The sequence below is a fragment of the Streptomyces sp. NBRC 110035 genome (assembly GCF_000829695.1).
In the GTDB taxonomy this organism is placed as follows: Bacteria; Actinomycetota; Actinomycetes; order Streptomycetales; family Streptomycetaceae; genus Streptomyces.
Genome location: NZ_BBNN01000046.1, coordinates 1 through 43,124 on the forward strand (window position 1 = coordinate 1; position 43,124 = coordinate 43,124).

Annotated in this window: 25 protein-coding genes and 4 pseudogenes; 18 read left to right on the forward strand and 11 right to left on the reverse strand. The window is 70.6% G+C overall.

The window, feature by feature from the left end; translation table 11 throughout:
• From TU30_RS36250 to TU30_RS28650, 6 genes and pseudogenes are all read right to left on the reverse strand, one after another.
• A partial coding sequence (locus TU30_RS36250) for a DUF6444 domain-containing protein (protein ID WP_042175512.1) occupies positions 1-728 on the reverse strand: 728 nt, incomplete at its 3' end.
• Positions 729-855: 127 nt separating this feature from the next.
• Positions 856-1,149: pseudogene (locus tag TU30_RS28625) on the reverse strand (transposase); the annotation flags it as partial.
• Positions 1,150-1,297: 148 nt separating this feature from the next.
• Complete coding sequence (locus TU30_RS33100; protein WP_052479951.1) at positions 1,298-1,720, reverse strand: hypothetical protein; 423 nt, start codon at positions 1,718-1,720, stop codon at positions 1,298-1,300.
• A 588-nt stretch (positions 1,721-2,308) separates the two neighbouring features.
• The gene (locus TU30_RS28635; RefSeq protein ID WP_176726349.1) at positions 2,309-3,055 is read right to left on the reverse strand and encodes a trans-aconitate 2-methyltransferase; all 747 of its coding nucleotides are present in this window, start codon (positions 3,053-3,055) and stop codon (positions 2,309-2,311) included.
• Positions 3,052-4,524 (reverse strand): asparagine synthase-related protein, encoded by a 1,473-nt coding sequence (locus TU30_RS28640; RefSeq protein WP_176726350.1) that lies wholly within the window; start codon positions 4,522-4,524, stop codon positions 3,052-3,054. The genes TU30_RS28635 and TU30_RS28640 overlap by 4 nt, the downstream gene beginning before the upstream one ends.
• Before the next feature lie 474 nt (positions 4,525-4,998).
• Complete coding sequence (locus TU30_RS28650) at positions 4,999-5,226, reverse strand: hypothetical protein (protein WP_234308010.1); 228 nt, start codon at positions 5,224-5,226, stop codon at positions 4,999-5,001.
• Between the two features lie 149 nt (positions 5,227-5,375).
• On the opposite strand from TU30_RS28650, the gene TU30_RS28655 reads away from it, so the two are divergent.
• Entirely contained in the window at positions 5,376-6,716 is a 1,341-nt protein-coding gene (locus TU30_RS28655; RefSeq protein ID WP_176726351.1) for a tol-pal system YbgF family protein, read from the forward strand.
• A gap of 498 nt (positions 6,717-7,214) precedes the next feature.
• Here TU30_RS28655 and TU30_RS36630 read toward each other — a convergent pair whose 3' ends face one another.
• Positions 7,215-8,084 (reverse strand): winged helix-turn-helix domain-containing protein, encoded by an 870-nt coding sequence (locus TU30_RS36630; RefSeq protein WP_078878576.1) that lies wholly within the window; start codon positions 8,082-8,084, stop codon positions 7,215-7,217.
• A gap of 178 nt (positions 8,085-8,262) precedes the next feature.
• Here TU30_RS36630 and TU30_RS28670 point away from each other — a divergent pair, with 178 nt between their 5' ends.
• The 7 genes and pseudogenes from TU30_RS28670 to TU30_RS28700 all read left to right on the forward strand — a co-directional run bounded on the left by TU30_RS28670 (position 8,263) and on the right by TU30_RS28700 (position 14,150).
• On the forward strand, positions 8,263-8,616 hold the full coding sequence (locus TU30_RS28670) for a hypothetical protein (RefSeq protein ID WP_042175445.1): 354 nt from the start codon (positions 8,263-8,265) through the stop codon (positions 8,614-8,616).
• On the forward strand, positions 8,613-8,804 hold the full coding sequence (locus tag TU30_RS28675; protein WP_042175447.1) for a hypothetical protein: 192 nt from the start codon (positions 8,613-8,615) through the stop codon (positions 8,802-8,804). The genes TU30_RS28670 and TU30_RS28675 overlap by 4 nt, the downstream gene beginning before the upstream one ends.
• A 1-nt stretch (position 8,805) precedes the next feature.
• On the forward strand, positions 8,806-10,218 hold the full coding sequence (locus TU30_RS28680) for an FtsK/SpoIIIE domain-containing protein (RefSeq protein ID WP_042175449.1): 1,413 nt from the start codon (positions 8,806-8,808) through the stop codon (positions 10,216-10,218).
• Positions 10,219-10,257: 39 nt separating this feature from the next.
• A complete protein-coding gene (locus TU30_RS28685) occupies positions 10,258-11,025 on the forward strand; it encodes a DUF2637 domain-containing protein (RefSeq protein WP_042175452.1) in 768 nt (255 codons plus the stop codon).
• A gap of 149 nt (positions 11,026-11,174) precedes the next feature.
• Positions 11,175-12,622, forward strand: a pseudogene (locus tag TU30_RS28690) (replication initiator).
• Complete coding sequence (locus tag TU30_RS28695; protein ID WP_199816910.1) at positions 12,619-12,843, forward strand: helix-turn-helix domain-containing protein; 225 nt, start codon at positions 12,619-12,621, stop codon at positions 12,841-12,843. The pseudogene TU30_RS28690 and the gene TU30_RS28695 overlap by 4 nt, the downstream one beginning before the upstream one ends.
• Positions 12,843-14,150: a site-specific integrase gene (locus TU30_RS28700; RefSeq protein WP_042175454.1), complete on the forward strand. Its 1,308-nt coding sequence runs from the start codon at positions 12,843-12,845 to the stop codon at positions 14,148-14,150. Before TU30_RS28695 ends, TU30_RS28700 begins: the two co-directional genes overlap by 1 nt.
• A 116-nt stretch (positions 14,151-14,266) precedes the next feature.
• Here TU30_RS28700 and TU30_RS28705 read toward each other — a convergent pair whose 3' ends face one another.
• From TU30_RS28705 to TU30_RS28725, 4 genes are all read right to left on the reverse strand, one after another.
• On the reverse strand, positions 14,267-14,773 hold the full coding sequence (locus tag TU30_RS28705; protein ID WP_141713856.1) for a hypothetical protein: 507 nt from the start codon (positions 14,771-14,773) through the stop codon (positions 14,267-14,269).
• 12 nt (positions 14,774-14,785) lie between these two features.
• Positions 14,786-21,736 carry a polymorphic toxin-type HINT domain-containing protein gene (locus TU30_RS28710; RefSeq protein ID WP_052479952.1) on the reverse strand — a complete coding sequence of 2,317 codons (6,951 nt, stop codon included), beginning with the start codon at positions 21,734-21,736 and terminating at the stop codon, positions 14,786-14,788.
• Positions 21,737-21,864: 128 nt separating this feature from the next.
• Entirely contained in the window at positions 21,865-26,166 is a 4,302-nt protein-coding gene (locus TU30_RS28715) for a LamG-like jellyroll fold domain-containing protein (RefSeq protein ID WP_078878577.1), read from the reverse strand.
• 665 nt (positions 26,167-26,831) lie between these two features.
• Complete coding sequence (locus TU30_RS28725) at positions 26,832-27,386, reverse strand: HNH endonuclease (RefSeq protein WP_042175459.1); 555 nt, start codon at positions 27,384-27,386, stop codon at positions 26,832-26,834.
• A gap of 359 nt (positions 27,387-27,745) precedes the next feature.
• On the opposite strand from TU30_RS28725, the gene TU30_RS28730 reads away from it, so the two are divergent.
• The 10 genes and pseudogenes from TU30_RS28730 to TU30_RS37755 all read left to right on the forward strand — a co-directional run.
• Positions 27,746-28,831, forward strand: a complete 1,086-nt coding sequence (locus tag TU30_RS28730; RefSeq protein ID WP_042175461.1) for a mechanosensitive ion channel family protein — start codon at positions 27,746-27,748, stop codon at positions 28,829-28,831.
• Positions 28,832-28,990: 159 nt separating this feature from the next.
• Positions 28,991-30,255 (forward strand): annotated as a pseudogene (locus tag TU30_RS28735) (6-phospho-beta-glucosidase).
• On the forward strand, positions 30,246-31,262 hold the full coding sequence (locus TU30_RS28740) for an N-acetylglucosamine kinase (RefSeq protein ID WP_042175464.1): 1,017 nt from the start codon (positions 30,246-30,248) through the stop codon (positions 31,260-31,262). The pseudogene TU30_RS28735 and the gene TU30_RS28740 overlap by 10 nt, the downstream one beginning before the upstream one ends.
• 589 nt (positions 31,263-31,851) lie before the next feature.
• On the forward strand, positions 31,852-33,339 hold the full coding sequence (locus TU30_RS28745; RefSeq protein ID WP_199816911.1) for a hypothetical protein: 1,488 nt from the start codon (positions 31,852-31,854) through the stop codon (positions 33,337-33,339).
• 17 nt (positions 33,340-33,356) lie between these two features.
• The gene (locus TU30_RS28750) at positions 33,357-34,451 is read left to right on the forward strand and encodes a glutamate ABC transporter substrate-binding protein (protein ID WP_199816912.1); all 1,095 of its coding nucleotides are present in this window, start codon (positions 33,357-33,359) and stop codon (positions 34,449-34,451) included.
• Between the two features lie 116 nt (positions 34,452-34,567).
• Positions 34,568-35,911 (forward strand): hypothetical protein, encoded by a 1,344-nt coding sequence (locus TU30_RS28755; RefSeq protein ID WP_042175467.1) that lies wholly within the window; start codon positions 34,568-34,570, stop codon positions 35,909-35,911.
• 22 nt (positions 35,912-35,933) lie between these two features.
• A complete protein-coding gene (locus TU30_RS28760; RefSeq protein ID WP_370626727.1) occupies positions 35,934-39,077 on the forward strand; it encodes a tetratricopeptide repeat protein in 3,144 nt (1,047 codons plus the stop codon).
• A gap of 3 nt (positions 39,078-39,080) precedes the next feature.
• Positions 39,081-40,664, forward strand: coding sequence for a PP2C family serine/threonine-protein phosphatase (locus tag TU30_RS28765; RefSeq protein ID WP_042175544.1), 1,584 nt, complete (start codon positions 39,081-39,083; stop codon positions 40,662-40,664).
• 150 nt (positions 40,665-40,814) lie between these two features.
• Positions 40,815-42,185 carry a VWA domain-containing protein gene (locus TU30_RS28770; protein WP_042175471.1) on the forward strand — a complete coding sequence of 457 codons (1,371 nt, stop codon included), beginning with the start codon at positions 40,815-40,817 and terminating at the stop codon, positions 42,183-42,185.
• 81 nt (positions 42,186-42,266) lie between these two features.
• Positions 42,267-43,124 (forward strand): annotated as a pseudogene (locus TU30_RS37755) (phosphopeptide-binding protein); the annotation flags it as partial.

A 43,124-nucleotide genomic window follows, 5' to 3' on the forward strand; every position in this document is an offset into this window, starting at 1 on the left:
AGCCAGTGCAGTTTGCCAGCGACCCGCACCCCGGACTCGTCCGCGTGCGCGACGGGAGCGGTGGCCAGATGCTCTTTGACCTGGGCTTCGAAGCCGGCGAGACCGTCATGGGCGCGGGCCAGGACCGACAGGACGGTGCCCGTCGAGATCGGCAGGGCGAACATCGATCCCATCGCTTCGGCCAGCCGCTTCGCCGGCAGGTGCTGATACGCCGACAGGTAGCAGATCGCCGCCCGGACACCGGGTCCGTACACGGCGGCCGCGCTGACCTGCCCGGGAGCCACCGCTGCGGTCACGTGCCCGCAGCCGCAGCGGACCTGGTGCAGCCGGTGCTCGGTGACCTCCGGCGTGATCTCGGGCAGATCGAAGACCTGCCGGGCCCGATACCCCGAACTCGCCACACCCGACAGCGTGTTCCCGCAGCCGTCGCACGCGGACGGATGGTGATCGACTATCGCGTCCGGGTCGCAGACCTGCTCCAGCCGGCCACCCGGATCCCCCTTGGCCCGACCCGGCTTACGGCCAGACGCCTTGCGTAGCGATTTCGGCGCGGGCTCCTTGCGCAGCCCGTCACTCGACGGCGGCTTGGAGGAGTTGCGCGAGTTGACGGCGACCTGCCGCTCCAGCTCCGCGATCCGCTCCGCCTGCGCGGACACCAGGAGCTTCAACTCCGTGACCAGCGTGGCCAACTCCTCGTAGGAAGGCGGCGACGGCGGGCTGACGGACACAAGATCAACCTACCCGACCGGAACGGCCACCCCGAACGGCATCGCCGCAACTCAGCAGCCGTCCTAAACAGTCACGACAGAACAACCCTATTGGGTCCCTGTCCGGAAACTCCGGGGCACCTCACCAGCCGCGGGCTCCGAGCTCGTCCAGGACCAGGCGGTGCAGCTTGGCCCACACCCGGGCCTTGGTCCACTCAGTGAACCGGCGGTGGGCCGTTGCGCCGGACGGCCCGAAGGACGCGGCGGGAAGCTGCTGCCAGGTGCATCCCGACGTCGCCACGAAGACGATCGCGGCCAGCACCTCGCGGTCGCCATGCCGGCGCCGGCCGCCGCCCTGGGGCCGTGAGGGCGCCTCCGGCACCACCCGCTGGAACAGTTCCCACAACTCGTCCGGCACCAGCCGCTCAACGATCCCTGCCATGGCCGGCAGCCTACCGAGCCAAATGAGATGACTTCTTAGCCCGACCCTCGACCAGGCTCGCAAGGAACGCGCCATCGACATCGTCGATCATGGATACACCTCCGCCTGGAACCGCCATCAGCCACCTACCCGGATCGAGAATAGGAGTTTAAGCGTCAGCAACTCCGGAGCCTCTGAGCCTGTTACTAAAGATTACAAGTGCGCCATTATCGCGCTCCAAGAGCGCATCGTAGTGGAATTCATCATTAATCAGCTCTTCGTACCCCCAAAGCGCCTGGAGATACTCCGATCCAGGATACTTTGCGAACAACCAGTGAGACGGCATTCGAGGATCCCGCACGTCAAACATTTCCATGGGGTACCAGCCAGGGAGCTGGGCATCGTCCCGAATCAAGACCATAACCATGCCGGCATATATCGACATTCCGGCCACCGGATAGGACAATCCTGCAGTGACTTCAGGCGCCCCACCGTAGTTGTATTCCATCGAAATTTCCGACTTGCCGTCAATACGCTCCTTGATGCAAGTAACTTCCATAATCACACTCCCTTCCGTCAACGCATCAAACATGCCCCAGAGAGGCCGGGAATTATGTTCCCGGCCTCTCCATTCTGAGCCAGAATAGGCTCAGGTTCCTATTTAAACTTATAGTCGTCGACATGCCCAGTGATCGTGTTCATCACATAATGAATCTCCACATCACCCTCAGCTCCCATATTTACCCTCCTGGTCATTTTAACCCAACCATCCGATCCCATCCACCGGGGATCAGCCATACCCTTCTTGAGGGGAATGACCCTTCCTGCCATTGGGTTCGCCACGACCGTTTCCATCGCAAGCTGCTCATTCAGACTATTTGGCGCTGTCCTTCCAGTCGACCCTCTGCCCAAGGGCTTTAGGTCGATCGTCACACCGTTGGCGTCAGTGACGAAACGCGCCGTTGGGCACGGTCCCGAATTATGGACCAGGACGGGCGTGGATCCTGCGAGCACATAGTACGTGTGCTACGAGGTACCCCTCGACCTGCTTTTTCGCTGGTCAGCGCGGGTTTTGCGTTCCGCTGGCGTCCGTGGTTGTGCGGGGAGATCCGTGGCTGTTGCCGTCGCTACTGCCGTCAGGAGTCGGGCGGCGGTGCTGGTGCCATTCTCGCTCCGCCGGTCACCGCGAATTTTGTCGAGCCACCGTGTACGCGGTGGGGCCAGTAAGCCCAGTCCCTGTGCCGTCGAGCATGTCCAGGACCTCGAAGCCCGCGACCTCCGCGTAGCGTTCGAGCTCCTGGGGGAACAGGACGCGCCTGCGGATCTCGTCTCGGGCCTCGTCGCCCGAGGGGAGCATCCAGTGCCGGTGCATGGTGTTGATCTGGGTCCGCAGGTCCCACGTGTGGCGGATGGTGACGGTCGCGGATCCCGTCGGGGTGTCGACCGTGGCGGTGGTTGGCTCGGTCCGGGTGATCGGGGCGACGGGGGAACACAGCACGAGCAGCGCTCCTGGCCGGGCGTGGGCGGCGAAGGTGGCGAAGACCTGGCTGATCGCCTCGTTGTCGTGCACGTAGGCGAGGCTGTTGCCCATGCAGGTCACCACGTCCATACGGCTGCCGAGTCGTGCGGTGCGCATGTCGCCGGTGCGGATGTCCAGCTCGGGCCGGGCTTGGTGGGCGTGGTCGACCATGCCGGGCTGGAGGTCCACGCCGATGCAATTGAAGCGCTTGGCGAGGACCTCCAGGTCGCGGCCGGTACCGCATCCGAAGTCGACCAGGGTCCGGGCGTCCGGCCTGTGCAGCTCGATCAGGGTCTGGCACATTTCGGCGCTCGTGCTGTCGGACTGGACCACGTCGTAGAGTGCCGGATCGCGGTACAGGAGGTTGGTGGCTTCCACGTGCTCGGCTTCCGTGTCGGGGCTGGTCACATGAGGCTTCGCAGTCCGACCTCCAGGGCGAGCACATCGCACAGCAGATCGGGGACGACCGGCGCAGCGTCGGCGTCCCTCCGCGCCTTGGCGAGAGCCTTCCCATCAACGTAGCCGAGGTTCACCAGGATGGACTCTTTCAGCATGTCATCCAGTACGGGCAAACCGTAGGAACGCAGGCCCCTTTCCAGAACGGCCAGGAAGTTCTCAGGTTCGGCCGGCGCGGCCACCCACTCGGGTACCCCGGCCCGCCTGATCCGGTCGCGGAACAGCGCCTTGCCGCGCTTGTGCTCGCGCGGCAACTGCTCCATGAACCGCACGATCCGCGGGTGCACGAGCGGGCTCACCGGCCAGATTCCGGCCCGGAGGAATCCGGGGTTGTGCATCCCGAACGCCATCAGGGTCGGTACGGGCAGTGCCGGGATGGGCGCCAGATGCTCGTTCACCTCGGCGAGTGCTCGGGCTGCCTTGGCTCCGAGCCACGGTACGGGTTCGGGTGTCGGCAGTTCGGCCTGTGTCCTGGAGTGGTGGGCGTTGATCTCGTCGCCGCCGCTGCCCGTGAACATCACCTCGCACCGCCGGGCGGCTGCCTGCTCGCGCACGACATCGAACGCCTCCTGATAGAAGGCTCCCGCCGGATCGTGCGGCTTACACAGATCGCGCACGCCTCCAGCGCAGAAGGGTGGGTGCTGCATGGCGGGGGTGGCCGTGTCCCGGAAGCCGCAGTGCTCCACAAGGGCCCGACGCCGCTCGCTCTGTTGCCTGCCGGTGCTTCCTCCCACCAGCAGGCCGAAGCTGTGCACCTCGAGGAAGCGGGCCGCCTTGATGGCCAGGGCGACGTTCCCGGAGTCCGCGCCGCCCGACAGTTCGACGCCCACGCATCCGGTTGCCGTCGGCGCCTGGCGGATCACGTCGGTCAGCAACTCCTCCAGAGCGGCGAGTGGATCAACGCCGGGACGCAGCGTACGTGGCTCAAGTACGTGTTCGGCGGGGTCGGGGTAGTGGATGCTGAGTCCCGAAGGGGTGAACGTGGCCGTTGCCCGTTCGGTGAGGCGGTAGACGCCTTGGAAGAGCGTCTCGGACGTGTAGCGGTGCTGCCTCGTCAGCGTGCGGGCGATGACACGCGCCACCAGACGGTCGGCCCGCAGATGCGGTCGCAGCAGTGTCAGGTCCCACGAAGCGTGCAGTTCGCCGGCCTTCTCTGTCAGATAGAGCGGGGCTGTACCGAAGACACCCGCCGCCAGGCGGGCTTGTCCGGGCTCCATGGTGAGTTCGACGAAGTCGGCCTCGTCCCGCTTGCACTCCTTCACCCGGACCCGTACGCGCGGCGCTTGGTCGTCGTTGACCTCCATGACGAGAGTGGACACGTTCGCGGGCTCGATCCAGCTCTCGCCGTTGATCCAACGGCCGCCCTGTGATCTCCACTTGGGCTCCTGGAGATCGGCCAGGCGCAGACGCATCGACAGCATGTCGTCCCTTTCCCATGTCGTGCGGCGGGGCGGGGCCGCGTACGGCCCCGCCCCGCCTGGCGTCAGCCCTGGATCACTTGCTGCAGTGGTCGCCGTTGTTGTCGCCGCCGCCCGGCATCTTGTCGAGCAGCGCGGCTTCGACGGCCGGGACGCCGGTGATCAGGTCGCCGGTGAACAGCTCGTCCACGTTCATCGTTTTCTCCCTTACGGTTTTCAGTGGACTCCGCGGCGGATGCTGCGGAGTTGGACCCGTCCGGCTGCCGGACCCTTGCGAAGAAGGCAGCCGGACGGGGTGCCCACCGCTTCCGGCGGCGGGCCCTCCCTCATCACAGGTGGGGAGCCTGGATGCGTGACGGGGAGGAAGTCAGGTGGGGGTGGATGCGGCGGCGACGCCCAGGACGAAGCCGGCCGATCCCGAGATGGTGATGATCAGGAGTGGTCCGGCGTAGCGGCCGACAGCTGCGGCTAACCGGTTCACAGCCGCTCTCCGCGGCTGCGCTGGTTGGCCTCGCGTACTGCGACGCTCAGCTTCTCCGCGTGGTACTCGGGCGTGGCACTGCCGTGCTGCGGGCAGAGACACGGCAAGAACCGGTTCGAACCCGGCGGCAGGTCCGCGCCCTCGTAGGTGTCGATCCTCAACGCCCCGTCCATGCCCCGCTCCTCGGTCATCCGGGCCAAACGGGCCCGTGCTTCGCTTCTCATCCCTCAGCCCTTCAGACGACGGCTGCGGCGAGGACTCGCCGTTGACTGCTGTCTCTACGCAACCGCACGACCACGCTCAGCGGTACCGTTGCCGCAGCGTCAGGACTTGAAAGCCTTGAAAGTTCGCAAGGTCACGGGGAGTTGAGGGCATGGCCAAGCGTGAACCGAACGCGGCGCTCGGGCGCCTGCTCGCCGAGAGCCGCTGGACTCACCGCCAGTTCGCACGGGCGGTGAACCGCGTCGGCACCGAGACCGGAATCCCCCTGCGCTACGACGAGTCGGCAGTGAGTCACTGGCTCGGCGGCACCGTCCCTCGCGGCGCGGTGCGCGGATGCATCCTCGAAGCTCTCTCCCGCCGCCTCAGCCGCCCCGTCACCCATGCCGAGGCCGGGCTGCCCGTTCCACGCGATCACTCCTCCGCGGCTGCGGATACCGTGGAAGGGGTGATCGACCTGGGGAGGCTGGATATGGACCCGTCCCGCCGCAGTGTCCTGGGTGCCGGCCTATTCTCCGTGGCCGTCACCATTCCCGGCTGGCTTGATGTGGTCGGGCGTGCCGATGCCATTCGGTCCGGCCGCACGACCCGCATCGGCATGAACGAAGTGGACATGGTCGTCGCCATGACCGAGCGTGTCTCGGAACTGGACGACGAGTTCGGCGGCCGTCACGCACGCCCCATGGCGGCCTCGTTCATGGTCAATACCGTGGCCTCCTACCTGCGTGCCGACGCACCCGAGGACGTACGCAAGGCGATGCTGTCCGCCGCCTCGGACCTGCTCTACCTGACCGGCTATATGGCCGTGGACGAAGGTCTGCACGGTCTCGCGCAGCGCTACTACGTCAAAGCCCTGGAACTGGCGGGCGCTGCCGAGGACCACCTGACGTACTGCACCACCCTGCGGGGCATGAGCGTCCAGGCAGTCGACCTCCACCATGGGGCAAAGGCCATGGAGCTGGCCGACGCCGCTGCCGCCGCCTCCCCGAAAGCCGGCCCCCGGATGCTGGCCTTCCTCGTCGGCCAGCAGGCGCACGCCGCCGCGCAGACCGGCGACCGTACGGGCGCGCTGCGCTGTATCCGGGAGGCCGAGGCAGCCATGGACCGTGCTGAGTCACGCGGAAAGGCGTTCGGCTCGTATGACCCCTCTTCGCTCAACTACCACGTCAGCCAGGTACGTTACGAACTCGGTGACAAGGCCGGAGCCGTCGAAGCCATGCAGCAAGCGGACCGGCTCCGCCCCAGCGCGTACCAGCGCACACGAGTACACCGTCGCGGACTGTTGGCAGAGCGGCAGTTGGAACTCGGCCACCTGGAAGCGGCCTGCATCACCTGGCACCAGGCCCTCGACGACTACCCCAAGGTGCAGTCCGGCCGCGCCGACGAGCGCGTGAAGGCGATGTTCGGTCTCTTGCGCCCTCACCTGAAGAACGCTATGGCGCTCGACCTGTACGACCGAGCACGGACGATCGCACCCCCGTCGCTGGTCACCTGATCCCCGTCGCTCCTTCAAGCTCAGCCACAGAAAGTCAGCCACGACGGCGGGTGCGCCGACAGATCACCCGCCACGTGTGCTTCCAGCAACCCCGCACCGGCCTCAACCACGCCTCTTCCATCCGTCACAGCATCCGCCCCGCTCCGGCCTGGCCGCTCGGCAGCGGGATGGGCTGCTCGATCTGTGGCTTCGCCTGTGACCCACGCCGACGACGATCGATCGCGGCCTTCGGTTGCCGCAGCCTGACGTGGTGCTGTGCGGCGTTCGGCGGAGTCGGCCTGGCGGCGCCGCTGCGGTTGCTTCCGGGATCGGAGTCGGCTCGCTTGTCTGCCACTGCGCGCCGAGTGGCCGGTGGCCGTCGCCAGCGGGGCGGCAGACCGGAGCGGGCGGCGGCCACCGGCCGCCGACGCGCGGCGGCCCGCGCAAGCGGGACGCCCTTCTTGATCAAGTAAAGAAACTCTGAACAGCTCACCACTGGTCGATCTGTCAGGCTGTCGATCAGGTGCGCTGCTGCCGGCGTTTCCTCGACTCGGCCAATGCGACCTCCAGCTTCTGGCTCGGCGACACGTCCGACGTGGTGTCGTCGTCATGGAGGGGTGGCAGCAACAGGCCGCGTCGGCTCTTCTCGCGTTTTACCTTCCGGCGCTCGTTGAAGACTCGCTGATGCTCCTCGCGGATCGTGACCCATCGCCGGTCCAGCTCCGCTTCCCGCTCCAGCAACTCGTCATCGCTGAGGTCGGCGAACTCGGCGGCAGCCGCACGGGCCTCGCGGGCGATCTCGTCTCGCAGCAGGTAGTTCGTGATCGGCCCGTGGCGCTTGCCCGGCTCCGGGGCCTGGCGCACGAAGACACCGCGCCCCTTGACCGCGTACACAAGTCCTGCCTGCTTGAGGCTCCGGTAGGCGTTCTGCGCGGTGGAGTTGGCGACTTGGAATCGCTCCTGGATCTCACGGGCCGGGGGTAGCTGGGAGCCCGGAGGATAGGTACCTTCCTCGATCTCGCGACGGAGGATGTCGGCCACCTGAACGTACGGCGGGCGGCTGTCTTCGTTGCGGATGAGGTCGACCGGCCAGTCCGGGCCTTCGGACTCGGCATCGCCGTGGTCGTCGTCAGCTGGTCTGGCACTCTGGTCGGCTGAGGCGCTGACGTAGCTGCCGCGACCGAGCTGGGAGTAGACGAGCCCTTCCTGCTTGAGCACACGCAGGGCGTTTTGGACGGTGGAGCTGGAAACACCGAACCGGTCCCGCAGCACGTTGGCCGAGGGCAGGCGCTCGCCGGGGCGGAACTCGCCGTTCAAGATCGCGTCCCGCAGAGCCTCGGCAGCCTGGAGGTACGGCGGCCGGGAGTCCTCGTCCAAGGGCAGAGTCATGCCACCACGGTATCGCCAGCCAGCCCTAGCGCTACAGGCACATCCACGTGTTCCCCACCTGAGCGCCTCGCAACCTAATCGCCTTCACGATCTAATCGACCTTGCAAGTTAAGCGATGATCTCATTATGCTCCTAGCGAGCCGATCAAGCGGCTCCATCGATCAAGGGGTGTGATGGCATGGCCATGTCTCGAATCCGTGTTGCTCTGCTGCCGTCGGCGGTGTGCATCGCGGGCACCGAGCCGGTGCTGAAGATCAAGGACCAGCAGACCGGGGAGGTCGCCACCGACCGGGAGACCGGCGCGTCGCTGTACACCGTGACCGTGATGCTCATGGAGGACGGCCGGGCCGAGGTCCTGAAGATCACGGTTCCGGAGACGGGCCTCGCGGCCGGGCTGAAGCCGGGTGTGATGGTCCGGCCGGTGGAGCTGTTCGCCACCCCGTGGGCGCGGGTCTTCAACGGTCAGCTCTCTGACGGCGTCGCCTACCGCGCCGCCCGCCTGGAGCTGGTCGCGGCGGAGGCGGCCCAGTGACCGGCCCCGACAGCCGGGGGCCGCAGTGGAGGCTGCACGCGCTGCGCCCCTTGCCGGGCATCGAGGGCAAGGCGACGTTCGCAGCCTCCGGCGCGGTGCTCGCCCGGCTCGGTCTGGCCCCGGCGGATGCGGCCGGGCTGGACCTGGCCGACATGCTCCGCCTGATATCCGAGACCGAGGGGGACTGACGTGGAGGACCTGACCGACCGCGCGCCGCAGGTGCTGCTGATCGTGGCCGTGCTGGCGGGCGCGTGGCTGCTATGGACGATGGTGCGCTATATCCGTGCCGACCGGGGCACGCGGGTCAGCATCCGGCAGGCCATGCGGGTGCGCTGGGGCTGGGTACGGCTGGCGCGGATGGCCGGACTGACGGTCACCGACAAGACCCCGGGCCTGCTGGCACAGATCACCGCACAGAAGGACGGCCCCGCGCCCGCGCCCCGGGTGCTGACTCCCAGGATCAAGGTCAAGCCCGACCGGTTCGGCGTGATCGTGCGGGCCAGGACGCTGCCGCGGGTCGGGCTGGAGGAGTACCAGAAGGCGGCGCGATTCCTGGCCGACGCCTGGCGGTGCACGCGGGTCTCCGTCCTGCCGGACGGGCCCGGCCGGGTGGTGATCCGGGGAGTGCGCTCCGACCCGTTGACCACGCAGACCGAGCACCGTCCCACCGGCCGCCCGCTGGAGGACGTGGCTCGCTGGGAGTTGGGGGTGGACGAGTACGCGGCGCCGGTGTGCGTGTCCTTGGCGAATGTGCCGGGGGTGACCGTGGCCGGCACCCCGGGTGCGGGCAAGACCTCGGCGGTGAACAAGGTCGTCTGTGACCTCGCGCCGTCGGCGGCCGTTCAGTTCGTGGGCTTCGACGGGAAGGTGTCGCGGGCCGAGGAAGGCGACTACGCAGACCTGGTCAAGCGGATGTTCGCGTTCTGCGGCGATGACCTGGACGAGGCGAACGCGCTGTTCAAGCGCCTGGTGGCGCTGCGCCGTCGGCGGTCTTCGGTGATCCGTGACGTGCTGGGCGTGAAGAACATGTGGCACGTCGGCCCCTCGCGGCTGTGGCCGCTCACGGTGGTCCTCATCGATGAGGCGCACACGTTCTTCCGCGAGTACAAGGGCAGCGACGCCGAGACGAAACGTTTGGCCGCGCTGACGGCGGAGAACGCCCGGCTGGTGGAGGACCTGGTCAAGAAGGGCCGCAGTGTCGGCATCCTGACCATCCTGATCAGCCAGAAGACCACCGGCGACGCGATTCCGACCTTCATCCGCGACGTGTGCCCGGTGGGGCTGTCGTTCGCGCAGAAGACGGTGGAGGCCGCGGTGGCCGCGCTGGGCGACGACATCCGCAACTGGCCCGACGCCAGCCCGGTCACCTTGCAGGACCCCGCCTACGTCGGCGTCGCGGTGATGGCCATGCAGGGCCGCCCCGGCTACACCCGCATCCGCACCCCCTACGTCTCCGACGCCGACGCCGCCCGTATCGCGGAAGCCACCTCGCACCTGACCGCCGACCCCGCCCTGTGCCTGGACGCCTTCCTCGACACCGGCCACACGAACCCCGGCGACGACGAAGGACCGGACGGTCCCGTCTCCCTGGCCAAGCCCTGAACGCCCCCGATCCCGACGCCTTGAGAGGAGGTTCCGCGCATGGCGGAGGAACGGTTCACCCGGCGCACCGTGACCGTGGTGATGGCGGTCATCGCGGGCCTGGCCTTCGTCTTCTCCTTCGGCAACGTCTGGGCGCTGGCCCTGCGGCTCGGCGTCCCGCGCCCGATCGCGCCGCTGATCGCGCCCATGGTGGACCTGTCCGTGGTCGGCCTCCTGGTCGCGCTGCGGTTCCTGGCCCTGCGCGGCGTCCCCAAGACGGAGCTGAAGGCCGGCACGCGACTGCTGCACCTGTGCGGGCTGCTCACCCTCGCGCTGAACACGGCCGAGCCCCTGCTGACCGGACGCTACGGCCGGGCCTGCCTGGATACCGTCGCCCCGCTCCTGCTGCTGGGCTGGGGCCACGTCGGCCCCGCCTTCCTCGCCCACTTCCACACCACCGCACACCGGGAGGACACCAACACAACTGCCCCAGCCCCCGCGCCCATCGCTGACCCGGTGCCCACTTCGGCACCCGCTCCCGAAACACCAGCCCCGGCCCCTGAGCCGGTCCCCACCGCGACACCTGCGTCGCCTCCGGCCGAAGCGCCTCCCGTGATCGAGGTGCCCGACTCCGCCCACGCCCCGGCCCTCGCCAAGGTGCCTGCCACCGGCCCTCGCCCGGCCCTGCCCGCAGCCCTGCTGAGTGCAGCCCGGCGAATCGCGGACACCCACCACGCCGAGCACGGAACACCGGTCACCGCCGCCCAGCTCGCAACCCGCATGGGCGTCGCCCTACCGGTGGCCACCGCCGCCCTCGCTCAGCTCTGAGCCACGCCGGCCACCGGCCGGATCGCCCTCCCCGAACCCCACGCCCACCCGATGGGCCTGGTTCGTCATGCCCCGAGCAACACCAACACGCCCACAGTCACGGCCGGTTGCTGCTCGGGGCCCACCCCGACAGAAGGGACACGCCCCGAATGGTCACCCTGGACCTGCGCCACGTGGCAAGCCCCGCCGTGCGGGACCTGCTCCACCTGGTCAACCACCCCGGCTTCGACCGCGCACAGCAGCAAATCGAACGCCTCGGCGGCTGCACCGAACCCGTCCGCCTCACCGGCCAGAGCACGACCGTCGACACCATGACCGGTGAGGTGCTGCGCTCCTACACCTCGTCCGAGGAGCCCACGGGGAGTCTGCTCACCGCGTGCGGTAACCGCCGCGCCTCCCGCTGCCCGGCCTGCTCCCGCATCTACGCCGCCGACACCTACCACCTCATCCGCGCCGGCCTCTCCGGCGGCAAGACCGTCCCCGACACCGTCCGCACCCACCCCCGCGTCTTCGCCACCCTCACCCCGCCATCCTTCGGCCCCGTACACAACCGCCCCACCACCCCCGACGGCGGCATCCGGCCCTGCCGCTGCCGAAAGCTCCACGAACCCACGGACCCCCTGCTCGGGACGCCGCTGAACCCGCAGGCGTACGACTACGCGGGCGCGGTCCTGTTCAACGCCCACGCCGGAGCCTTGTGGGCCCGCTTCACCACCTACCTGCGCCGCGAACTCGCCGCCCGACTCGGCATGACCCAGAAAGCCGCCCACGCTGTCCTGCGGGTCTCCTTCGCCAAGGTCGCCGAGTACCAGCAGCGCGGCCTGGTCCACTTCCACGCCGTGATCCGCCTCGACGGCCCAGACGGCACCAGTCAGCCCCCGCCCTCCTGCGCCACCGTCACCGTGCTCACCGACGCCGTACGCGCCGCCGCCGCACGGGTCCGCGTCACAATCGAGTCGGACGCGATCGGGGAACGCGAACTCGCCTGGGGCGAACAACTCGACGTAGGCGAGATCACGGCCTTCGGCACCGACGCCGAATTCACCGACCAAGCCGTGGCCGCCTACGTGGCGAAGTACGCCACCAAATCCGCCGACGCCTCCGGCACCCTCGACCGCGCCCTGTTCTGCCGCCCCTGCCAGGGCCGCGGCGCCACCCTCCTGCCCCACGGCACCCCACTCCCCTGCACCGCCTGCGACGGCACCGGACAGTCCCGGCCCCTGCCCCGCCTCGCCATCGCGCGCCACGTGCGGCAGATGATCCGCACCTGCTGGGAGCTGGGCAGACTTCCGGAGTTCGCCGACCTCAAGCTCTGGAAGTGGGCACACATGCTCGGCTTCCGGGCCACTTCTCCACCAAGTCCCGCCGCTACTCCACCACCCTCGGCGCGCTGCGCGCCGCCCGCCGCGCCTGGCGCACCGAACAGGCGCGCGCCCACGCCGGCCTGCCCGAGCCCGACCCGGACACCACCCTCGTCGTCGGCCACTGGGCCTACCTCGGTACCGGCTACAGCCCCGGCGCCGCACTCCTCGCCGCCCACGTCTGGCACCGCCGGGAACTGGAACGCCGGTTCATCGCTGAAGGGGGCTGCGAATGAACGCGCAGGAACCCGCCCCGACCCGGCAGGGGCTGAGCACGCCGGAAGAGCTGCTGACGGTCCCCCAGGTCATGGCCCGCCTCCAGCTCGGCCGCTCCGCCGTCTACGACCTGCTCCGCACCGGGCAGCTCGCCTCGATCACCCTCGGCCGCGCCCGCCGCATCCCCGCCCGTTCCCTCACCGACTTCATCCGCACCCGCCTCGAACAGGAAGCTGCCTGATGGCCACGCCCCGCGACACCAGCCCCTCCCGCCGTACCCGCGCCAACGGCGACGGAACCGTCTACCAGCGCAAGGACCGCCGCTGGGAAGCCGCCGGATACGTCCTCGCACCAGGCAACACCCGTCGCCGCGTCCGCGTCTACGGCACGACGCGCAAGGAAGCCCTGGCCAAGCTCACCGAGAAGATCGCCACCAGCAACCGCGGCCTCCCCGTGCCCTCCGCACAGGGCAGCGTCGGCGCGTACCTGACGTACTGGCTCGATGCCGTTGCTGTCCACCACCTCCGCGAGAACACCCACACCCGCTACACCGCCTGCGTCAACCGGTACCTCGTCCCCGGCCTGGGCAAGAAGAAGCTCGCCAAGCTCTCTGCAAAGGACGTTCGCACCTGGCTCAACCAGCTCCGCACCACCTGCCAGTGCTGCGCGCGCGGCATCGATGCGGGGCGTGATGAGCCCCGTTGCTGCGCCGTCGGAACGTGCTGCTCCAAGCGGCTCTCTCCGCTGACGCTGACCTACATCCACTCCGTACTCAAGTCCGCACTCGAACACGCCGTGCGCGAGGAGGAGATCCCTCGCAACGTGGCCCGTAACGTCCGCACCGGCACACCTCGAACCCGACGCTTCGAACCCCTTACCGCCGACGAAGCCCGCCAGTTCCTCACAGCCGCGCGCGGGCACCGGCTCCATGCCCTGTTCGAACTGGCGCTCCACACCGGACTCCGCAAAGGCGAACTCCTCGGCCTCCGCTGGGAAGACCTCGACGTCGACCGGGGCACGGCTGCCGTCCGCCGCACCTTGCAGCGCACGAGCACAGGCGGACTCACCACGTTGCCCACCAAGACCCGAGCCTCCGAGCGCCGCATCGCCCTCCCCGCCCGCTGCCTCCAGTCGCTGAAGCACCACCACGAACAGCAGCAGCGCGAGCGTGAGGCCGCAGGTACCACGTGGCAGCACAACGGGCACGTGTTCACCACTCCCCAGGGCAGACCGATCGACCCGACCAACCTCACCCGCGCCTTCACCACGCTCCTCCGCAAGGCCGGCCTCCGCCGCATCCGCTTCCACGACCTCCGGCACTCCACCGCCACCCTGCTCCTGGAACAGGGCGTCGAACTCGTCGTGATCAAGGAACTCCTCGGCCACGCCCACATCGGCGTCACCGCCACCGTCTACGCCCACGTAAGGCTCCGCCTCCAGCGAGACGCCATCGACACCCTCAGCACCGCGCTTGACGGTCCTGCCAACGACGAGTCGACCCACGACGACGGCGACGACCCACCGCTGTGCGGAGCCACCGTCCACTGACGTTGCCGTCAACTACTGCCGTCACCCACCGCAGAAGCCCCGCCAGGACGTACCTGACGGGGCTTCAAGTTTACGGCTGTTATCCAGCGTGAGGGTTGCGAGATCGGGCAGCGAGGCTACATCTCACCCTCCAACCAACGCTCGAATGGTGCGACCTCCGACAGTTCGGAATTGATCGCATTCAACCCTCTGGCGAAGTCTTCGGCCAATTTCGAGAGCATCGCGACTAGCTCACTCTGTGCAATGCTCTCGCGCTCTGGGTTTGGAACCCAATTGGTCCGCGACTCGCAGTGAATCATCACGAGATCTCCGCTTGGGCGGAAGGTCAAAGTCCTCTCGATGCCCTGCGAGTAGAGATCCACCTCGACTTCGCGACGGTCGCGCACACCCACCAGAAGCGACGGCAACTGCTCCATGAAGGCAGACAAGTCATACGCGACATCGAGCGGCCACTCATCACTCCCGAAGCCGCCAATGTGGAACCTGCTGCCTCCAGCGTCAGAGAGGGCGCTACACGCCTCCATGACCAGGGTTTCGTAACCGTCACCCGCCTCCAGACTCACTGAAGCAGGAGCCACAGCACCAGACGGCACGGCCGGATTGAACGACACAGAGAAGCTCATCTCTCCAGCCTCCTAGTTCGGACCAATGATCGGGAATCCCGTCTTGTACAGCCCATTTGGACTCGGGATGATGGTAGCTGCCCGCGCTTGGACGATACTCCCATCCGGCATAATCACCTGCCCCAGTCCGTCCGGAATGCGCACCGACCGGGGCCCGGCTCCTTCGATATGGAGCCCCTTCAAGAACTCTGCCGCGGCATCATTGTCCAGCCACTGACCTTGCTGATTATTGGTGCTACGAGCGCGATCGGTCAGAGCCTTCGTGTTCTTCGCTCCGGCGCCATGAGTCTTGAATGTATGACCCCACGTTTTAACGCTGTTGGAGGCCCAGTTCACGCATCCATTGCTGTTGTGAACGAGTACCGGAGTCTCGCCCGCCAGCACATAGTACGTGTGGATGTCGTGAATCGTGAGGTCGTATGTGCGCTGGCGTTCGATTGTGGCGTGAGCCCCCGTGACCGGTACAGCTCTTCCGTCGGCGGTGCGGATTTTCATGCCTAGCTCAAGTTGACCGGCCTGCATCCAGCGTTTTTCGGAGTCGGACCAGAAGGGATGCGTGGTGGTGCTCTTGAGCGTTGCGGTACCGGTCTCTGTGGCGATGGCGAGGTCGACGAAGTGCTTGTCGTCCTCGGTGACGATGGTCGCGGTTACTTCCCGGACTGCGGTTTCGCCTGTTACAGGATCGGTGACAGTGACCTTGTCACCGATCCTTACGTCCTCTATGGGTTTGGTGGTGCCGTCAGCCATGAGGACTTCGGTGCCGGCAGTGAAGCTGTGGGCGACCCCGACCAGGCAACTGGCGGGGATACTGCCTCCGCGCTTCATGCCTTGCTTGATAACTTTGGCCAGGGCCTTGATCCCCTTGCCGACTCCAGCGGAGACAGCAGATATTACGACATCTGCGGCAGCTTCGGTGCAGCCTTCACCTTTATAACATTTGATGTAGGAGCGAACGCCAATGACTTCAAGAACGTCAATTTCAGGGTCGCCACCGAACCATCCGAGTTTACCGATCGTATGACAGAAATCGCTTCCTGACCCTGTACACCGACTTCTTCCCCAGTTCTCCAGATTGTGCTGGTAGCTGCTGTTCTCGTGATAACTGGAGAAGGTTACGGCGAGTTCTTCCTGCGTGGGGATATAGACACCTTGGATGGTGATCGACGCGCCATAGGGTTTGACGGTCACCGGTCCGTAGGTCTCCGCGCCTGCCAAGGTGGGACCAGTCGGGCGCTTGTAGATAGTGCCACCGCCCGTGGGTCGCCCGTTTTGGGACAGCGAGCCGTCGGCGCGGGTAACCACTCCTGTTCCGCAGCCTTCTTGTGCTCCGCCGGCTCCGCCGCAGGCGAGCCCCAGGCCGGTGGGATCGGAGAAGGCCAGGGGGTTTTGGGCTGCGTAGGTGTATCCGTTGAGGGTTTGGGGTTTGTCGATTTCCAGGAGGGGGTCGACGCTGATGAAGCGGCCGGTTGACGGATCGTATTCGCGGGCGCCGAGGTGGGTGAGGCCGGTGGTCCTGGTGTCGTCGGTGCCGCCTACGAAGCCCTTGGTGCCCGGCCAGTCGGTGGGTTCGGTGCCGCGGGTGCCGCCGAAGGGGAGGGTGCGGCGCTGGGTGAGTTTGTCGGTGGCCGTGTCGATGGCGAGCTGGGCGGTGCCGTGGTGGTCGGCGAGCGTGACGGAGAAGCTGCCGTCGTTCTCCTGGACCGCCTGGTGGCCGCCGCCGAGTGTGTAGTAGCGCGTGGCCTCGGGGGTGCTGGAGCCCTTGGCCAGAGTGATCTCGGTGCTGCCGAGGTAGAGGGTGGTCTCGGTGGGGGTACGGCCGATGAGGCGGTTGCCCTCGGTGTCGTAGAGGTACTCCGTGACCTTGTCGCTGCCGCCCTCGACCGGTTCCGTGACCCTGGCGAGGTGGCCCTCGGCGTCCCAGGTGAGTTCCTGGGTGTCACCACCCAGCCGACGCGTGAGCGTGTTGCCGGATTCGTCGTAGGTGTAGGTGTCCCTCGCCTCCCCGGTCGGCCCCGCCGTGGTGACCGAGGTCAGGGTGTGCGGCTGGGGGTTTCCCGCGCCGGGGTAGTCGTAGGTCCGCTCGGTGTCGTCGGCGGTGTTCCCGGTGATGTCGTGGAGTGTCTCGGTCTGGCGGTTGCCGGCCTTGTCGTAGGTGTACGAGTGCCAGTAGGGGGCCGGGCCGCCCAGGACGCTGCCGCTGGGGTCGGTGGCGCAGGCGGTCGTGCTCTGGGTCCATGCTTCGGTCAGGCGGCGGAAGCCGTCGTAGGTGAAGCACTGGGTGTCGGTGCCGGAGCGGGACATGTCCGACACGGACAGCACGTTGCCCGCCTGGTCGTAGCGGTAGGTGTTGTGCTGGTCGACACCGGCGATGTCCTGGCGGTCCACCCGGGACGTGGCCAGGCGCTGGGTGCCCCACTCATAGGTGTTGGTTGCCTTGATCGTTTTGCTGCCGCTCTTGGACAGTTCGTAGTGCGACGGCTTGCCCGTGAGGCTGTAACCGGTCTTTGCAACGAGGCCCTGGCTGCTGCTCATTGTGATGGGGCGCAGCGTCTTGTCTTCGTACCCGTAGGTCACGGTCGCAGCCGGCAGGGCGCCGGCCTTCGGATAGCCGATGCCCTGCACCGTGCCCGAGGCGTTGTACGTGGTCGCGCTGAGGTAGGTGCCCCGAAGGTCTCCCTCGGACGACGGGATGGTGACGGAGGTACGCAGCGGGCGGTAGAGGCGGTCGTATGCGACGACCTTGGAGCTGTACGCGTTGCCGTCGTCGTAGCGGATGGTTTCGGCGAGGTGGCCCTTGGCACCGCTGAGGGTGTCGTACACCCACTTGGCACGCAGCGTGCCGCTGGAGGAGCCTTCGCGCAGCTGCGTCTGCCGGCCGAGGTTGTCGTAACCGTGCCACAGGGCGGGGGTGTCCGGCCGGGCGTCGTCGGTGGTCGTGAGCTGGCCTCGGTCGTCGTATGCGCTGAGGCTGGTCCCCTTGTCGGGGTCGACGGACTTGGTCTGGCGGCCGAGAAGATCGTATTCGTAGGTCCAGGAATTGCCGGCCGGGTCGGTGACTTCCGCCAGTTCCCCGCGCGGGGTGTAGTCGTAACGGGTGGTGTCGTAAGGGGCCGTGGCGCTCCGGGTCCGGTGCTGGCGCAGTTCGGTGGTCCGGCCCCGGGCGTCGCTGAGGGTGGTGGTGGCGGTGCCGCCGACGGGCGGGACGACCGTGGTGCGATCGCCGCCGTAGATGGTCTGCGTCGCGCCGAGGACGGTGCCTCCGTCGCCGTTGCCTGCGATCTGCCTGGACTCGGTCTGACGACCCAGCCCGTCGTGTGTGTAGCGGTTCTGTGTTTCGACGCTGAGGGCTTCTTCGGGCGTGCGCAGGTCGGCGGAAGGTGCTCCCTCCGTGTAGTAGGGGGCGAACTCCGAACTGATCAGTCCGCGTTCGTCGTAGAAGGTGTCGGCGAGGAGACGTCCGTTGTCCGGGCCCGGTTCCTGGGTCTGGCGCGGGCGCAGGAAGCCGTCGTAGAGGGCGTAGGAGGTGCTTTGCGTCCCGTTGTTGCCGATGGTCCTGGCGCCGACCGCGACCGGTTCGTCTTCGGCGACGGTGTAGGTGAACTCGTAGGTGGGGGTATGGCCGGTGAGCCGGTCGGGCAGCCACACCTTGGTCGAGCGGCCCAGCGCGTCGTAAGCGAAGTTGGTGACCTTGCCGTTGGTGTCGGTCTGGGTCAGCGGCAGGCCGCGGAGGAGTTCGTGCGTCGTGGTCGAGGTCTGCGCCGTGCCCGCCTCCCCCGCGGTGGCCGGGGGCGTGATGGTCTCGACCGTGGTGGGGAAGCCGGTGGCGGGCGTTCGGACGGTGGTCGTGGCGCGTCCGTCGCTTCGCGCGGTACGGGTGAGGCCCCCGGCTGTGGTGACCTTGACGTCGGCTGTCAGGTCGGTGCTGGTCAGGACACGGCCATAGGCGTCGTAGGTGGAACCCGACTCCAGATAGACGGCCGTCGTGCCGTCGTACTTCTTCAGCACGGCCGTGGCCGTGGCGTCGCCCTTGACGGGAGCGCTGCCGTAGGTCTCGCCGTCGTAGGCGGAACGCACGTCGGAGATGACGTCGGCGGGGCGGCCGGGTGTGGCGTCACAGGCCTTGGCGACGGTCTCGACGCGTGAGGGCAGAGTGAGGATCTTGTCGACGGCAACGGTGCCGTAGGTGGTGCGGGTGCAGGTGTTGTCGGAGGACTTACCGACGTCGCCACGGTCGTGGACCTGGGTGACCCGTCCAGCGATCGTGTCGTAGTCGGTGTCCACCACGGTGATCCGCCAGCTGGAACCGGCGCCGTCGTCGAGGGAGGTCCAGGTGCGTACGCGGCCGGTGCCGGTGAAGTTGGCGGTCACCGTGCCCCAGTCGCGGACTTCTTTCGCCGTCTGGTGGTGCCACGGCCGGCTGACCGTCTTACCGAGCACCTTGCCGCCGGGCCCGGAGTAGCTGACGGTCTTGTAGGCGAAGCCGGTGGCGGCTTCGTGGTCGGTGATCGGGTCGCCTTCGCCCTCACCGAGGGTGACAGCAACGGTCCTGGTCCCGCCGGACGTGTCCTTGCGGTCGCCGTCCATACCGCGCAGGAAATAGGTGTCCTGCTGGGACTTCATGGCCGAGGCACCGCCCTGGCCGCCGGTCCGGACACGGACGTGGCCGTAGCCACGCCACTGGGACCAGGTCTTGAACTTCTCCTTGGTCAGGCCGTCGTCATCGTCGTAGTGCCAGGCGGCGCCGTCCAGGTAGTCGTAGCTGGTCACCTGGTCGGGGGCTCCGCCGGTGCGGTCGGTCGCGGTCACGGAGTTGACGACGTACTTGTTGAACCACTGGCGTTCGGGGTCGTCGTCGGCGCTGCCGCCGATGTACTGCGGGAAGCAGCGCGTGGTGTTGCTGTGCGGGGTCGGCAGGTCGTCCCAGGAACAGGACTCGGCAGAATAGTTGACGTCGATCTGGCCACCGGACTCGTCGGCGACGGCGGACAGGCGGCTCTTGATGAACGGCGCGTAGCCGTCGCCGGTCTTGTCAAGGCGGTTGGCGAGCTGGGTGTAGGCGAAGGTGGTCTTCGGGAGCGTGACGGCCGGCTCGGCGCTGTGGCCGGTGTGCTGGACGGAGTCGAGCAGCAGCTGGTAGTCGGTGTCGGCCATGCCCCAGCGGTGAGCGAGTTTCCAGGAGTCGACGTCCTGGTAGGCGCTGCCGTCGTAGACCTGGGTCGTCACCTGCGTGAGCCGCTTGCGGGTGAAGAACGCCGGGGACAGGCGTCCCTGGTCGCACTCCTCCGCGCTGTCGCAGTTCAGGTCCCAGGGGGTGTCGTACCAGTAGGGGGCATCAGCGTCGATGTCGGAACAGGTCGTGTGGGAGTCACGGATGCAGCGCTCCCTGTTGGTGAAGGTGACCTTGGCCTGCGGCTTGGTGCCGTAGAGCGAGGAGGACTTCAGACCGTACTGGATGCGGTCGAGGGTGCCGCCGCGGACGTAGGGGGTGCCGTCCTCGGCCTCCAGGTTGCGGCCGTAGTGGTTGTCCTCCTTGTCGTAGAAGTACGTGACCGCGTTGCTGTGGGTGTCGACGACGTAGTCGAGGTTCCAGCGCCAGCCCTGCTGGCACCATGACCCCGCGAACGTGTCGGCGTGGCACGGTTCGCCCGAGTCGTCGCCGTAGACGGGGACGGTCCAGGTGGAGTCGGTGGTCTCCTTGCCGTCCGCCCAGCCGGGCAGCCGGTTGTAGCCGAAGTAGTAGCGGGTGCCGTCCGGGGCGGTCACTCTCCAGTACTCACCGTTGTTGTCGCCGTTGCCCCGGTTGCTGGAGGTCAGGTGGTCGATCTTCGTGCCGTCGTCGTTCTTCAGCTTCCAGGAGTTGGTGCCGTCGGGCACCAGTTCCCCGGCCTTGCCGTTGAAGGAGATGAACGCGTTGTCGTAGGCCCAGCACAGGTCACCCGGCTTGTTGCCGTCCGAGTTCTCCACACCGTCGTCGGCACACGCCTTGTACCGGCGTTCGATGTAGCCGGGCCACAGGTCGAAGCCGTCACCCGCCCAGGACGCCTGGTTGTTGGTGTTGCCGGTACGGCCGTCGACGGCACCGGATGTGTACGAGAGCCCCACATTGGGGGTCAGCCCGCCGGGCACATCGGGCACGGGCATGGCGTACGACCAGCCGAAGTCACCGGTGTTGAGATTGGTGGTCCACGTGGCGGAAGGAGAGAGGGAGGTCGCCTTGTAGTCACCGTTCGCGCTTTCGGTGTCCGCCACCGCGGCGAGCACCGTGGGAGCGTCGGCGCTCAGCGCCACGCTCTGCGCCGTAAGTGTCTGCTCTTCGGGGTCGTTGACCGCCTTGACCGGCTCGGCCGTGCGACACGCCTCCTTGCTGGGCGTGGTGAGCGCGCAGGCCGGTAGTTCGACCAGGGTCAGCCGGGAGGCGTAACCGCCGCCGTAGGCCCCGGCGAAGGAGGAGTAGTCCAGTGTGCTGCGGACCTGTCCCGGCTGGGCCTTGGTCCTGCCGTTCTTGCTGTCCCTGCCGCGCAGGGTGAACAGCACCCCCTCGACACCGGCCTGCTGGGCTGCCTTGCGGCTCAGGACGCGCGTCTCGACACCGCCGCGGGCGGTCTTCGTTCCGGACTTCACGCCGGCACCCAGGGTCAGGGACAGGCCTGGGACGCGGGCGGACTTTTCGGCACCGGCCTTGGCATCAGGCAGGTCCACCACCGTGGTCGCCGCCTTCGGCCACGTGTTCTCGGGTGGAGTGGCGGGTGTACGCGGACCCTTCATCACGGTGCGCGGCTTGACTTTGCCCGTCGTGGTGGGGACTGGCTTCTCGAATACGGGCGGAGCGACCTGCACGTCGTGGTCCGCGGCGAGGGCGGGCTGTGTCACTGCCTGCAAGAGCGAGCCGACCATGATCGCGGCCGAGGTGAGTGCGATACGCCGTCGCAGGGCACGGATCCGCTTGCTGGATCTGCCGTTCATCCTGTCTTCGTCCTTCACTTCGCTGGGGGCCGGCCTGCCCGGCGGACACGGGGGTGGGGTGGAAGTTGCCTGTCGAGCGGGGAGGGCGGGGCCGGACCTACCGTGAGGCGGGGTCGGCCCCGCCTCTGTCAGGAGCCGCTGCCAGGGACGTCGGTCGGAAGGCCAGGCATACCGACTGACAGTGCCCTGACCTGGTCGCCCGTCAGCGCGCCCTGGAAGGCCCACACGTCGGACACGGCACCGGGCCAGTAGTCGCCCCACATTCCGGCTCCGGTCTTGGCCCGGCCGAGGTGCAGGGGCTGTGCCGACTTGAAGACGAGCACGTCGTCCGCCCAGGAGAGCCTGTCCGTGCAGGCGGTGTCGTCCGCCCCACCGTCCGCGTCCGTGCAGGCGACCTCTTCCAGTTCGCCGTTCACGTACAGGGAGAGGTGTTTGGCGAAGCCGTCGTAGACGAGGGCCAGGTGGGTCCAGTCCGTGGGGCTGAAGAACCATCCGTTGTCGACCTGAGTGACGGCTGCGTCAGCAGTGTCGGCCGAGGTCATCGCGATCCGCCAGCGGCCAGGGCCTGCCCCTGGCGTGGCGCTGGGCTCGTAGCGCACTGTGAATGCGCTCTGGGCGGTGGTGCCGGGCACGCTGAGCAGAGCCGCACGCCGTTCGGGGGTACCCGCTGCCTGCGCCCATGCCGTGACGGTGAAGCTGGCACTGGTGTCCACCGGTACGGATGACGTGACGCCGTAGTCGTTGACGCCGTCCAGTTGCACGCCACCGTCGACCCAGCCGGAGCCGAGTGTCGCGCCGCCGTTGAGCGTCATGGCGTTGCCTGCCGCGGACGCGTCCGGTGTCACCAGCGGGGAACCGGATGCCGTCTCGAAGGTCCAGCGGCCCTTGACCAGGGGCCGCTGCTTGAAGAGCTGCTGCACCTCTTCGGCGGAGACCGGCCGGTCGAACATGCGGACGTCGTCGATCCGGCCGTCGAAGAACGAGCCGAGGTTTCCGTCGTAGGAGCCGGCGCCTATCTGGACGGCGCCGCCGGCGTACCAGTCGGCCTGCAGGGTGGTGGATCCGGCCTCAATGCCGTTGACGTAGAGGGTGAGTTTGTTGGCGACGGTGTCGTGCACGCCGGCCAGGTGGGTCCAGGTGTCACCGTGGGCGGTGGTGCCCTCGGCCTGCATGGCGCGGATCGGGGTGGCGTCGGGGTCGTCGGCGGAGTACTGGTTGACCGCCCAGCGGTCGTAGGCGGCGGAGTAGTACAGCTCCAGTCCCGGCCTGTGCTCGCCGGTCTGGGTGAGGACGATCGCCGCGTGGCCGGGTTTGGTCTTCGGCAGTTTCGCCCAGGCGGAGACGGCGAAGCTGCGCTGGTTGTTCAGCAGGGGCCGGCCGGTGGTGGCGTAGTCGTCGGTGCCGTCCAGGGTGAGGGCGGTGCCGGCGATCCCGCTCGTCCCCGGGGTGGCGCCTCCGTGGAGGGTCGCGGCCGGGACCTCGGCGGTGGCGGTGATCTGCGTGGTGGGCGTGCCGTCCTGCCTGGTGGCGGGTTCGTCCAGGGGGAAGACGGCGCGTGCGGCGCGTCCGGAGATGACGGACTGCTTGCTGTTGAGCCGGGTGACCTCGCCGGCCGAGAGCGGCTTGTCGAAGATCTGCAGTTCGTCGATGGCGCCGGGGAAGAAGGAGCCCGGCTTGCCGTCGTAGCGGCCGGCGCCGATCTGCAGGCCCCGGCGTGCGTCCCAGGGCGAGTCGTAGGTGGTCGTGCCGGCCAGTTGCCCGTTCACGTACAGCTTCAGTTCGTCGTAGGAGGCACTGTAGGTGCCCACCAGGTGGGTCCACTGCCCCGCCTGCGCGCCGCCCGGGGACGCCTGCATGGCGCGGGCGATGCCGGCGTTCTCGGTGTCGGCGGTGTACTGGTTGAACGCCCATCGGTCGTAGGCGTGGGAGTAGTACAGCTCGAAGCCGGGGGCGTGGTTGCCGGGCTGGGAGGCGACGATGGCGGCATGGCCGGGCGTCTCGGCCAGGTTGGCCCAGGCCGAGACGGAGAAACCGGTGGAGGTGTCGACGGTGGGGATGTCGGTGACCGCGTAGTCGTCGACGCCGTCGAACCGGACCGCGGTGCCCTTGGCGCCGGTCGCTCCGGGGGTCGGACCGCCTATGAGATCGGCGGTGCGCTGTGGCGCGGTGCCCTTCGCGGAGGTGGCGGTGGCGGCGTCGTCGAGCTGCCACATGGCCCGCTCGGGCTGTCCGGCCTTGACGCGGAACTGGTAGGTGCGGATCTCACTGCCGTTGCCCGCCTGGTCGAACGCCTGGGCCGTGACGAAGTTCAGCCCGGCCTTCGCGGGAAGCATCCTCATCGTCCTCGCCGCCCCGGCCGAGGTGGTGACCGTGTTCTTGGAGGTGGGGTCGCCGTTGATGCCGAACCAGTACGTGGTCACGTCGGACTCGGCGGCCTTGAGGTCGAACGAGCCGTACTTGCCCACTCCGTCGAACCAGGGGTCGTCCGGGTCCTCCGGGTTCGAGGCCGGGTACTCGTCGGATGCGAGGGCGGGCGCCTTGGGGACCTTGGTGTCGTAGACGAAGTAGCAGGCCGTCGGGTCTCCGGCGGACGACCACGGTGAGTACTGCGCGCCGTCGTAACTGCGGGCGTACCAGTAGACCTGCTTGTTCTCCGTCACCGAGGAGGGAAGGCTGACCGAGAAGTCGGAGCCGGACTTCTTGAGGGAGGTCCGTGCAGGAGTCCAGCGGGCGATCACACCCTTGCCGTCGCCGGCGTCCCACTTGGCCTGGAACTGCACCGCGACGCTGTCGCCGTCGGGGTCGGGGTCGGTGACGTTGTTGGCGTAGACCTTGCCCAGCGTGCGCACCCGGGCCGCGGCGGACGGCTTCTTGCAGGTGCCGCCGTACTCCATGGTGAGCTGCGACATCTTGATCTGCGCCGGCGGGCGGTTGTACCTCACCCGCAGGTATGCCTTGTCCGAGAACCGCTTCCACCCGTACGCGTCCGATTCGCTCGCCGCCTTCAGGCCGAACGTCATCGTCGGGTCCTTGTCGTCGGCGGCCGCCTGCACCGCCGACTTCACGTTGAACTCCGCGTCCTTGGCGGCGCAGCCCGAGTAGCCGTGCGCGAACGAATCCGACGCCAGTTTCTTGGTCCAGAACCCGTTGTCGTACTGGTCGTTCCACGTCGTCGACGAGGAGATGTTCTCGGTCTGGTACAGGTCCACCGTGCGGGCCGAACAGGAAGCCGACCAGGTGTTGCGCGCCACGAACGTGGCTTCCAGGATCGTCTTGCCCGCGAACCTGGAGGTGGGGATGCGGTAGAGGAGACGCTTGGTGTCGTGCGGGTTGCAGTAGGACCAGTTGCAGTAGCCCATGCCGGCGTCGGACTCGCCGTTGAACTTCCACTGCGGCGAGTTCGCCCAGTACTTGGAGACCATCGTCCACGCGGCCGCCCGCGGCGTGTACCACTGCGGGTCGATGAAGACCGGGTAGGTGGTGTCCTCGCCCTTGAGGACGTCGGCGTCCGGGGTCAGGACCAGTTCGTCCTGCCCGGCAGAGATCTCCACCCCGACCGGGGCCAGCTTGCCCGACTCCCCCGCACCCGGTTCCTCGTCGACAACGGCATCGGCGGATGCCGCCTTCGGGGCGGCCGCTGCCGTCCGGGCCTCCGCGGCACCCTCCGGGGGCCCGCCGGTGCTGGAGTCCCACATCATCGGCTTCGGCGCCTCGAACACGGTCCCCTCGGCACCCTCGTCGAGCGCCTCCAGACCGCCCTCGTCCGTCTCCTGGACCGACAGACCCCGCGTGTCCAGCTCCAGCCGCAGCTCGGCCAGTTCCGGACCGGCCGCCGCCTCGGCCGTCTTCACCACCAGCAACTGCGTGAACCCGTCCGCCGAAGCCGTCATCCGCAGGTCGACGTCCGGCAGGACGGACGGGTAGGTGGCGACCGGGCCCGCCAGTTCGGGCACGGGCAGCGGCGTGGGCCACGACAGGCTCAGTTCCCGTCCGGCACGCCGCATGCTCACCAGCGGGCTCTCGCCGCCGCCGGAGAACTCCACGCCCAGCGTCGACACCTTCGGAGCGACGGTTCCCTCACCGGTGGCCGCCAGGTCGGTGTCGACACGCTTCCACCCTCCCCCGACCCGCGACCAGACCGGGCGCAGATACTCCCGTGCCTGCAGGTCCCCCTCCGGAGTCGCGAAGACCTCGCTGCTCTCCCCGCGCAGCGAGGCGATCTCCACCGGCTCACCGGTCCGCTCGGCCTTGGCAAGCGCTTCCGCTTCCGTCGTCCCCTCGATACGGTCGGCCCGCCCGTCCGCGCTCGTCGGCGATGCCGGCACGCCCGCCACCGCTGCGGTGGCCGTCGCAGGAACCGACCCGACGGCCAGCGTCACCCCCAGCAGGACCCCAACGGCCCTGGCAGCTAACCGACTTCGGCTCCACATATTCGTCACACACCCCGCCCACAGCGCTTACACAGTTGCCTGACGTAACCAATCGCCTTACGGAGCGTCACGTCAAGGGGCAGCAAACGGGCAATGAGAGGGCAAGTTCCGCTTAGCACACGTGATGATCATTACGTTTGACGGGTGCGCTGCGAAGCTTGATCGTGTTTCGGTGAGAAAGCGGTTCCATGGCGCTCCGGTGGAACGTTCCAGGCGAACAGCCGACAGTCTGACCACGGCCGCCCTCACCTCCGGTGCCGGAACCACCCCGGCACCAGGCAGGCAAAGGCCCTCTGCGGCCGGCCGGGGAAAGGCGTCCTCCACGCGGAACAGGCCGTCAAGCGGAACAGGCCGTCAACGCGGGCCGGCGCGTCATCCGCCCCGCACGGCTGCGTGAGCCGGTCCACCACGTGGTGCATGTCCGCGTAGTCGAATGCGGCGGTCACCCCGCCGGTCCAGGCCGACAGCACCCGTCGTGCCTCCGTCTTCCAGCAGCTCCGCCCGCCCGGGCCCACCCGCCGGATAACGGCCACCCAGGACGTCGCAGCCCGGCCAGGCCCGCACCGCCCGCAGTACCGGAACCAGGACCGGGACCGGGACCGGGACCAGGACCAGGACCAGGACCGGCCCCCGTACCGCGCACGCGGAAGCCCGGCCCGGCCCCCTCAGGCGGATATCCCGTCCACGCGGGACAGGCCGTCGATGCGGGCCATCGCGTCGGCCGCGCCGTACGGCTGGAGGTACGGGAGCCAGCGCGGGTCGCGGTGGCCGGTGCCGATGATGCGCCAGGCCAGGCCGGTGGGCGGGGCCGGTTTGTGGCGCAGCCGCCAGCCCAGCTCGAACAGGTGCCGGTCGGCCTTCACGTGGTTGCAGCGGCGGCAGGAGGCCACCACGTTGTCCCAGACGTGCTTGCCCCCGCGGCTGCGCGGGATGACGTGGTCGACGCTGGTCGCGACGCCACCGCAGTACATGCACCGGCCCCCGTCCCGGGCGAAGAGCGCCCGGCGGGTGAGGGGAACGGGCCCCCGGTAGGGGACCCGTACGAATCGCTTGAGCCGGACCACGCTGGGTGCGGGGACTGTGACGGTCGCGCTGTGCAGGTAGGCGCCGGACTCCTCGAGGCACACGGCCTTGTTCTCGAGGACGAGGACGAGCGCGCGGCGGAGCGGTACGACGCCGAGCGGCTCGTACGACGCGTTGAGAACCAGGACGTGCGGCACGGATGCCTCCTTGTACGCCGGCGGCGCGTGGCTCGCGCCGGGACGATCCGTAGTCAGTCTCCCCTCATGCCTGGTGGACGCGCCACCATGTCCCGGTAACGGGCTGGAAGTGTTTTCGGCCACACCGCCCTCCGGTGCGTGGGCGGAAAGCCCTCCGGTCAGGGCGGTCACCGCCCGTCGCGCGTGAGGGCCGTCTCTTCTTCACGCATCGGGCAGGTCCCCCCACAATGCCCCGTTAGTGTGGTGATTCTGCCCCGCCGGTGACCTTTCCGTGATCTCGAAGACAGCGCAGACCTCGACGTCCGTGAACCCCTGACCGCCGCACCGGGGGGAGACCGTGCCACCTGGAGGTACCCGCCGTGTCCCTGTCCGCCGTCCCCCTGGCCGAGGAGCCGTCCCCGACCCCCTCGGATTCCGGGACCCCGATGGTGCCCACGCTCGAGGACGCCCACGAGAGCGCCACCAACGCCGCCGGCTGGGTGGAGGAGAACTGGTCCACCTGGCTCGCGATCGGGCTCAGGGTCCTGCTCATCGTGGTGATCGCGACCGTCCTGAGAGTGGTCGTGCGGCGGGCGATCACCAAGCTCATCGACCGGATGTCGCGGACCGGCGACGCCGTGGACGGCCCCGGGCTCGGCGGACTGCTGGTCAACGCCGAGCGACGGCGCCAGCGCTCGCAGGCGATCGGTTCGGTGCTGCGCTCGGTCGCGTCCTTCATGATCGTGGGCACGGCCGCGCTGATGGTCCTGGGCACCTTCCAGATCAACCTGGCCCCGCTGCTGGCCTCGGCCGGTGTCGCCGGTGTCGCGATCGGTTTCGGTGCCCGCAACCTGGTGACGGACTTCCTCTCCGGCGTGTTCATGATCCTCGAGGACCAGTACGGCGTCGGTGACACCGTCGACGCGGGTGTCGCCACCGGCGAGGTCATCGAGGTCGGCCTGCGGGTGACCAAGCTGCGCGGCGCCGACGGCGAGATCTGGTACGTCCGCAACGGCGAGGTCAAGCGCATCGGGAACCTCTCCCAGGGCTGGGCGACCGCCAACGTCGACGTCACGGTCCGCTCGGACGAGGACCTGGACCACGTGAGGTCCACGCTCGTCGCCGTCGCCGAGAAGATGACCAAGGAGGAGCCCTGGAACGAGCTGCTCTGGAGCTCCATCGAGATCCTCGGCCTCGACTCCGTCCTGCTGGACTCGATGGTGGTCCGTGTCTCGGCGAAGACGATGCCCGGCAAGTCCCTGACCGTGGAGCGCGAGCTGCGCTGGCGCATCAAGCGCGCCTTCGACGCGGCCGGCATCCGCATCGTCGGCGGCGCCACGGCCCCGGTGGAGATGGAGGGCCCCGACCCGGCGGCGGCCGTCGCGCCCCCGTCCGCCTACGCGAGCAGCATCTCGCCGCAGTCCATCGCGGCGTCGCCGATCACCCCGCCGAACATCACGAAGTAGCCGGCGGCGGCCCGGGGAGAGACCGGCCCGGAGGGCGGCGTCCGGAACTTCCGGGCGGCGCCCTCCCGCGCACCGCCCGTCCCGTGGTCCTCTTGGCCCCGAAGGCGCCCGTCCGGGGTGCCGCGCTCACCGGAGCAGAGGGCTGAGGGGTCTGGCGACATGAAACTCACCGTGGTCGGCGGCGGTTCGACCTACACGCCCGAACTCGTCGACGGGTTCGCCCGGTTGCGGGACACCCTGCCGGTTCGGGAGCTGGTGCTGGTCGATCCGGCCGCGGACCGGCTGGAGCTGGTGGGCGGTCTGGCCCGCCGGATCTTCGCCCGGCAGGGGCACGGCGGGCGGATCGTCACCACGTCGGACCTGGACGCGGCCGTGGACGGCGCCGACGCGGTGCTGCTCCAGCTGCGGGTGGGCGGGCAGGCGGCCAGGCAGCAGGACGAGACCTGGCCGCTGGAGTGCGGCTGCGTCGGCCAGGAGACCACCGGGGCCGGCGGCCTCGCCAAGGCACTGCGCACCGTCCCGGTGGTGCTGGACATCGCCGAGCGGGTCCGGCGCGCCAGCCCGGACGCCTGGATCATCGACTTCACCAACCCCGTCGGCATCGTCACCCGGGCGCTGCTGGAGGCCGGGCACCGGGCGGTGGGGCTGTGCAACGTCGCCATCGGGCTCCAGCGGAAGTTCGCCGCGCGTCTGGGCGTCGGCCCGCCGAACTGCACCTCGACCACGTGGGCCTGAACCACCTCACCTGGGAGACCGCGGTGCGCCGGGGCGGCCCCGGGGGCGAGGACGTCCTGCCCGCGCTGCTGCACGACCACGGCGACGCGATCGCCGCCGACCTCCGGCTGCCCCGGGCCGTCCTGGACCGGCTGGGGGTGGTCCCCTCGTACTACCTGCGGTACTACTACGCGCACGACGAGGCCGTACGGGAGTTGCGCACCGGACCGTCCCGGGCCGCCGAGGTGGCCGGCGTGGAGCGCCGGCTGCTCGCCCTCTACGCCGACCCCGCCCTCGACGAGAAACCGGCGCTGCTGGCCGAGCGCGGCGGCGCCTACCACTCCGAGGCGGCCGTGGACCTGGCGGCGGCCCTGCTGGGCGGCGCCGGCAGCCCGTACCAGGTGGTGAACGCCCGCAACGGCTCCACGCTGCCGTTCCTCCCCGAGGACGCCGTGATCGAGGTGCAGGCGGCGGTGGGCCCGAAGGGCGCGAGCCCGCTTCCCGTCCCGCGCGTGGACCCCCTGTTCTCGGGACTGATGGCGAACGTCACCGCCTACGAGGACCTGGCGCTCGACGCGGCCCTGCGCGGCGGCCGCGAGCGGGTGTTCCGCGCCCTGCTCGCCCACCCCCTGGTCGGCCAGTACGCGTACGCCGAGAAGCTCACCGACCGGCTCGTCGCACACAACCGGGAGCACCTCGCATGGGCCTGACCGCGGGCGTCCTCGCCGTCGACGCCGGCAACAGCAAGACGGACGTCGCCGTGGTCGCCCACGACGGCGAGGTCCTGGCCACCGCGCGGGGCGGGGGGGTCCGGCCGCCCTCCGTCGGCGTGGAGGCGGCCGTGGAGGCCCTGGCGGAGACCGTCGCCGCCGCGCTCGCCGCCGCCGGTGCCGGTGGCGTCGCCCACGTCTCGGCCTGCCTGGCCAACGCGGACCTCCCCGTCGAGGAGGAACGGCTGGCGGCGGCTCTGGCCGCCCGCGGCTGGGGCGGCACCGTGGAGGTCCGCAACGACACCTTCGCGGTCCTGCGCGCCGGGGTCACCGAACCGCGCGGGGTGGCCGTCGTGTGCGGGGCGGGCATCAACTGCGTCGGCATGCGCCCGGACGGCCGCACCGCGCGCTTCCCGGCGCTCGGCCGCGTCTCCGGCGACTGGGGCGGCGGCTGGGCGCTGGCGGAGGAGGCCCTGTGGCACGCGGCCCGCGCCCAGGACGGCCGCGGCGCCGCCACCGCCCTGGCCGGCACCCTCCCGGCGCACTTCGGCCTCCCCGGCATGCCGGCCCTCGTCGAGGCCCTGTACCTGGGGCACCTCGCGCCGGAGCGCCGCCACGAGCTGTCGCCGGTGCTCTTCGCCACGGCGGCGGGCGGCGACCCGGTCGCGGGTGCGATCGTCGACCGGCAGGCCGACGAGGTGGTGGCGATGGCCGTCGTGGCGCTGACCCGCCTGGAGCTGCTCGCCGAGGAGACACCCGTCCTGCTGGGCGGCAGCGTCCTGGCCGCCCGGCACCCCCGGCTCGACGACCGGATCCGCGCCCTGCTCGCCGAGCAGGCCCCCAGGGCCGTCCCCCGGGTCGTCACCGCGGCCCCGGTCCTGGGCGCGGCCCTCCTGGGCCTGGACCACCTGACGGCCCCACCGGGCGCCCAGGACCGGCTGCGGGCCCATTACGAGCGGGGGCGGGGAAAGCCCGCCGGAGGGGGTGAGCCGAGCGGGGGCCGGTAGCTCCGACGGGGCCGACGGAAGCGGGGGCCGCCCGCCGAAGGCACGGGCGGGGCGTCACGGGCTCCCCCGGGCCCCCGGGCCCCCGGGCAGCGAACGCTCGGATCCCGCACCCGGCGTCCGGCGTCCGGCAGCACTCGCCCTCGCCGACTGCCACGCCCCCGGCCTCCCCTCGGGAGGAGCACCGCCGTCGGTCGCCCGGACTGCGAACCACCGGGGGTTCGGGGAAGCAGGGCGACCGGGCGCCTCCCCACCCCGCCGGGCGGGCGCGGAAAGCGGGCCGGACGGCCGGTCGGGTTGGCGGCTCCGCCGGAACCCGCCGGAGCCCTCGGGCCGCCGGACGGGCCCTGCCGCGGACAGCGGGGCCGTCCCGGATCCGGTCCCGGACGACCGCGAACTCCGCCCGGAACCAAGCGGATTCCCTCGGCGTGTTCGTGGGCAGGGGGTGGTGCGAGGGGGCGGTCCGGATCGCTCGCGTGTGCCCGAATTGCCGGTGGTCTCCGGGCCGCCGGATCAAGACCGCACCAAGACCGGTGCATATGTCGGTTCCTGCGGCGATACTCGGGGGACGAATGACCATGGGGGAGGTCGAGTGACCCATACGCCGAGAGGCGGCGCGGCGCCGCCGGGTCCGGCCGTACCCGCGACGCCCGCCGCACCCCCGCCCGCCGTACCCCCGCAGTCCGGGCCGGGCGGTGTCCCGGCCTCGCGGCAGGAACCCGGCGGCTCCCGGCCCCCCGCGGCCCGGCGGCAGCCGGAGGCGCCGCGCCGCACGGCGTTCGCCGAGGGCGCCGTCCGGCTGCGCGAGGCCGCCACCACCGAACCCGGCCGCCTCAGGATCATCGGCGCGGTCCTGGCCGCCCTCGTCGTCACGTTCGGCGCGGTCGCCGCCTGGCAGGTGTCCGACCGGGCCGCGGCGGCCGACGACGTCCTCACCAGCAGCGAGCCGCTCGCCTCGGACGCCGCCGACATCTACCGCTCCCTCGCGGACGCCAACACCGCAGCCTCCAGCGGGTTCCTGGCCGGCGGTCAGGAGACCGCCGCCTCCCGGGACAGCTACGAGAAGGGCATCCGCACCGCCGCCGGCAAACTCGTGGGCGCCGCGGCCCATTCCGCCCCGGGCTCCTCGTCCGCGGCGACGATCACCGAGCTCAACCGGATGCTGCCCGAGTACAAGGGCCTGGTGGAGCGCGCCCGTACGTACAACCGGCAGGGCTACCCCGTGGGCGGCGCCTATCTGCGGTACGCGAACGAGAAGATGCAGGAGGAGATGCTCCCGGCGGCGGAGGATCTCTACGAGAAGGAGTCCCGGCGCCTCGACGCCGACTACGCGGACGCGACCCCCTACCCGTGGGCCGCGATCGCGCTCGGTGCCGTCGCCCTCGCCGCGCTCGCCTGGGCGCAGCGCCGTATGTACCTGCGGACCCACCGGGTGTTCAACCACGGCCTGGTCGCGGCCACGGCGGCGGCGACGGTGGTGCTGCTCTGGCTGGTCGCCGGCCACGGCGTCGCGCGTTCGGGGCTGACCGGCTCCTACGACCACGGCGTCCGCTCGCTCGGTGTGCTGCACGACGCCCGGATCGCGTCCCTGAAGGCCCGCGGCAACGAGAACCTGACGCTGGTGGCCCGCGGCGCCGAGACGAGGAAGGTCGGCGACGAGACGTACGACGCCTACGACTACGACTTCCGGCGTGACATGGCCGCCCTCGACAAGGGGCTGGCCCGGGCCGGTGAACTCGCGGACGACAGCGCCGGCGAGAAGCCGGTGGCCGCCGCCGTGAGCAACATGGCCGAGTGGAGGAAGCGCCACGACGCCGCCCGGGGGCAGGACGAGAGCGGCAACTACCAGCAGGCGCTGGACCTGGTGATCGGCGGCAGGGGCGCGACCGGCGAGTGCTTCGCCGGCGTCGACGAGAGCCTGGCCACGGCGCTGGCGCACGAGAGGCGCGAGTTCGAGGAGGCGGCCACCGGCGGCCGGGACGCCCTGACGGGCCTCCCGCAGGGCGCCGCGGGCCTCGCCGTGCTGGGCGCGGCGGGCGCGGTGCTGGGCATCGGGCGCAGGCTGTCGGAGTACCGGTGAGAGCGGAAGGGGGCGTGATGAGGAACGTACGACGTCTGCGGGCCGGGCTGCGGGGCTGGGGCGGGGTGGGTGCGATGGCCGCCCTCTGCGCGCTCGCACTGGTCTTCGCGCTGGTGCTGACCAGCACCGGGCCCTCCTCCCGGGCCGGCGGCAAGGAGCCGGGGGCCGCAGGACGGGCCGTGGCGGATGCCGCGGGCACGAAGGCGGACGGGGCGGGCACGAAGGCGGACGGGGCGGACGGGGCGGCCGAGGAGTGCGACGACCCGGAGAAGCAGACCCTGGCCCCCTCCGGCGACGACGGCCCGACGATCGACCGGATCAAGGCCCGCAAGGGCGAGAAGCGCAAGCTGGTGGTCGGCGTGGACCAGAACAGCTACCGCTGGGGCTACCGCGACCCCAACAGCCGCGGGAGCACCGGCCTCGAGGGCTTCGACATCGACCTGGCGCACCGCATCGCCGAGGACGTACTCGGCGACCGGAACGCGGTCCAGTTCAAGGCGATCCCCACCGACCGGCGCATCCCGGCGATCGAGAGCGGCCGGGTCGACATGGTGGTCCGCACCATGACGATCGCCTGCGACCGCGTCGAGGACGTGGCGTTCTCCGCCCCGTACTTCAGGACCGGACAGCAGGTGCTGGCCCAGAAGGAGTCCCCGGTCGAGGGGTACGGCCCCACGCTCGCGGACCGGAAGGTCTGCACGGCGGCCGGCTCCACCGCGTTCACGACGCTGGAGGAGGACAGGGCGAGAGGGGTCCTCCCGCGGTCCGTCGACATCCGCACCACCGTCCCCAACCAGCTCGACTGCCTGGTACGGCTGCAGCTCGGCAGGGTCGACGCGGTCGTCACCGACGCCGCGCTCGCCGCGAGCCAGGCCGCGCAGGACCCGACGGTCGAGCTCAAGGGCGACTCCTTCACGACCGAGTACTACGGCGTGGCGATGCGGAAGGACGCGGACGACCTGGTCCGCCGGGTCAACCGGACCCTGGTGGACTTCCGCGAGGACACCACGGACGGATGGCAGGCCTCGTACGAGCGTTGGCTGTCGGAGACTCTGGGCAAGGATCCGGGGAGTTCCGAACCACCGGCACCGGAGTACCTGCGCGTGAGCTGATCGACCGACCGTCACTCCCCGTCCCGAGGAACCCCGCAGAACACAAAAGCAGAACGCAGAACGCAACGCAGAACGACTCACGAACGTCAACGACCGTCCGCAGCGAGAGGTGATCGATGGGCGACACGGATCCCACCGGGCCGGTGATGGACCGGGACGAGGTGGACCGTGCGCTCGCGCGGCTCGGCGCGGAGCACGAGGCGGTCGAGACCTCGCTCCTCGCTCTCCAGGACCACGCGGGCCGCAGACTCCTGGAGGGTGCCCGCCTCACCGGCCGTACCGAGGAGCGCTGGCAGGCCACCGAGGCGTCGATCACGCTGCTGTGGACGTACTTCGACGCGTACTCCGGCGCGTTGCGCACCGCCCGCGAGATCCGCGCCCGGCGCCGCTGGTCCAGCCACGACGACCTGGTGGAGCTGACGGAGCTGCTGCGCGGCGAATGCGTCACGCTCCCGGACCCGGCCGCCGCCGCGAACGCACCGACGCCCCACGGCCGCGCGGGCCGCCTCAGCGAGCGCTACTCGCTGGCCGCGCTGGTCGAGCTGATGAACGAGCTGTACGCGTCCTCGCTGGACATGGTCGTCGCCGCGGACGCGGTGTGGTCGGCGCTGCCCGCCCGGATCGACTTACTGGCCGCCGAGCTCCAGCGCACCCGCAGGCTCGCCCACCCCGTGGGCGTCCGCCCCGGAGAGCATCCGGCGGGCGACGACCTGGAGCGGATCACCCGCTCCCTGACCCGGCTGCGCGAGCAGGTGATCTCCGACCCGCTGGCCTTCTGGAAACCCCTGGAGGGCAGTTCGGCGCCGGGTGGCGGGCGGCCGGACACGGCGGTGTACGACCGCGAGGCGCGCGCCCTGGAGGAGGTGCGCCGCGAGATCGACGCGGTGCTCGCGGTCCGCCAGGACTCCGAGAAGCGGATCGTGCGGCTGCGGGACGTCCTCTCGCGCGCCGACCGCACGCTCGCCGAGGCCCGCACGGCGCGCGGCGAGGTGCTCGCGAAGATCGCGGCGACGGAGGTGCCGGTCGTCAGCGGCCCGCCGACCGCGCTGCAGGAGCAGCTGTCGACGGCCGCCGAGTACCGCAGGCACGCCCAGTGGCACCGGCTGTCTCCGCTCCTGGATTCCCTGGAGCAGAAGGCGGAGGACGAACTGGTGCGCGCCCGCGAGTCGTTGACCGCGGTCACCGCGCCGCTGGCGATCCGCGCCGAGCTGCGCGGCCGGCTCGACGCGTACAGGGCGAAGGTGGCCCGGCACGGCCTCGCGGAGGACACCGTGCTGGCCGAGCGGTACGAGAAGGCGCGCCGGATGCTGTGGAGCGCGCCCTGCGACCTGCGGGTCGCCGAGGAGGCGGTGCTGCGTTACCAGCACGCCGCCGCCGAACTCCTCGGCACGACGCAGCCCCGGGTGCCCGGCCCGCCGGGCGCGGACGCACCCGAGGAGCGCGGGGGGTCCGGCGCATGAGCGACCAGGGGGAGGCAGGCGCATGAGTCAGGCGGAGGACCGGACGCACCACCAGGGCCGGTCCCGAGGACAGCCCGACGGTGGTTCCGGGGAACGGAGCGGGACCGGCGGGCGGAACAGGACCGGGGAGCAGGCCGGGGCCGGGAACGGGACCGGGAACGGGAACGGGGCCGGGAACGGGACCGGGGCCGGGGAGCAGCAGGCGCGGGCGTCGCAGGCCGCCGCCGCGCCCCGTCCCTGTCAGCGTCCCGGCTGCGAGGGCGCCTACGAGGACGTCGGCGGCGGCGAGCTGTACTGCGACACCTGCGGGCTCGCCCCGGTCGTGTCGTCCCCGGCATCCCCCCTGTCGGGGTCTCCCCTGTCGGGGTCTCCCCTGCTCGAGCACGGCCGAGAGCTCGGAGGAGGCGCAATCGGCTCGGTCCCGACCGGCATCACCGCGGGCGACCGGGAGCCGCGCGGTTCGCGCGACTCACCCGGCTTCCGCGGTACGCACGGCGCTGCGGGCCCAGCAGGCCCTGCGCGCTCACCAGGCTCGGCGGACCCGGCGGACCCGCAAGGTTCTGCGCGCTCGGCAGGCTCTGCGGACTCGGCGGGCCCGGCGGACTTGGCAGACCCGGCGGACTTGGCAGACCCGGCGGACTTGGCAAGCCCGGCGGGCTCAGCGGGCCCGGCCGGCCCAGCAGGCTCGGCCGGCAGTTCCCGTGCCGGCAGCCGCGGTTCGCGTACGTCGTCCGGCAGGTCGTCGCAGTCGGCGAAGTCACGGCGCTCGGTGTCCGGGCGGCTCTCCCGCTCGGTTGCGGGCGGGAGAGCCGAGCGCTCGGTGTCGGTGCGCGGCTCCGGGTCCGCCGGCGGTTCCTCCGGCCGGGGCCGGCTGGGCGCGGGGCTGGTCCAGGTCCCGCCGATCCCCCGGCCCGACCCGCGCGCGATGGTCCTGGACACCCCCGAGGTGCCGGAGCGCAAGCGCTTCTGCTCCCGTTCCGACTGCGGGGCCCAGGTGGGCCGTGCGCGGGCGGGCCGGCCGGGCCGCACGGAGGGGTTCTGCACCAAGTGCGGCCACCCGTACTCGTTCGTCCCGAAGCTGCGGGCCGGTGACGTGGTGCACGGCCAGTACGAGGTGGTCGGCTGTCTGGCGCACGGTGGCCTGGGCTGGATCTACCTCGCCGTGGACCGGGCGGTCTCGGACCGCTGGGTGGTCCTCAAGGGCCTGCTGGACACGGGCGACCAGGACGCGATGGAGGCGGCGATCTCCGAGCGGCGCTTCCTCGCGGAGATCGAGCACGCCAACATCGTGCGGATCTACAACTTCGTGGAGCACCTCGACCAGCGCACCGGTTCGCTGGACGGCTACATCGTCATGGAGTACGTCGGGGGCAAGGCCCTCAAGGACATCGCCAACGGCCGCCGCACACCGGACGGCAGGCGGGACCCGCTGCCGGTGGAGCAGGCGTGCGCGTACGGCATCGAGGCGCTCGAGGCGCTGGGGCACCTGCACTCCCGCCACCTGCTGTACTGCGACTTCAAGGTCGACAACGCGATCCAGACCGAGGACGAACTGAAGCTGATCGACATGGGCGCGGTGCGCCGGGCGGACGACGACCGGTCGGCCGTCTACGGCACGGTCGGCTACCAGGCCCCGGAGGTCGCCGAGGCAGGCCCCTCGGTCGCCTCCGACCTGTACACGGTCGCCCGGACGCTCGCCGTCCTCACGTTCGACTTCCAGGGCTACACGACCGTCTACGCGGACTCGCTGCCCGACCCGGACCACATCGACGTCTTCCGCCGGTACGAGTCGTTCTACCGGCTGCTGGTGCGCGCCACCGACCCCGACCCGGCCCGCCGGTTCGCCTCCGCACAGGAGATGGCCGAGCAGCTCACCGGTGTCCTGCGCGAGGTCGTCTCGGTCCAGTCGGGCCACGCCCGCCCCGCCCTGTCGACCCTGTTCGGCCCGGAGCTGCGGGTGACGGACACCGAGCTGTTCCCCCGGGCGTACGGCGACGTGTCCCGGCTGGGGGCGCGGGCGGTACCCCGAAGAGGGCCGGGACGCGGCCGGCCGAAGCAGCTGACTCAGGGCGCGCGGCCCCAGCAGTTCCCCGGAGGACCGGGCGGGGGCACGGCGGGCGGACAGCCCGGCCCCCCGGGCGGCTCCGTCTCCCCGGGGGCCTCTCCGGGCACCACCCCGGGCGGTCTCGTCCGGCCCGTCGACACCGCCGCGGCGGCGCTCGCGCTGCCCCTCCCCCACGTCGACCCGGCCGACCCCGACGCCGGTTTCCTCGCGGGTCTGCCGGCCTCCGCGCCCGCCGAGCTGGTCAACGCCCTGGCCGCGGCGCCCTCGCCGTCTGCCGAGACCCGGCTGCGGCAGGTCCGCGCCTGGCTGGAGACCGGCCGGCCGGACCTCGCGCTGGCCACGCTGCGGACCCTGGAGGAACGGGACCCCGACGACTGGCGGGTGGTCTGGCACCGCGGGGTCGCCGCCCTGGTGACCGGCGACCACGAGGGCGCCGCGCTCGCCTTCGACGCCATCTACGACGCCTTCCCCGGCGAGATCGCGCCGAAGCTGGCGCTCGGCCTGTGCGCCGAGGTGCTGGGCCAGCTCGACAACGCGGCCGAGTACTACCGCCTGGTGTGGTCCACCGATCCGAGCCATGTGAGCGCGGCGTTCGGCCTGGCCCGGGTGCGGCTCGCCACCGGCGACCGGCGGGGCGCCGTACGGACGCTGGAGTCGGTGCCGGAGTCCTCGATCCACTACACGGCCGCGCGGGTGGCGGCCGTACGCGCCCGGCTGCGGGGGACGGCCGCGACCGCGGGTGACGTACCGTTCCTCGACGACCTGAGTGCCGCGGCGGGCCAGGTCGAGGCACTGGATTCGTACGGTCTGGACCCGGCGCGCCGGGAGCAGTTGGCGGTCGAGGTCCTCGGCTGCGCGCTCGACTGGGTACTCTCCGGGGGCCAGGGTTCCGTTCCGTCTCCGCTTCCGGCTCCGCCGGGACGGGGACGGCGGACCGCCGCCGGGGGACGGACACTGCTCGGCAACGGACTGGACGAGCGGGACCTGCGCTTCGGACTCGAGCGCTCGTACCGCACGCTGGCCCGGCTCGCGCGGAGCGGTGAGGAGAGGATCGACCTGGTGGAACGTGCCAACCGTTACCGCCCCCGGACGTGGGTGTAGTTGATGTCGCAGATGCCCCAGCAGGCCGCCCTGTCGAAGTGCCCGAGCTGCGAGGAACCCCTCGAGTCGGGTGACCGTTTCTGCGGTGCGTGCGGATACGACCTGTCGGCCGTCCCGGCACCGCCGACGGATCATCCGACGATCGCCATGAGCCCAAGGAGCCCCGGGAACTCCGGGGCCCCCGGGCACGGCTCGGTGCCGTCGCCGGGTCCGGCGGAGCGCGGGGTGCCCCGGCCCCCGGCCGCGCCCCCGGCGGCCCGGTCGGCGCCGGTACCGCCGCCGGCCGGGCCGGACTGGCCCACCGTCCGCCCGGACAGTTCCGGCGTGTCCGCCCCGACGCACCGGCCCGCGGACCTGGCGGGCACCGACTCGAGCGGCCTGCCCCTGACCGGCGGCCCCCTTCCTCACCCCCACGCCCACGCCCAGCACTCCGCGCCCGTGCCTCCGCCCCCGCCCGAACCCCCGGCACCCCCGGCGCCCCCGGCACCCCCGGCCGGGTCTCCCCGCCCCTCCGGCGTGCGCCTCGACCGCCCGGCCCAGCCGGTCGCCGAGCCGGTCGCCGAGCCGGTCGCCGAGCCGGCGGCCGGGCAGCCCGAGGAGTACCCGCTCCAGGCCCCGGACCCGCGCGTGGCCGCCGAGCCGGACGGCGAGCAGGGTTCGACGGTTCCCCGCGGGGGCGTGTGCGTGGCCTGTCGTGCGGGCAGGGTGGACGACGACGGCTACTGCGAGAACTGCGGCCACGCCCAGCCACGCGAACGGGACCACATGGAACAGGAATGCGGCCCGCTGGCCGCGGTCAGCGACCGCGGTCTGCGCCACCACCGCAACGAGGACGCCTTCGGCATCGGCACCACCACGCTGCCCGACGGCTCCCCCGCCTCCGTCGCGATCGTCTGCGACGGCGTCTCCTCCGCGACCCGGCCCGACGACGCCTCGCTGGCCGCGTCCCGGGCGGCGAGCCAGGCGCTGCTCGCAGCCCTGCCGCGCGGCACGCATCCGCAGCAGGCGATGCACGAGGCGATCATCGCCGCGTCGGAGGCGGTCAACGCGCTGGCCGACGAGCCCGAGACGGAGCGGGAGCGCGCCCCTCACCAGAACGCCCCGGCCTGTACCTTCGTCGGCGCCGTGGTGACGGACGGTCTGCTGGTCGTCGGCTGGGTCGGCGACAGCCGCGTCTACTGGGTCCCGGTGGACCGCGCCGCGCCCCCTGCCCGGCTCACCGAGGACGACTCGTGGGCTGCGCAGATGGTCGCCGCGGGCCTGATGGGCGAGGCCGAGGCGTACGCGGACCAGCGCGCCCACGCGATCACCGGCTGGCTCGGCGCCGACGCGTACGAACTCGATCCGCACACCGCCTCGTTCAAACCGGACCGGCCCGGAGTGGTCGTGGTCTGCACGGACGGGCTGTGGAACTACGCGGAGTCGGCCGAGGAGATGGCCAGGGCCGTCCCCGCCGACGCGGCCGGCCGCCCGCTGCACGGCGCGCGGGTCCTGGTCGGTCACGCCCTCGACGGCGGGGGCCACGACAACGTAACCGTGGCGCTCGTCCCGTTCCCGGCCGTGCCGCAGGGGGCAGGATCGGCCTGAGGCCGCGTACGGCAGGCCCTTGACGGGGAAGTACAGGGAAACCGCAGGAGAGCTGCGGACCAGCACAGGCGAACCGGAGGGGACCGGTCCGCCTTCTGTCTTCTGTCGTCGCCCCGTTCGTCGGGGCTCTCCAGGGGGAGAGAAACAGGCATGGCCAATTTCGCGAAGTCGAACGTGCCGCGGTTCTCGGTGGACGTGTACCAGAACGAGTACCTGCCGGAGGGCGGCCGCGAGGTCAACGCCATCGTCACGGTGACCGCGACCGGCGGCGGCACCGTCGGCAGCGCGGTGGCGGCCCCCCACCTCCACGCGCCCGGGGAGGGGCCGTCGGCGGCCGTGGTGCTCATGGTCGACTGCTCCGGCTCGATGGACTGTCCGCCGGCCAAGATGCGCAACGCCCGCGACGCCACGGCCGCCGCGGTCGACGCCCTGCGCGACGGCGTGCGCTTCGCGGTGGTCGGCGGGACGCACGGGGCGAAGGAGGTCTATCCCGGCGCCGGGCGGCTCGCGGTGGCCGACGCCGCCACCCGCGAACAGGCCAAGCGGGCGCTGCGCACGCTGAGCGCGGGCGGGGGCACCGCCATCGGCACCTGGCTGAAGCTGGCCGACCGGCTGCTCGCGTCGGCGGGCGTGGCGATCCGGCACGGCATCCTGCTCACCGACGGGCGCAACGAGCACGAGTCGCCCGAGGACCTGAAGGCGGCCCTCCAGGGGTGCGCCGGACGCTTCACCTGCGACGCCCGCGGCGTGGGCACCGACTGGGAAGTGAAAGAAGTCACAGCGATCGCTTCCGGCCTCCTCGGCAGCGCCGACATCGTCGCCGACCCGGCCGGACTCGCCGACGACTTCACGCGGATGATGGAGACGGCGATGGGCAAGGAGGTCGCGGACGTCGTCCTGCGGCTGTGGACCCCGCTGGGCGCGACGGTGAAGTTCGTCAAACAGGTCGCGCCGACGGTCGAGGACATGACCGGGCGACGCACCGGGGCCGGCCCTCGCGCGGGCGACTACCCGCTGGGTTCCTGGGGCGACGAGTCCCGTGACTACCACGTCTGCGTCGAGGTCCCGGCCGCCGACGTGGGGCAGGAGATGCTCGCCGCCCGGCTCTCGCTCGTCGTCCCGCGCCCCTCCGGCGCCTCGGCCGGCAGCGGCGCGGACGGTGCCCACGAGCTCGGCGCGCAGGGTCTCGTACGCGCCGTGTGGACGGACGACGTGGCCGCCTCGACGTCGATCAACCCCCAGGTCGCCCACTACACCGGGCAGGCCGAACTGGCACACGTCATCCAACAGGGGCTCGACCTGCGCAAGGCGGGCGATTTCGACGGAGCAACGTCCAAACTGGGCCGGGCCGTTCAGCTCGCGGGTGTCTCCGGCAACGCCGATACTGCGAAACTGCTTGCGAAGGTGGTGGACGTCGTCGACGCCGCGACCGGTACTGTGCGACTGAAAGCGAGGGTCGAGGAGGCCGACGAGATGACACTCGAAACCCGGTCCACCAAGACTGTTCGTGTAAAGAAGTGAAACTGAACTGAACGAGCCTGGCCCATGGGCCGGAGAACTTCGGTCGGAAGCGACCGGACAAGGAGAGGGGGAAGCGCCGACATGCCGACCTGCCCGAACGGACACCAGTCGGGTTCCGAGGACTGGTGCGAGGTGTGCGGCCACCGCATGGCGGGGTTCGTGCCGCCGCCCCCTCCTCCCCCGCCGCCCGGCGGTGGCTACGGATTCCCTCCTCCCGGCGGCCAGGGTGGTCCCGGCGGCCAGGTCCGCTACGGGGGCCCCGGAGGCCCGAACGGTCCCGGTGGCGGAGCCGAGCTGTGCCCGCAGTGCCGCACGCCCCGTGAGGGCGCCGCGCCGTTCTGCGAGGAGTGCCGGTGGAACTTCCTGACGAACACGGCGACCTCGTACACCCCTGCCGCCCCGCGCCCCGCCGGACCCGGCCCCGGTGGACCCGGCGGCCAGGGTGGTCACGGCGGCCAGGGTGGTCACGGCGGGTACCAGCAGCCGCCCCCGCCCCGGCCGTCGTACGGCGGTGGCAACGGCGGTGACCCCTACGACTACCAGGGCTCCCGTCCGTCCCAGGTGAACCGGCCGGCCGAGCCGATCCCGCAGGGCCCGCCCGGCTTCGGCGGCGATCCCTCACGTCCGGTACCGCCACCGCCCGGCCCTGGCGGATACGGAGGCCCCGGTGGCCCTGGTCCGCACGACGGGCAGAGCGGCCCTGATGGCCAGGGCGGATATGGAGGCCCGAACGGTCCCGGTGGCCCCGGTGGCCCGAACGGTCCTGGTGGTCCGCAGGCGTACCGGTCCGGTCCGCCTGCCCCGCCCGGGTTCCCGCAGGAGACCGGCCGACCGCCGCAGCAGGGCGGTCCCGCCTTCGGCGGTGACGACGACTGGGTCATCTCCCCGCCGTCCGGTGGTCCCGGCGGCGACCAGGGCGGTCCGAACGGCCCCGGCCGG

What these genes read in the sequence shown, in the direction of transcription:
- TU30_RS28760 (WP_370626727.1), top strand. Translation starts at nt 35,934, where the DNA reads ATGAGTCAGGCGGAGGACCGGACGCACCACCAGGGCCGGTCCCGAGGA.
- TU30_RS28700 (WP_042175454.1), top strand. Translation starts at nt 12,843, where the DNA reads ATGGCCACGCCCCGCGACACCAGCCCCTCCCGCCGTACCCGCGCCAAC.
- TU30_RS36630 (WP_078878576.1), bottom strand. Translation starts at nt 8,084, where the DNA reads ATGACTCTGCCCTTGGACGAGGACTCCCGGCCGCCGTACCTCCAGGCT.
- TU30_RS28715 (WP_078878577.1), bottom strand. Translation starts at nt 26,166, where the DNA reads ATGTGGAGCCGAAGTCGGTTAGCTGCCAGGGCCGTTGGGGTCCTGCTG.
- TU30_RS28770 (WP_042175471.1), top strand. Translation starts at nt 40,815, where the DNA reads ATGGCCAATTTCGCGAAGTCGAACGTGCCGCGGTTCTCGGTGGACGTG.
- TU30_RS28685 (WP_042175452.1), top strand. Translation starts at nt 10,258, where the DNA reads ATGGCGGAGGAACGGTTCACCCGGCGCACCGTGACCGTGGTGATGGCG.
- TU30_RS28765 (WP_042175544.1), top strand. Translation starts at nt 39,081, where the DNA reads ATGTCGCAGATGCCCCAGCAGGCCGCCCTGTCGAAGTGCCCGAGCTGC.
- TU30_RS28695 (WP_199816910.1), top strand. Translation starts at nt 12,619, where the DNA reads ATGAACGCGCAGGAACCCGCCCCGACCCGGCAGGGGCTGAGCACGCCG.
- TU30_RS28640 (WP_176726350.1), bottom strand. Translation starts at nt 4,524, where the DNA reads ATGCTGTCGATGCGTCTGCGCCTGGCCGATCTCCAGGAGCCCAAGTGG.
- TU30_RS28740 (WP_042175464.1), top strand. Translation starts at nt 30,246, where the DNA reads ATGGGCCTGACCGCGGGCGTCCTCGCCGTCGACGCCGGCAACAGCAAG.
- TU30_RS28710 (WP_052479952.1), bottom strand. Translation starts at nt 21,736, where the DNA reads ATGAACGGCAGATCCAGCAAGCGGATCCGTGCCCTGCGACGGCGTATC.
- TU30_RS28755 (WP_042175467.1), top strand. Translation starts at nt 34,568, where the DNA reads ATGGGCGACACGGATCCCACCGGGCCGGTGATGGACCGGGACGAGGTG.
- TU30_RS28670 (WP_042175445.1), top strand. Translation starts at nt 8,263, where the DNA reads ATGGCCATGTCTCGAATCCGTGTTGCTCTGCTGCCGTCGGCGGTGTGC.
- TU30_RS28750 (WP_199816912.1), top strand. Translation starts at nt 33,357, where the DNA reads ATGAGGAACGTACGACGTCTGCGGGCCGGGCTGCGGGGCTGGGGCGGG.
- TU30_RS28705 (WP_141713856.1), bottom strand. Translation starts at nt 14,773, where the DNA reads ATGAGCTTCTCTGTGTCGTTCAATCCGGCCGTGCCGTCTGGTGCTGTG.
- TU30_RS33100 (WP_052479951.1), bottom strand. Translation starts at nt 1,720, where the DNA reads ATGTTTGATGCGTTGACGGAAGGGAGTGTGATTATGGAAGTTACTTGC.
- TU30_RS28650 (WP_234308010.1), bottom strand. Translation starts at nt 5,226, where the DNA reads ATGAGAAGCGAAGCACGGGCCCGTTTGGCCCGGATGACCGAGGAGCGG.
- TU30_RS28655 (WP_176726351.1), top strand. Translation starts at nt 5,376, where the DNA reads ATGGCCAAGCGTGAACCGAACGCGGCGCTCGGGCGCCTGCTCGCCGAG.